At 73.9% G+C, this 55,963-nt stretch carries 49 protein-coding genes and 1 pseudogene (1 of these 50 cut by a window edge); 16 read left to right on the forward strand and 34 right to left on the reverse strand.

Going from position 1 to position 55,963, the window contains the following annotated elements; all coding sequences use genetic code 11:
• The 3 genes and pseudogenes from AC1RSJ_RS15040 to AC1RSJ_RS15050 form a co-directional block, all read left to right on the forward strand.
• Window positions 1–1,167: pseudogene (locus AC1RSJ_RS15040) on the forward strand (hypothetical protein); the annotation flags it as partial.
• A gap of 133 nt (window positions 1,168–1,300) precedes the next feature.
• On the forward strand, window positions 1,301–2,095 hold the full coding sequence (locus AC1RSJ_RS15045) for a DUF4397 domain-containing protein (protein WP_493119251.1): 795 nt from the start codon (window positions 1,301–1,303) through the stop codon (window positions 2,093–2,095).
• On the forward strand, window positions 2,092–2,769 hold the full coding sequence (locus AC1RSJ_RS15050) for a sortase domain-containing protein (RefSeq protein WP_493119252.1): 678 nt from the start codon (window positions 2,092–2,094) through the stop codon (window positions 2,767–2,769). Before AC1RSJ_RS15045 ends, AC1RSJ_RS15050 begins: the two co-directional genes overlap by 4 nt.
• 43 nt (window positions 2,770–2,812) lie before the next feature.
• On the opposite strand, the gene AC1RSJ_RS15055 is transcribed toward AC1RSJ_RS15050, so the two are convergent.
• Together AC1RSJ_RS15055 and AC1RSJ_RS15060 are read right to left on the reverse strand one after the other, a co-directional pair.
• A complete protein-coding gene (locus AC1RSJ_RS15055; RefSeq protein WP_493119253.1) occupies window positions 2,813–3,172 on the reverse strand; it encodes a hypothetical protein in 360 nt (119 codons plus the stop codon).
• Window positions 3,173–3,246: 74 nt separating this feature from the next.
• A complete protein-coding gene (locus AC1RSJ_RS15060) occupies window positions 3,247–3,462 on the reverse strand; it encodes a hypothetical protein (protein ID WP_493119254.1) in 216 nt (71 codons plus the stop codon).
• A 128-nt stretch (window positions 3,463–3,590) separates the two neighbouring features.
• Here AC1RSJ_RS15060 and AC1RSJ_RS15065 point away from each other — a divergent pair, with 128 nt between their 5' ends.
• Window positions 3,591–4,253: a DedA family protein gene (locus AC1RSJ_RS15065; RefSeq protein ID WP_493119255.1), complete on the forward strand. Its 663-nt coding sequence runs from the start codon at window positions 3,591–3,593 to the stop codon at window positions 4,251–4,253.
• 75 nt (window positions 4,254–4,328) lie between these two features.
• Window positions 4,329–5,585 (forward strand): APC family permease, encoded by a 1,257-nt coding sequence (locus AC1RSJ_RS15070; RefSeq protein WP_493119256.1) that lies wholly within the window; start codon window positions 4,329–4,331, stop codon window positions 5,583–5,585.
• Window positions 5,586–5,841: 256 nt separating this feature from the next.
• On the opposite strand, the gene AC1RSJ_RS15075 is transcribed toward AC1RSJ_RS15070, so the two are convergent.
• Both AC1RSJ_RS15075 and AC1RSJ_RS15080 read right to left on the reverse strand, forming a co-directional pair.
• Window positions 5,842–6,315, reverse strand: coding sequence for a DUF6194 family protein (locus AC1RSJ_RS15075; protein WP_493119257.1), 474 nt, complete (start codon window positions 6,313–6,315; stop codon window positions 5,842–5,844).
• 21 nt (window positions 6,316–6,336) lie between these two features.
• A complete protein-coding gene (locus tag AC1RSJ_RS15080; RefSeq protein ID WP_493119258.1) occupies window positions 6,337–6,483 on the reverse strand; it encodes a hypothetical protein in 147 nt (48 codons plus the stop codon).
• Window positions 6,484–6,637: 154 nt separating this feature from the next.
• On the opposite strand from AC1RSJ_RS15080, the gene AC1RSJ_RS15085 reads away from it, so the two are divergent.
• The gene (locus AC1RSJ_RS15085) at window positions 6,638–7,435 is read left to right on the forward strand and encodes an ABC transporter ATP-binding protein (RefSeq protein ID WP_493119259.1); all 798 of its coding nucleotides are present in this window, start codon (window positions 6,638–6,640) and stop codon (window positions 7,433–7,435) included.
• On the opposite strand, the gene AC1RSJ_RS15090 is transcribed toward AC1RSJ_RS15085, so the two are convergent.
• Window positions 7,432–8,271 (reverse strand): MBL fold metallo-hydrolase, encoded by an 840-nt coding sequence (locus AC1RSJ_RS15090; RefSeq protein ID WP_493119260.1) that lies wholly within the window; start codon window positions 8,269–8,271, stop codon window positions 7,432–7,434. The genes AC1RSJ_RS15085 and AC1RSJ_RS15090 overlap by 4 nt on opposite strands.
• Before the next feature lie 180 nt (window positions 8,272–8,451).
• Here AC1RSJ_RS15090 and AC1RSJ_RS15095 point away from each other — a divergent pair, with 180 nt between their 5' ends.
• From AC1RSJ_RS15095 to AC1RSJ_RS15105, 3 genes are all read left to right on the forward strand, one after another.
• Window positions 8,452–9,099 (forward strand): hypothetical protein, encoded by a 648-nt coding sequence (locus tag AC1RSJ_RS15095; protein WP_493119261.1) that lies wholly within the window; start codon window positions 8,452–8,454, stop codon window positions 9,097–9,099.
• 86 nt (window positions 9,100–9,185) lie between these two features.
• The gene (locus tag AC1RSJ_RS15100) at window positions 9,186–9,371 is read left to right on the forward strand and encodes a hypothetical protein (protein WP_493119262.1); all 186 of its coding nucleotides are present in this window, start codon (window positions 9,186–9,188) and stop codon (window positions 9,369–9,371) included.
• Window positions 9,372–9,427: 56 nt separating this feature from the next.
• A complete protein-coding gene (locus AC1RSJ_RS15105; protein ID WP_493119263.1) occupies window positions 9,428–10,132 on the forward strand; it encodes an SOS response-associated peptidase in 705 nt (234 codons plus the stop codon).
• 4 nt (window positions 10,133–10,136) lie between these two features.
• Here AC1RSJ_RS15105 and AC1RSJ_RS15110 read toward each other — a convergent pair whose 3' ends face one another.
• Entirely contained in the window at window positions 10,137–11,006 is an 870-nt protein-coding gene (locus AC1RSJ_RS15110; RefSeq protein WP_493119264.1) for a dioxygenase family protein, read from the reverse strand.
• Window positions 11,007–11,140: 134 nt separating this feature from the next.
• Window positions 11,141–12,334 (reverse strand): L-2-hydroxyglutarate oxidase, encoded by a 1,194-nt coding sequence (gene lhgO / locus AC1RSJ_RS15115; RefSeq protein WP_493119265.1) that lies wholly within the window; start codon window positions 12,332–12,334, stop codon window positions 11,141–11,143.
• Between the two features lie 213 nt (window positions 12,335–12,547).
• Here lhgO and AC1RSJ_RS15120 point away from each other — a divergent pair, with 213 nt between their 5' ends.
• From AC1RSJ_RS15120 to AC1RSJ_RS15140, 5 genes are read left to right on the forward strand one after another with little or no spacing between them, the layout of a single operon-like run.
• Entirely contained in the window at window positions 12,548–13,177 is a 630-nt protein-coding gene (locus AC1RSJ_RS15120) for an acyltransferase (RefSeq protein ID WP_493119266.1), read from the forward strand.
• Window positions 13,174–13,851, forward strand: coding sequence for a hypothetical protein (locus tag AC1RSJ_RS15125; RefSeq protein WP_493119267.1), 678 nt, complete (start codon window positions 13,174–13,176; stop codon window positions 13,849–13,851). The genes AC1RSJ_RS15120 and AC1RSJ_RS15125 overlap by 4 nt, the downstream gene beginning before the upstream one ends.
• A 7-nt stretch (window positions 13,852–13,858) precedes the next feature.
• Window positions 13,859–15,151, forward strand: a complete 1,293-nt coding sequence (locus tag AC1RSJ_RS15130) for an MFS transporter (RefSeq protein ID WP_493119268.1) — start codon at window positions 13,859–13,861, stop codon at window positions 15,149–15,151.
• Entirely contained in the window at window positions 15,148–16,161 is a 1,014-nt protein-coding gene (locus AC1RSJ_RS15135; RefSeq protein WP_493119269.1) for a TolB-like translocation protein, read from the forward strand. Before AC1RSJ_RS15130 ends, AC1RSJ_RS15135 begins: the two co-directional genes overlap by 4 nt.
• Window positions 16,158–17,111, forward strand: a complete 954-nt coding sequence (locus AC1RSJ_RS15140; protein ID WP_493119270.1) for a glycosyltransferase family 2 protein — start codon at window positions 16,158–16,160, stop codon at window positions 17,109–17,111. The genes AC1RSJ_RS15135 and AC1RSJ_RS15140 overlap by 4 nt, the downstream gene beginning before the upstream one ends.
• Here AC1RSJ_RS15140 and AC1RSJ_RS15145 read toward each other — a convergent pair.
• The 5 genes from AC1RSJ_RS15145 to AC1RSJ_RS15165 are packed head-to-tail and all read right to left on the reverse strand — an operon-like array spanning window position 17,050 to window position 21,522.
• Complete coding sequence (locus AC1RSJ_RS15145) at window positions 17,050–18,519, reverse strand: O-antigen ligase family protein (RefSeq protein WP_493119271.1); 1,470 nt, start codon at window positions 18,517–18,519, stop codon at window positions 17,050–17,052. The genes AC1RSJ_RS15140 and AC1RSJ_RS15145 overlap by 62 nt on opposite strands.
• 40 nt (window positions 18,520–18,559) lie before the next feature.
• On the reverse strand, window positions 18,560–19,261 hold the full coding sequence (locus AC1RSJ_RS15150; protein ID WP_493119272.1) for a YveK family protein: 702 nt from the start codon (window positions 19,259–19,261) through the stop codon (window positions 18,560–18,562).
• Window positions 19,258–19,953 carry a hypothetical protein gene (locus AC1RSJ_RS15155; protein ID WP_493119273.1) on the reverse strand — a complete coding sequence of 232 codons (696 nt, stop codon included), beginning with the start codon at window positions 19,951–19,953 and terminating at the stop codon, window positions 19,258–19,260. Before AC1RSJ_RS15155 ends, AC1RSJ_RS15150 begins: the two co-directional genes overlap by 4 nt.
• Window positions 19,954–20,011: 58 nt before the next feature.
• A complete protein-coding gene (locus AC1RSJ_RS15160) occupies window positions 20,012–20,665 on the reverse strand; it encodes a polysaccharide deacetylase family protein (RefSeq protein WP_493119274.1) in 654 nt (217 codons plus the stop codon).
• Entirely contained in the window at window positions 20,662–21,522 is an 861-nt protein-coding gene (locus AC1RSJ_RS15165) for a glycosyltransferase family 2 protein (protein WP_493119275.1), read from the reverse strand. The genes AC1RSJ_RS15160 and AC1RSJ_RS15165 overlap by 4 nt, the downstream gene beginning before the upstream one ends.
• 99 nt (window positions 21,523–21,621) lie before the next feature.
• Between AC1RSJ_RS15165 and AC1RSJ_RS15170 the strand changes: the two genes are divergently transcribed.
• Window positions 21,622–22,488 carry a hypothetical protein gene (locus AC1RSJ_RS15170; RefSeq protein WP_493119276.1) on the forward strand — a complete coding sequence of 289 codons (867 nt, stop codon included), beginning with the start codon at window positions 21,622–21,624 and terminating at the stop codon, window positions 22,486–22,488.
• Window positions 22,489–22,503: 15 nt separating this feature from the next.
• Here AC1RSJ_RS15170 and AC1RSJ_RS15175 read toward each other — a convergent pair whose 3' ends face one another.
• From AC1RSJ_RS15175 to AC1RSJ_RS15250, 16 genes are all read right to left on the reverse strand, one after another.
• Window positions 22,504–24,048, reverse strand: coding sequence for a DUF4082 domain-containing protein (locus AC1RSJ_RS15175; protein ID WP_493119277.1), 1,545 nt, complete (start codon window positions 24,046–24,048; stop codon window positions 22,504–22,506).
• A gap of 155 nt (window positions 24,049–24,203) precedes the next feature.
• On the reverse strand, window positions 24,204–25,922 hold the full coding sequence (locus AC1RSJ_RS15180) for a hypothetical protein (RefSeq protein ID WP_493119278.1): 1,719 nt from the start codon (window positions 25,920–25,922) through the stop codon (window positions 24,204–24,206).
• Between the two features lie 4 nt (window positions 25,923–25,926).
• Window positions 25,927–26,184, reverse strand: coding sequence for an acyl carrier protein (locus tag AC1RSJ_RS15185; RefSeq protein ID WP_493119279.1), 258 nt, complete (start codon window positions 26,182–26,184; stop codon window positions 25,927–25,929).
• Between the two features lie 49 nt (window positions 26,185–26,233).
• The gene (locus AC1RSJ_RS15190; RefSeq protein ID WP_493119280.1) at window positions 26,234–27,460 is read right to left on the reverse strand and encodes a pyridoxal-dependent decarboxylase, exosortase A system-associated; all 1,227 of its coding nucleotides are present in this window, start codon (window positions 27,458–27,460) and stop codon (window positions 26,234–26,236) included.
• Window positions 27,457–29,040: an acyl-CoA ligase (AMP-forming), exosortase A system-associated gene (locus AC1RSJ_RS15195; RefSeq protein ID WP_493119281.1), complete on the reverse strand. Its 1,584-nt coding sequence runs from the start codon at window positions 29,038–29,040 to the stop codon at window positions 27,457–27,459. The genes AC1RSJ_RS15190 and AC1RSJ_RS15195 overlap by 4 nt, the downstream gene beginning before the upstream one ends.
• Complete coding sequence (locus AC1RSJ_RS15200; protein ID WP_493119282.1) at window positions 29,037–30,374, reverse strand: glycosyltransferase family 4 protein; 1,338 nt, start codon at window positions 30,372–30,374, stop codon at window positions 29,037–29,039. The genes AC1RSJ_RS15195 and AC1RSJ_RS15200 overlap by 4 nt, the downstream gene beginning before the upstream one ends.
• The gene (locus tag AC1RSJ_RS15205) at window positions 30,371–31,573 is read right to left on the reverse strand and encodes a rhamnosyltransferase WsaF family glycosyltransferase (RefSeq protein ID WP_493119283.1); all 1,203 of its coding nucleotides are present in this window, start codon (window positions 31,571–31,573) and stop codon (window positions 30,371–30,373) included. Before AC1RSJ_RS15205 ends, AC1RSJ_RS15200 begins: the two co-directional genes overlap by 4 nt.
• Window positions 31,570–33,165, reverse strand: coding sequence for an oligosaccharide flippase family protein (locus AC1RSJ_RS15210; protein ID WP_493119284.1), 1,596 nt, complete (start codon window positions 33,163–33,165; stop codon window positions 31,570–31,572). Before AC1RSJ_RS15210 ends, AC1RSJ_RS15205 begins: the two co-directional genes overlap by 4 nt.
• On the reverse strand, window positions 33,162–34,217 hold the full coding sequence (locus tag AC1RSJ_RS15215; protein WP_493119285.1) for a glycosyltransferase family 2 protein: 1,056 nt from the start codon (window positions 34,215–34,217) through the stop codon (window positions 33,162–33,164). The genes AC1RSJ_RS15210 and AC1RSJ_RS15215 overlap by 4 nt, the downstream gene beginning before the upstream one ends.
• Window positions 34,214–35,332 (reverse strand): DegT/DnrJ/EryC1/StrS family aminotransferase, encoded by a 1,119-nt coding sequence (locus AC1RSJ_RS15220; RefSeq protein ID WP_493119286.1) that lies wholly within the window; start codon window positions 35,330–35,332, stop codon window positions 34,214–34,216. The genes AC1RSJ_RS15215 and AC1RSJ_RS15220 overlap by 4 nt, the downstream gene beginning before the upstream one ends.
• Window positions 35,329–35,964, reverse strand: coding sequence for a NeuD/PglB/VioB family sugar acetyltransferase (locus AC1RSJ_RS15225; RefSeq protein WP_493119287.1), 636 nt, complete (start codon window positions 35,962–35,964; stop codon window positions 35,329–35,331). Before AC1RSJ_RS15225 ends, AC1RSJ_RS15220 begins: the two co-directional genes overlap by 4 nt.
• A 1-nt stretch (window position 35,965) precedes the next feature.
• Window positions 35,966–37,096, reverse strand: a complete 1,131-nt coding sequence (locus AC1RSJ_RS15230; RefSeq protein ID WP_493119308.1) for a DegT/DnrJ/EryC1/StrS family aminotransferase — start codon at window positions 37,094–37,096, stop codon at window positions 35,966–35,968.
• 14 nt (window positions 37,097–37,110) lie between these two features.
• Window positions 37,111–38,106 carry an NAD-dependent epimerase/dehydratase family protein gene (locus AC1RSJ_RS15235; protein ID WP_493119288.1) on the reverse strand — a complete coding sequence of 332 codons (996 nt, stop codon included), beginning with the start codon at window positions 38,104–38,106 and terminating at the stop codon, window positions 37,111–37,113.
• Window positions 38,103–39,191: a Gfo/Idh/MocA family protein gene (locus AC1RSJ_RS15240; protein WP_493119289.1), complete on the reverse strand. Its 1,089-nt coding sequence runs from the start codon at window positions 39,189–39,191 to the stop codon at window positions 38,103–38,105. The genes AC1RSJ_RS15235 and AC1RSJ_RS15240 overlap by 4 nt, the downstream gene beginning before the upstream one ends.
• Window positions 39,192–39,300: 109 nt before the next feature.
• Complete coding sequence (locus AC1RSJ_RS15245) at window positions 39,301–43,722, reverse strand: DUF4082 domain-containing protein (protein WP_493119309.1); 4,422 nt, start codon at window positions 43,720–43,722, stop codon at window positions 39,301–39,303.
• A gap of 77 nt (window positions 43,723–43,799) precedes the next feature.
• A complete protein-coding gene (locus tag AC1RSJ_RS15250; protein ID WP_493119290.1) occupies window positions 43,800–45,311 on the reverse strand; it encodes a sugar transferase in 1,512 nt (503 codons plus the stop codon).
• 438 nt (window positions 45,312–45,749) lie between these two features.
• On the opposite strand from AC1RSJ_RS15250, the gene AC1RSJ_RS15255 reads away from it, so the two are divergent.
• Complete coding sequence (locus tag AC1RSJ_RS15255) at window positions 45,750–47,198, forward strand: phytoene desaturase family protein (RefSeq protein WP_493119291.1); 1,449 nt, start codon at window positions 45,750–45,752, stop codon at window positions 47,196–47,198.
• 46 nt (window positions 47,199–47,244) lie between these two features.
• Here AC1RSJ_RS15255 and AC1RSJ_RS15260 read toward each other — a convergent pair whose 3' ends face one another.
• The 6 genes from AC1RSJ_RS15260 to AC1RSJ_RS15285 all read right to left on the reverse strand — a co-directional run.
• Complete coding sequence (locus tag AC1RSJ_RS15260) at window positions 47,245–49,323, reverse strand: acyl-CoA dehydrogenase family protein (RefSeq protein ID WP_493119292.1); 2,079 nt, start codon at window positions 49,321–49,323, stop codon at window positions 47,245–47,247.
• A gap of 237 nt (window positions 49,324–49,560) precedes the next feature.
• The gene (gene ypfJ / locus AC1RSJ_RS15265; protein ID WP_493119293.1) at window positions 49,561–50,424 is read right to left on the reverse strand and encodes a KPN_02809 family neutral zinc metallopeptidase; all 864 of its coding nucleotides are present in this window, start codon (window positions 50,422–50,424) and stop codon (window positions 49,561–49,563) included.
• Window positions 50,425–50,539: 115 nt separating this feature from the next.
• Window positions 50,540–51,247 (reverse strand): lysophospholipid acyltransferase family protein, encoded by a 708-nt coding sequence (locus AC1RSJ_RS15270; protein ID WP_493119294.1) that lies wholly within the window; start codon window positions 51,245–51,247, stop codon window positions 50,540–50,542.
• 83 nt (window positions 51,248–51,330) lie between these two features.
• Window positions 51,331–52,272 (reverse strand): homocysteine S-methyltransferase family protein, encoded by a 942-nt coding sequence (locus tag AC1RSJ_RS15275; protein WP_493119296.1) that lies wholly within the window; start codon window positions 52,270–52,272, stop codon window positions 51,331–51,333.
• A 193-nt stretch (window positions 52,273–52,465) separates the two neighbouring features.
• Window positions 52,466–54,307, reverse strand: a complete 1,842-nt coding sequence (gene recQ, locus AC1RSJ_RS15280) for a DNA helicase RecQ (RefSeq protein WP_493119310.1) — start codon at window positions 54,305–54,307, stop codon at window positions 52,466–52,468.
• A gap of 94 nt (window positions 54,308–54,401) precedes the next feature.
• A protein-coding gene (locus AC1RSJ_RS15285; protein ID WP_493119297.1) for an ExeM/NucH family extracellular endonuclease crosses the window boundary here: on the reverse strand, window positions 54,402–55,963 show its end. It continues 2,485 nt past the right edge of the window; the window shows 1,562 of its 4,047 coding nt (coding positions 2,486–4,047); the start codon falls outside the window, past its right edge; it ends in the stop codon at window positions 54,402–54,404.

The raw sequence follows: 55,963 nt of genomic DNA on the forward strand, positions 1-55,963 counted from the left end.
GAGCGGATCGCCGTCGCGCTCGGGATGCTGCCCGCCGGCGATCCGCTCGGCGCGCTCCTGGCGGGCACGACCGCGGGATCGGCGCCCGGCGCCGCGGACTCCGCGCTCGCCGTCTGGTGGCGCACCGATCCCGTGCTGCTGCTGGCCGGCGCCCTCGCCGCCGTGGCCGGACTCGGCATCTGGCGGCTGCGTCCGATCTCCGCGGTGCTGCTCGCCTCGCTCGCGGCCGTGGTCGCCGTGTCAGCCCTGCCGGCCGCGTCGCCGACGTCGCTGCTGCCGCTCGCCACGGCGGCGGCGCTGCTCACAGCCGGCTCCGTCGACGCCGCCGTGCGGGTGCTGCGATCGGGTGCCGTCACCGGGCGCTCGCGGGCGGGCATCGTGCTGGCGGCCGCCGCCGCCGCGATCGTGACGGCGGCCGTCGTCGACGTCTCCCCGCTCACCGCCGCGCTCTCGGTGTCGCAGGACGCCGACCGCCGGGCCGCGCTGGCCTGGGTCGACGGGCAGCTGCCGCCGACGACCCCGGTGGTCGCGGATCCGCTCACCCGGATCGACCTGCTCGGACCGGCTCGCGACGGCCGCAGGAGCTCGGGCGTCGCGGCGCTCGATCGAGCGCCGGCCGACGTGTCGTACGTGGTCAGCACCCCCGCGCTCCGCGCCGCGACCGCGACCGGGCCCCGGCACGAGCTGCTCGCGTCGGGTGCGGTCGTCGCCCGGTTCGGATCCGGCCGCGCGCGCGTCGACGTGCTGCGGCTCGACCCCGATCCGGGCGCCGTCGCCGCGCTCGCGCTGACCGACGCCCGGATGGCGAAGGTCGCAGGTGTCCAGGTCGCCGGGCACGCCGGGCTGCGCGCGGAGCCGGCGGACAAGCAGCTGCTCGCCGAGGGCCGCGTCGACCCCCGGGTCGTGCTCACGATCGGCACCGCGCTGGCCGACGGCGACGTCGAGATCGCCGGGTTCCCCGCCGTGCGGGGCGAGTCCGGTCGTCTGCTTCGACAGGTCGAGCTGGTCGCGCTCGGCGGCGCGCCGGCCGCGGTCGTCGGCAGTCCCTCGCCCGCGGTCGATCGGCTGGTCGCCGCACTGGCCGGTCCGTTCACTCCGGAGCGGGTGACCGTGCAGGGCCAGCACGTGCTGATCACCTGGCCGATCGACCCGCCCGTCGACAGCTAGCGAGCCACCCACCCGGCACCCGTCCCGCCTCGCACGTCGCATCCCGTCCCGTCCCACCTCACCCGCTCCACGCACCGCCGCTCCACGCACCGCACCCCCGCACCGCACCGCACCGCACCGCAAGGAGAACCCGATGTCCCGCACCGCACCCGTCCCCACCCGGCGCCTCGTCGCCGCCGCCGTCGCCGCACTCGCCACCGCCGCCGGGCTGCTGCTCCCGACCATCGGCGCCGACGCCGCCCTGCCCTCCGCCCCCGCCGGCGACGGATGGGTGCGGCTCGCCCACCTCTCCCCCGACACGGCGTCGGTCGACGTGCGCCTCAGCCCGCTCGGCAGCTCGCGCGTCGACCTCACCCTCCGCGGCGTCGCGTACGGTGCGGTGTCGGGCTACGCCGAGCTCCCGAGCGGGGTCTACACGGTCACGATGGTCGCGGCCGGCGCCGCGGCGACGTCGAAGCCGGTGCTCACCGCCTCGCTGCAGGTTGCGGCCGGCACGGCCCGCACGGTGGCGGCCTTCGGGCGCAACGCCGCGATCAGCGTGCAGTCCTTCGACGACGACCTCGCGTCGCCGCCGACCGGCCAGGCCCGGGTCCGCGTGATCCAGGCGTCGACGGCCGCGTCGAGCGTCGACGTGTCGACGGCCTCCGGCCTCGCGCTCGCGACGAAGGCCGCACTCGGCTCCGCCAGCGCCTATTCGCCGCTGCCCGCCGGCGCCTCGAGCCTGAAGCTCACCGGCGGCGGACGCACCGGCAGCGCCACCGTCGACCTCTCGGCCGGCAGCGTCGCCAGCCTGTTCGTGCTCGACACGTCGACCGGCCTCGAGATCCGCTCGGTCGTCGACTCGGCGGCGATCGCCCAGGCGCCGGTCGGCGGCGTGAACACCGGCGGCGGATGGCTCGCCGAGTCGCGCTCGCTGCTCGCGGGATGAGCACGGAGCGCCCGGCGCCACGGACGCGCCGCGCCGGGCATCCGGCCGTGCTCCTCGGCGCCGCCGCGCTGATCGCCGTGCTCGGCGCCGGGATCGCGGCGGCCGCGCTCGCGCCGTCGGCCGCCGCGCCGGCCCCGAGCGCGACCGCCACCACCTCGCCGGGGGTGGGCGACGTCGGCCGCATCCAGGACCCGGTCGGACCGCAGGCCGCGGTGACGACGGTGCCGGTGTCGGTCTCGATCCCCGATCTCGGCATCGCCTCGACGCTCGAGACCCTCGCCGTCGACGGCCGCGGCAGGCTGCAGCCGCCGGTCGACCCGGCGAAGGCGGGCTGGTTCGCGGCCGGGGTCGTGCCCGGGCAGGTCGGGCCGGCGATCATCGCGGGCCACGTCGACTACTCGGCGGGCCCCGGCGTATTCGAGACGCTGTCGGCGCTGCTGCCCGGTGCCGCGGTCGACGTGACGATGTCCGACGGCGCGGTGCTGCGGTTCGTGGTGACCGGGCGGACGCAGTCGGCGAAGGCGCAGTTCCCGACCTCGGAGGTCTACGGCGCGACACCGGATCCGGAGCTGCGGCTCATCTGCTGCGCGGGGGTGTTCGACCGCCGCACGGCGCATTACGTCGACAACCTCGTGGTGTTCGCGAAGCTCGGCACGGTGTCGAACGGCAGCTGACCGGGGCGGACGCGCCGCTCGAGTCCGACGCAGCGCGGGTGATTCAGCGCGGACGTCGCCCCGGCGCCGCGCCGAGCGCGCGACCGGCCCGCACAGCCTTCGCCATCCGCTCGGCGAGCTTGTGCACGCCCGGCGGGCCCACGAGCACGCGCGTGCCGTCGATGGCCTCGACGAGCAGCTCGCCCGAGACCACCGCGGCGTCGGCGGCCGCCTGCGCGAGCCGACGCGCCTCCTCCAGATCCGCGGACGCGATGCGGCGCCACGCGTGGAAGGCGGAGAGGTCCGCGCCATCCTCGAGCGTCCCCTCGACGAGCGTCTCCAGGCGGAGCGCCGCGACGTGCAGCTCGCCGAGGGCACGCAGCATGGACGAGGGCAGCTCGGGGGTCGGGTCCGGTGCGGGCATCGTCGCCCTCTCCGCTCGGGTGGCGCCAGCGTACGACCAGGACGGCGCGACGACCAGAGCGATCCTCGACGCCGTCAGCGGACGCGGAGCGACTCCCAGTACTGGCCGGCGGAGATCCAGCGGATCTGCCCGGCGTGCAGGCCCCGGAACAGCTTCAGCGTGCGGCCGTCGAAGCCGTCGACCCCGGCCGCCCAGTCCGGGAGCTGAGCCAGCAGCTCCGAACGGCTGCGGCGACCGTGCTCGTGAACCTGATCGACCATCCAGCGCGCGAGCTGCTCCTCATCCGACATCGGAGTCGAAAATAGTCAGCGAGTCTGGAAGGGCGGGGGGCCTTGACAGTCGGACTTCGCATCCGCTAGCCGACGACGGCGCGGGTTTCGGGAGCTCCGACTCAGGAGCCCCCGCTACGGTCGCATGCATGTCCGACGCCGTCGATCTCGACGAGCTCGACGGCCTGGCCGGCATCGCCGCGCGCGCGATCGACGCGCTCGGCGAGGTCGGCGTCGGGCTGCTCACGCTCGTCGAGACCGTGTTCCCGCCCATCCCGAGCGAGGTGATCCTGCCGCTCGCCGGCTTCCTCGCGGCCACCGGGAGGATGAACCTCGCGCTGGTGATCGGGCTGGCGACGCTCGGCTCCTATGCCGGCGCGCTCGTGCTCTACCTCCTGGGGGCGCGGCTCGGGCACGAGCGCTCGGTCCGACTGCTCGCCCGGCTGCCGCTCGTCGACGCCGAGGACTTCGAGCGCTCGGCGCGCTGGTTCTCCCGTCACGGCTGGACCGCCGTGCTGTTCGGACGGCTCATGCCGGGTGTCCGCTCCCTCGTGTCGCTCCCGGCGGGGGCCGAGCGGATGCCGCTGCCCCTGTTCAGTGTGCTCACCATCGTCGGCAGCGGGGTCTGGAACGCGCTGCTCGTCGGCCTCGGCGCCGCCCTCGGCAGCCGGTACGAGCTCATCGACCGATGGTCCGGCGTGCTCGACATCGTGATCTACTCCGCCGTCGGCCTCGCGCTGGTCGTGCTCGTGATCCGGCGGGTGCGGCGGCACCGGGTCGCCGCCCGGGAGGGTTCGCCCGAGCCCGACTGAGCGGCGCGTCGCCCGGTTCTGCGATCCCCTCGCCGACCGCCCCGGCGCGACACCCGGCGGCGCTAGGGTCCGCTCGTGACCGCGCCCCGCTCCGCCCCGCGCCTCGCCCGCCGCCTCCGGCTCGGCGACGCCGTCGTGATCGGCGTCGGGTCGATGGTCGGCGCCGGCGTCTTCTCGGCGTTCGCGCCCGCCGCCGCCGCGGCCGGCACCTGGCTGCTCGCGGGCCTCGCCCTCGCGGCGCTGGTCGCCGCGGCGAACGCCGGCTCGACCGCGCAGCTCGCGGCGCAGTACCCGCACGCGGGCGGCGCCTACCTGTACGGGCGGGAGCGGCTCGGCGCGTGGCCGGGCTTCCTCGCCGGGTGGTCGTTCGTGATCGGCAAGACGGCGAGCTGCGCCGCCATGGCGCTGACCGTCGCCGCGTACGTCGCACCGCCCGCCTGGCAGCGCCCGCTGGCGGCCGCGGTCGTCGCCGTGCTCACGCTCGTGAACCTGCTCGGCATCACCCGCACGGCGCTCCTCACGCGCATCCTCGTCGCCGTCACACTCGTCGCGCTCACGGCGGCCGTGGTCGCCGGCGCCTCGTATGCCGATCCCGGCATGCTGGTCGGCGCGGTCCCGTCGACCGGCGCCTACGGGGTGCTCCAGTCGGCCGGCCTGCTGTTCTTCGCGTTCGCCGGCTACGCCAGGATCGCGACCCTCGGCGAGGAGGTCGTCGCCCCGGAGCTGACGATCCCGCGCGCGATCCTGCTCGCCCTCGGCATCGCCCTCGTCGTCTACCTCGCCGTCGGGCTCGCACTGCTCGGCGGCCTCGGCGCGGCCGGCCTCGCCGGCTCGAGCGCGCCGCTCGCCGACCTGGTCGAGCCGGCCGCACCCGGCCTGCTGCCCGTCGTGCGGGTCGGCGCCACCGCCGCCGCGCTCGGCGCGCTGCTCGCCCTCATCGCGGGCATCGGCCGCACGGCGCTGGCGATGGCGCGCGAGGGCGACCTGCCGCGGGCGCTCGCGGCCGTGCATCCGCGCCGCTCGGTGCCGTACCGGGCGGAGGCGCTCGTCGGCGGCGTCGTCATCGTGATCGTGCTGCTCGCCGACGTGCGCGGGGCGATCGGGTTCTCGTCGTTCGGGGTGCTGCTGTACTACCTGGTCGCGAACCTGTCCGCGCTCACCCAGGACCGGCCCCACCGCCGGATGCCGCGTGCGCTCTCCGCGCTCGGGGCCGTCGGCTGCGTCGCGCTCGCCGCGTCCCTCCCGCCGCTGTCGGTGCTCGCCGGGCTCGGCGTGCTCGCCGCGGGCGTGCTGCTCAGGCTGGCCGGTCGGCGGCGGGCGCGGTCTCGATGATCCGCTGGATGAGCCGCACCGCCGCGGAGATGTCGACCTCCGGCTCGAGCGGCGGGCCGAGACGATCGCCTTGACGGGCCAGCTCGTGGGCCGCGGCGTCGTGGCGCTCGCCTCGGAGCGCCCGCCGCGCATCCGGCCCGACCGCCGGATGCAGGAGTCCGTCGCCCTCGGGGCGGCGGACTCCTGCGTCTCAGGATCGGACCACCCGGATGTCCTTCATCCGGCGGCCGGGCGGGCCGCGGCCGGGCGGTCGTGCTCAGCCGCGCGCGTCCTCGCGGCGGTCCCAGCGCGCCTTCGCGAGCCCGTGCGCGCCGATGAGCAGCGCGTGCAGCCGCGTCGACGTGCGCTCCCCCGGTTCCACGACGGCGATCCAGCCCAGCGAGCCGTAGACCGGATGCGCCATCACGGCATCCACCGCGTCCGGCGCCGGCTCGTCGGCGGCCGGCGCGTCCTTCGGGTCGCGGCCGACCAGCTCGGCGAACACCTCGGCGCCGGCCGCGACGTTGACGCGGAACGCGCCCGCCCGGTCGAGGCCCGACGACGGCTCGCCCGGATAGTCCTTCGTCACGATCGTGGCGAACGGCTGCGTCGCCGGAACGACGCCGTCCGGCGCGTAGTAGAAGAAGCGGTCGCCCCAGGCGATCTCCGGGGTGCCGTCGCCCTCCGCGGGCGCCAGCACCAGCACGCCGCCGAGCGCGCGGACGGAATCGTCGATCTCGTCGATGCTCATGCCGACCAGGGTCGCACGCGCCTACTTCGGCACGACCACCGGGATCGACGCGGTCGCGGTCGACGGGAAGGTGTGCTCGCCGTTGCGGAGGCAGAAGTACGAGTACCCGCCGGTGAAGGCGTTGAAGCGGAAGACGACCCCCGCTCCGCAGGTCGGACACAGCTCCATCGTCGCCTCGCCATCGAGTCGCACCGCGCCCGATCGCGGTGATGACGGAAGAGTACGACCGCCGTGCCCCGACTGCACCCCCTTGACTTCCCAGAATCCGCCGAGGATTCCGCCCGTCCTGGGCGGCCGGTCGGAGCCGGTAGCGTCGGAGCCGATGGATCCGGTGCTCGAGCTGACGGACGTGGTGTTCCGCCGCAGCGGCTCGACGATCCTCGACGGCGTCTCGCTGCGGGTGCTGCCCGGCGAGCACTGGGCGCTGCTCGGGCGCAACGGCGCCGGCAAGTCGACCGTGCTCGCGTTCTGCGGCGCGCTGCAGCATCCGACCTCGGGCACGGTCGACGTGCTCGGCGCGCGGCTCGGCCGGGTCGAGCTGCAGGCGCTCCGGCGGCGGATCGGGCACGTCAACCCGCGGCATCCGATCGGCTCGCCGCTCACCGTGCGCGAGGTGGTGCTGACCGGCCTGGCCGGCTCGGTCGAGCTGCCGAACCACTGGGAGGCCGACCCGGCCGACGCGGCGCGCGCCGACGACCTCGTCGAGCGGATGGGGCTCGCCGAGCGGATCGGCGCGGTCTGGCCGACCCTGTCGCAGGGCGAGCGGGGGCGCGCCCTCATCGCCCGGGCGCTGCTGTCCGACCCGAGCCTCCTGCTGCTCGACGAGCCGTCGACCGGACTCGACCTGGCCGCGCGCGAGCAGCTGCTCGAGACCGTCGACTCGCTCGAGCACAGCCATCCGGACCTCGCGTCGGTGCTCGTGACCCACCATCTCGAGGAGCTGCCCGAGACGACCACCCACGCGATGCTCATCGCCCACGGCCGGGTCGTCGCGGCCGGTCCGGCGGCGGAGGTCATCGCCTCCGACACGGTGTCGCGGGCGTTCGAGCATCCGATCGAGGTCGGCTTCGACGGCGCGCGCTGGTCGGCGCGGGCGCTCCGCAGCACGGCGAGGCGCTAGGCGCCCAGCACCACCTCGTCGCCGAACGCCGGCAGCACGAGCTCGACGCCGTCGCGACGGGCCCAGCGGGTCAGGTCGGCCATGGTCGCCTCCAGCCGGTCGAGGCGCGGCGGCAGCGGCTCGAGCGGTCTCGAGAGCGGTCGCCAGAAGGCGTCCCAGTGGATGGGGCGCACGATCCGCGCACCGCTCGCCGTCACGGTCTCGCGCCAGTAGTCCGCGCGCCAGGCCTCGCTCTTCGCGCCGATGCCGCCGACGCCGAGGTAGAGCAGGCCGGCCGGATGCGGCGCGAGCGGCATCACCGGATGCTGCGCCGTGCCGACGACGAGCACCGACCCGTCCGCGTGCCGGATGCGGAAGCTGTGGCAGCCGCCGGTCCGGTAGGCCCGCAGGCGGGCCGGGGGCACGAGCGGTCGGGTGATCGGCCCGGGCGCGGCGTCGTCGTCGCTGTGCTCGGCGCGGATCGGCGTCACCTCGAACGCCCCGAACGTCACCGGATGGCCGTCGTGCAGCTCGACGAACGGCTCCGCGCCGAGGCCGTAGCCGAGCTGGATGTTGCGGGTCGACGGCGTGCCGGCCAGCACGGCGCCGGTGCGCTGGGCGATCACCGGCGCGTCGAGCGAGTGGTCGATGTGCGAGTGGGAGGCGAGCACCGCGTCGAGTCGATCGATGCCGAGCCGTTCGAGGGCGACGCGGATGCGCGCCGGATCGGGGGCGACGCGGGTGAGCAGCAGCCGCGGCAGCGACGGCCTGCTGAAGTACCCGTCCACGAGCACGCTGGACCGGCCGTCCGTGACGAGCACGGTCGAGACCCCGCCGAACACCGCGCGCAGTGCCATGCGGCCACGCTACGCCCGCTCTGGGCTCTCCGGGACAGCCCTGATACCCTGGCCCGTCGTACCGCCCGGCCGGGCGTCCGAACCGCACGGCCACCCGCATCCATGACCTCAGCCTCCACCGCACGCATCCGCGCCCCGCGAGCCGGCTCCCGCCGCCGGGGTGCCGCTCCGCGACTCTCGATGACGCGCTCCGTCGGCGGCGCCGCCGTCGCCGCGCTCGGGCTGGCCGTCATCCTGGCGGTCGCGCCGCCCGCCCCCGCGGAGGCCCGCACGCCAGCCGCGCACGGCCGCGCCATGGCGCCGCCGGTGCAGCACTTCGCCCCCGGCACGACCCAGGACCTCGCGGTGCCGGCGGCGGCTGACGTGCCCGACGTGGTGCGCGACACCACCGCCGTCACCTCGCCCGAGGTGCTCTACGTGCAGAGCGGCACGAACGCCGACTGGGCGAAGCTGATCCTGGCCGACGGCGGCTGGCCGGTGAGCGACGAGAACGTCACCGTGCTGCTGCAGTGGATGATCCGCGAGAACGGCGCCGACTCGTGGTGGCTTCGCAACAACCCGCTCAACAACGGCTACGGCTCGGGCGGCGGCGGCGGTCTCGGCCGGTACGACAACCTGCAGATCGCGGCGAAGAAGGTCGCGGAGAACCTGGCGCGCGGCGGCGGCTACCAGCCGATCATCGACTGCCTCGCCGCCTCCTGCCCGGCCGCGCAGACCGCCCAGGCCATCTGGGAGTCGCCGTGGGCGACCAGCCACTACGGCAACGGCGAGCGCTGGACGACCGGTACCGTGAAGATCGTCAAGGCCCCGGCCGACGCCTGGGGCTGAGCCCGGAGCCGGCTCGCCCGCGCGGTCATCCTGGACATCCGCTCCGACGGGGCGCCGATGCACCGCGGCCGGAGCACACTGGCGCCATGAGCGCCGACGAGAAGGAGCCGCACTTCGACGTGCACGGCACCGCGGACCACATGGTCACCATCGAGCAGGACGGCCACGAGATCACGGCCGCCGAGGCGGAGGCGGATCTGCCGCCCGGCACTGACGGCCACGCGATGCCGTCGTCGCGCGACCTCGCCGCGGAGCAGCATCCGCACGACTGAGCCCGACCCCGGGCCGCATCCGGCGGCCGTCGGACCCCGCGGCTAGCCTGATCCGCATGTGCGGCCGGTTCGCGATGGACAGCGAGACGAACGACCTCATCGAGGAGTTCGTGCTCGACGGCAACGACTTCCGCGACTGGAGCGTGTCGTACTCGATCGCGCCCACCGACACGGTGCCGATCATCCGCGAGCGCGCCGACAAGGCCGGTGTCGTGCACCGCACGGTGGAGCCGGCGGTCTGGGACTTCCGTCCGTCGTTCCTCACGAAGCCGGGGCGGCCGCAGTTCAACGCCCGCATCGAGACGATCTCCTCGAGCGGGCTGTGGAAGGGCGCGTTCGCCGGTTCGCGGTGCATCGTGCCGATGCGCGGCTACTACGAGTGGACCGGCGAGGCCGGTCGCAAGGACGCGCACTTCATCCACGGCGAGGCGCTCCTCGCCGCCGCCGGGCTGTCGACCGTCAGGAAGGTCGACGGCGAGTGGGAGGTCTCGACCGTGATCGTCACGCGCGAGGCGCGGGACGCGTCCGGCGAGGTGCACGACCGGATGCCCGCCTTCCTGCCCGTCGGCGACGCGCGCGACGAGTGGCTGGCGCCCGTGAAGCTCGACGACGCGGGCAAGGAGCGCATGCTGTCGCTGCTCGACGCCGCCTCCGCCGAGGTCGCGGCCACGATGACGACCTACGAGGTGGACCGCCGCGTGAACAACTCGCGCGCCGTCGACCCGGCCGACGCGACGCTCATCGAGCCCCTCGCCGGCTGACGCCTCACACCCCGATGGTCAGCGCCGCCGTGTAGCCGGCCGAGACCGATCCCGACATCGTCGCGATCTGGTGGATGCCGCCGTCGTCGCCGAACACCATGTCCTTCGACAGGCTGGTCTGGGCGAGGTTGCGCACGCTCTGCTCGTAGCCGGCGGTCGCATAGACGGCGCTGTCGATCTCCTCCGGCAGCGCGATCTGCGACGTCGTGACGATCGGCCCGGACGCCACGGCGTTGGCGACGTCCTGGTACACCTCGAAGTGGATGTGCGGCCAGCGGCCCGAGTAGCAGGCCGGGAAGATCGACGTGAACTCGACCGTGCCGGTCGCGTCGGTCTCCTGCACTCCGCGGAGGTAGTTCACGTCCTCGAGGCCCTTCGCGTACAGCGAGTAGTCCCCTGCCCGGTCGCAGTGCCAGAGGTACACGCCCGCGCCAGCCAGCGCCGCGCCGCTCGAGGCGTCGCGCACGGTGAGCCGGATCGTGAGCGGGATGCCCTCCGCGGTGACCGTCGACGAGCCGAAGCTCGAGCGGATGTCGCTGCGCACGATGCCGGAGTCGTCGAGCACGTTCACCCCGTTCGACCCGTCACCCGGGTACGGCCCGGCCGTCTCGTCGGGCACCTTCTCGATGTCGCCGGAGGCCGCGGCGGACGCCGTTGACGTGGCGACGGACGGGGTCGAGGTCGCGGACCCGTCGGACGACGCGATGCCGCAGGCCGCGAGCAGCGACGTCAGCGAGACGCCGCCGAAGATGCCGAGCGCGCGGCGCCGGTTCACCAGCGTCTGCATGTCGTAGACGAGGCCGCGGTGGTCCTCGTCGATCTCGTGTCCGTCGGCATCGACCCATCGGGGGTCGGCGCGGGGCTTCTCGGCCATGGCGGCCTCCTCGGGTCGCGTGGATGTCGGTGAGGAGAGCAGACCGCACGACCCTTTCGGCTTCCTATGAGCACACTCTCGGGATCCGATGGACCCGGATTCCCCGAGCGGCATATGACCGCGGGCCGGCCGCGTCAGTCCTCGCCGAGCAGCCGGCCGGCGAGCTCGCGTCCGATCGGGATCGCGGAGGTGGCGGCCGGCGACGGTGCGTTGAGCACGTGCACCTGCCGCGCCGTCCGCTCGATGAGGAAGTCCTCGACGAGCGCGCCGTCGCGTCGCACCGCCTGCGCGCGGATGCCGGCGGAGCGCGTCCGCAGATCGCCGAGCGAGAGCGACGGGGCGTACTTGCGGCACTCGGCGAGGTAGCCGCGCTTCAGGGCCGAGTTGCGCAGCTCGATCGCCGCCGGGCGCGCGTTCCGGGCCGCCATCCGCCAGAACCCCGGGTACAGGGCGAAGTCGGCCACGTCGCGCGGGCTGACCGAGCCGCGCGGGTAGCCCTCGCGGGCCAGGCCGAGCACCGCGTTCGGGCCGACGGTCATCCGGCCGTCGACAGTCGGGCTGAGGTGCACGCCGAGGAACGGCATCGACGGGTCCGGCACCGGGTAGATCAGGTGCGACACGAGCCGCGACCGCTCGGGCGCGAGCTCGAAGTACTCGCCGCGGAACGGCACGATGCGCACGTCGGTCTCGAGCCCGCCGAGTCGCGCGATCCGGTCGGCCTGCAGCCCGGCGCACGCCACCAGGCGGTCCGCACGCAGCTCGCCGCCGTCGTCCGTGCGCACGACGACGCCGCGGTCGTCCTCGGCGATCCCGGTGACCGCCGTGCCCAGGCGCACCTCGACGCCGTCCGCCTCGAGCTCGGCGCGCAGCGCCCGCGCGACGGCGCGGTAGTCGACGATGCCGGTGGTCGGCGACCAGATCGCCGAGACGCCGCGCACCTCCGGCTCCCGCTCGCGCAGCTCGCCCTCGCCGATCCGCTCGAGCTCGATGCCGTTCGTGCGCGCCCGCTCCTCGAGCGCGTCGAGCCGTGCTCGCTCGCGCTCGTCCGTGGCGACGACGAGCTTGCCGACCAGGCGGTACGGGATGCCGTGCCGCTCGCAGAACTCGACCGTGGCGATGCGCCCCTCGCGGCAGAGCCGGGCTTTGAGCGACCCGGGCGCGTAGTAGATCCCGGCGTGGATGACGCCCGAGTTGTGGCCGGTCTGGCCGGTGCCGACCTCGTCCGCCTTCTCGAGGATCGTGATGCGCGCGTCCGGCCGGCGCTGCCGCACGGCACGCGCCGTCGCCAGCCCGACGATGCCGCCGCCTACTACCACCAGGTCGTCCATCGGCTCTCCCACTCCGCCGTCAGGGGAATCCCTCTACCGGATCGACCCGGTGCGGGCATACAGTACAGGGGACCGATGCCCGATCGGTCGTCCCGAACCCGAACCGCTGGCGCGCCGTCCCCGCTGCCAAGCGGGGCACCCCGTCCTATGGGGGCTCCGTCCCATCAGGGGCGCACTGCGCGCCACGGCTCCTGCCACCCACAGGAGGATCCCGTGACCGATGACGCGACCCCGCGCGTCGCCGGCACCGCCGATGTCGACCCCCGCGCCCGCCTCGAGCCCGGCGTGATCGTCTGGCATCTCGCGCAGGTGCGCGAGGATGCCGTGATCGGCGCCGGAACCACGCTCGGCCGCGGCTCGTACGTCGGCCCCGGCGTGGTGCTCGGCGCGAACTGCAAGGTGCAGAACGCCGCCCTCATCTACGAGCCGGCCGTGCTCGGCGACGGCGTCTTCATCGGCCCCGCCGTGGTGCTCACGAACGACGTCTGGCCCCGCGCCGTCAATCCCGACCTCACCCGCAAGTCGGCCGACGACTGGCACGCGGTCGGCGTGGCCATCGGCACCGGCGCCGCGATCGGCGCCCGCACCGTCTGCATCGCCCCCGTGGCGATCGGCGAGTGGGCGCTCGTCGCCGCCGGGTCCACGGTGACCCGCGACGTGCCCGCCTACGGCCTCGTCGTCGGCAGCCCGGCCCGCCGCGTCGGCTGGGTCGGCCGCGCCGGCGTGCGCCTCGAGCCGGACGACGCCCCCGCGCCCGAGGGCGCGCTCGCCTGGCGCTGCCCGCAGAGCGGGGAGCGCTACCTCGAGCGCGACGGCGCCCTGGCCCCGGAGGCCGCCGCGTGAGCGGCGGGAGCCGCGAGCGCACGGGCGTCCTCTCCCGGCTGACGCCCGGCCGGGTGATCGCCGCGGGCGCGGTGGCCGCGGGCCTCATCGTGGCGGCCGCGGCGATCCTCGGCAGCCTCCCGGCACCCTCCCCGACCGCCGCCGGCCGTGGCGACGGCTCCGGATCCGGCTCGACGATCACGCCCACCCCGGGCTCCGCGGCCTCCGGCGGCCCGTACGTGACGGCGAGCCCGAGCCCGATCGGGCCGCGCACGACCACCGAGGTGCCGCCCGGGCAGCCGGGCAGCACGCTGCCGCCGGCGACCAGCCCGCCGCCCGTCTTCGTCGGCACCGCGCCGGCGTCCGCGTCGAAGAAGGGCGGGCTCGCGGCGGGCTTCCCCGCCGAGCTGCAGCTGCCCTCCGGCGCGTCGATCACGAGCTCCTCCATCGCCACGTCCGGATCCCGCAGCCAGGTCTCGGTCGACGGCACGGTCGACGGCGTCCCGGAGGCCGCGCTCGCCTCGCTCTCCGCCGCGTTCGCCGTCTACGGCCTCACCGGCTCGGACGCGCCCGCCGTCGGCGGCTCCACCGCCCGCACCTTCAGCCGCGGCAACGACACCGTCACGGTGTCCGCCACGGCCTCCAGCGGCCGCACCCGCCTGTCGCTGTTCGCCGTCCTCGACTACTCGTCCTAGGGGTCCCGTGTACATCTCTCTCAACGACGCCGCCGCGAAGGGCGAGCCGGGGCCGAAGACCCGCAAGGGGATGGTCCGCGTCTCGTCGACCGTCGTCACGCTCGGCATCGTGAGCATGCTGACCGACATCTCCTCGGAGTCGGTCGCCGCGATCCTGCCGATCTACATCACCGGCGCCCTCGGCTTCGGCACGGTCGCCTACGGCGTGATCGACGGCATCTACCAGGGCGTCAGCGCCGTGGTGCGCATCGGCGGCGGCTACCTCTCCGACCGCGCCGACCGTCCGAAGTGGGTCGCGTTCGCGGGCTACGGCCTGTCCGCGATCGTGAAGGTCTGGCTGCTGCTCGCCAGCGGGTTCGCGGCGATCGCCGCGGTGATCGCCCTCGACCGGATCGGCAAGGGCATCCGCACGGCCCCGCGCGACGCCCTCATCACGGCCTCGTCGCAGCCGGAGACGCTCGGCCGCTCGTTCGGCGTGCACCGCACCCTCGACAACATCGGGGCCGCGGTCGGCCCGCTGCTCGCGTTCCTCATCCTCTGGCTCGTGCCGAGCGGGTTCGTGCTGATCTTCGTCGCCTCGCTCGTCTGCGCCGCGATCGGCGTGATCATCCTCGGCCTGCTCGTTCCCGACCGCCGCCCCCGCCGCGAGCAGGCGGCGACCGGCGCGCCGCGCCCGCCGCTGCGCTTCCGCGACCTGGCCGACCCCCGCCTGCGCCGGGTCGTCGCCGTGGCCGGCATCCTCGCCGTGCTCACGGTCGGCGACGGCTTCGTGTACCTCTCGCTGCAGGCCCAGGGCGGCCTCGCCGCCCAGTTCTTCCCGCTGCTCTACGTCGGCACGAACGTGGCGTTCGTCGCGTTCGCCGTGCCGATCGGGCGCCTGGCCGACCGGATCGGACGCGGCCGCGCGTTCGTCTTCGGACACCTCGCCCTCCTCGCCGCCTACCTCTGCACGCTCATCCCGGTCGGCTCCGAGGGCGGCACGGCCGCGATCGTGACCCCGGCCGGCATCGCCGTGCTCGTGGCGGCCCTGCTGCTGCTCGGCGCCTTCTACGCCGCGACCGACGGCGTGCTGGCCGCGCTCGCGGGGCAGTTCTCGCCGGAGGGCGGCACCGCCACCGGCATCGCCGGGGCGCAGACCGCCGTCGCGCTCGGCCGACTCGTGTCGGCCGCCGGGTTCGGCATCCTGTGGGCCGTCATCGGCCGCGAGCCGGCGATGGCGATCGTCGCGGTCATGCTCGCCGTCGGCGTGCCGATCGCCTACCGGGTGCTGCGGCCGGTGCTCGGGAGCCGCACCGCATGACCCGCCGCGTCCGCCTCGTCCTGGCCCTCGTGCTCTCGGGCGCGCTCCTCGCCGGCGCCGTCGTCTACGGCGCCGTCGCCGTCGCCTCCTACCGCGCCCGCGCCGATGCCCCGAGCGAGGCGCAGACGGCCGACGCCGCGACGTCCGGCGACCGCATCGTCTTCCGCAACACGGCGGCGGGCCGGGGTTACGGGCTCGTCTCGTCCGTGCCGCTGGGCGATCCGGAGGGGGCGCGCAGCATCGGCTCCGCCGCCTGCGACCGCGTCGACGAGTCGCACGGCTACCGGATGTGCCTCCGCATCGACCGCGGCGTCGTCACGACGTTCACGGCGGCGCTGCTCGACGAGAGCGGCAAGGAGCTGCGCACCTGGCCGCTCCCCGGCATCCCGAGCCGCACGCGGATGTCGGCAGACGGCACGAAGCTCGCCTTCACCGCGTTCGTGACGGGCGAGTCCTACGGCTCGGTCGCGTTCTCGACGCAGACGATCATCTCGCCGGTGGAGGGCGCCGACTACGGCAACCTCGAGACCTGGGACCTCGAGGTCGACGGCCAGCCGATCACCGCGTCGGACCGCAACTTCTGGGGCGTCACGTTCGACCCGCACGACGACGACGTGTTCTACGCCACCGCCGCCTCGGCCGGGCACACCTGGCTCGTGAAGGGCAGCATCGCGCAGAAGCGGATGACGGCGATCCGCGACGGCGTGGAGTGCCCGTCGATCTCGCCGGACGGCACCCGGATCGCCTTCAAGAAGCGCACCGCGACGGCGCCGGCGATCACGTGGACCGTCGCCGTCTACGACCTCGCGACCGGGAAGGAGACCGTGCTGCCCGAGCCGCGCACCGTCGACGACCAGGTCGAGTGGCTCGACGACGACACCGTGCTCTACGGCCTGCCCCGCGAGGGCGCCGCCGGCGACTACGACGTCTGGGCCGCCGCCGCGGACGGATCGTCCGCCCCGAGGCTGTTCCTCCCGCACGCCTGGTCGCCGTCGGTGGTGCGGGGATGACCGCCGCCGCCGGGTCCGCCTCCGGCGCCCTGCCCCGCGTGGCGATCTGCGTCGTCACCTATGAGAGCGCGCCGCTCATCGCCGACCTCGCGGCGTCGCTGCCGGCCGGCGCGGAGGGCGTCGACTGGACGCTCGTCGTGGCCGACAACGACTCGGCCGACGACACGATCGCCCAGGTCGAGCGGCACGCGCCCGACGCGCTCGTCGTCCGCACGGGCGGCAACCTCGGCTATGCGGGCGGTGTGAACGCGGCGATCCGCGCCGCGGGCCCGCGCGACGCCTACCTCATCCTCAACGCGGACGTGCGCCTCGACCCCGGCTGCCTCCGCACGCTCGTCGACAGCATCACCCCGCGGATCGGCATCGTCGTCCCAGCCCTGCGCGACGCCGAGGGCGTGCGCATCTGGTCGCTGCGGCGGGCGCCGAGCGTGCTGCGCGCGTGGGGCGATGCCCTGTTCGGCGCCGAGCGGGTCGGCCGCATCCGCGCGCTCGGCGAGATGGTGACCGATCCGGCGGAGTACGAGTCGGCCCACGCGATCGACTGGGCCGAGGGCTCGACGCAGCTCGTCAGCGCCGCGTGCCTCGCGACCTGCGGCGAGTGGGACGAGTCGTACTTCCTCTACTCGGAGGAGACCGAGTACGACCTGCGGCTGCGCCGGCACGGTCTCGTCGCCTGGTACCAGCCGGCCGCCGGCGCGCAGCACCTCGAGGGCGGCTCCGCGGGCAACGTGCGGCAGTGGTCCCTGCTCGTCGCGAACCGGGTGAAGTTCTTCCGCTCGACCCACGGGCCGGTCGCCGGCGCCGCGTTCTGGCTCGCGACGCTCGCCCGCGAGGGCAGCCGCGCCGCGCTCGGCAAGGCGACGAGCCGCGCCGCCGTGCGCGACCTGCTCAGCCCTCGGCGCCTCCGTCAGGCCCGCGGCCCGCAGTGGCTCGCCGACGCGCGAGCCTGAGGGTCACGCGCGCCCGTCGGGTGAGCCGCACGCCGTCCGCCGCCTCGTCGAGGTCCGGCGACGGCGCGAGACCGGTCCCGTCGGCGCCGAGCGCGGCCGTGTCGGCGCCGATCGTGCGGATGGCGCCGCAGAGCCCGAGGATCATGAAGAGCAGCCCCGCGGACTGCGGGAACGAGAGCCCGTCGAAGAACGCGAACAGCACCGCGATGTTCAGCGACGACGCGGCGAGCGCCCAGCCGAGCAGCCGGACGCCGGGGTCCGTCGACCGGCGGCGCGCGCTGGCGCCGCTCCAGATCGCGGAGGCGAACAGGGCCGCGAACGCGAGCACCCCGAGGATGCCGAGCTCGATGGCCATGAGCACCCACTGGTTGTCGAAGATGTAGTACCGGGGCAGGAACGTGCCGAACCCCGCGCCGACGAGCGGCGACGACCCGATGAAGTCGGGGGCGCGGCTCAGGCCGCCGGTGCGCGACTGGGTGCTCGGGTCGCTCGCCGCGCCGGCGAACAGCTGCAGCGTCGTGGAGAGAAGTCCCGGGATGGCGATCACCGCGGCGGCCGCGAGCACGACGCCGCCGGCGATGACGACCCCGCGGTAGCGCCGCGGCAGCACCGGCAGCATGCTCAGCGCCGCGACGCCGAACCCGATGATCGCGGAGCGGGAGACCCCGATGAGCGCGGCGAGCGAGATGAGCGCGACGATCACCCAGCCGGTCCACCGTCCGCGGGTCGCGTTCCAGCGGAGCCCGTGCGAGACCGCGGCCGCGATGACGAGCGGCAGCGCGGCGTCGAGCACCGTCGCGTACTCCAGCGGATGGATGGCCGTCCCGGGCACCCGCGCCACCCCGCCGCGCTCGGCGACGCCCGAGTCGGACAGCGAGAGCCCGGGGATGGCCGAGAAGAAGTCGGTCAGGGTGCTCTTCGCGAGGAACTGGATGATGCCGAACAGGGCGAGGAGCCCGGCGCCCATGCCGATCCGGCGGACCACGCGCGACAGGTCGTCCATCGTCCGGACGCCGTCGACCGTCACGAGCAGCACGCCGGCCCACGACAGCAGCCGGATGATCGCCGTGATCGCGGGGCTGACCTGATCGCCGGGCTGGCCGCGGAACACGGCCACGGCGAAGCTCACCAGCGCGATGACCATGATGGCGACGAACGCGTAGCGCACCGGCTGCCGGATGAGGCGGGGGTCGACCGTGCGGGCCTGCAGCCGGGCGACGAACCAGGCCAGCAGCATGACGATGCCCCAGAGCATCGACGGCCGTCCGAGCGAGCCGAGCACGCTGAGCGTCACGGTCGACGGGATCGCGAGCAGCAGCACGAGGTAGACCGTGAGCATCGTGACCGCCGGTCCCGATGCGATGCCGCTCCGGCTCCGGCCGCCGCCGGTGGCGGGTGCGGTCGCCATCCGGTCCACCGCCACGGTCAGTGCTCCCGGCGGGCCGAGGTCATGTGCCGCTCGTGCGTCGCGGACGCCGCCGGCCGCGCGGTCCGACCGGCGCCTCGCCGTTGACCCGGCGCAGCTCCGGCACGCTCCCGGCCGCGGCCTGCCGGCGTCGGCGCGCGCCGAGCCCCTCGAGGAGGCCGGCGACGAAGAGCGTGATGATCAGCACGATCAGGCCGGCCCCGGCGGTCACGAGCGCGCGCGTCCGCTGGATGAGGGTGCTCTCGCCGTCGGTCGTGATCGTCGTGATGTCGATGCGGTTGCCCGCCGTGACGCCGTCGACGTCCTGCAGCTGGCTCAGCATCTCGGTGGTGCGGGCCACGGCGGCGTCGAGGATCTCGGCGGCCTCCGCGTCGCTCGGCGCCGTGACCGTGGTGAGGATCTGCGGACCGGACGTGACCGAGTCGCGGGTGATCGCGAGCTCGGCGCCCGGGTGGCCCTTGAGCAGCGCGTCGATCTCGGACTGCGACGACATCGCCGTGATGAGCACGTCGGCCGCCGGCGAGAGCCCGCCGAGGTAGAGGTACGGGTTGCCGGCCTCGGGGATGGTCGCGACGCCGGGCAGGAGCAGCTGCGTGGCGGTGCGCTCGTAGTCCGGCTTCACCAGCGCCCAGCCCGAGACGGCGACCGCCACGGTGAGCAGCAGTCCCGGAACGACGATGTACCACCGTCGCCACAGTCCGCGCAGCGTGTCCGCCAGGTTCATCGAGTGGGCCTTCCGTCCGGGTGGATGCGCGACGCGGGCCCGTTCGGGCGGCCCGATCGCGCGAGCAGTCGGCGGTCGACGACGACGGCACCCCAGGTGCCGACGATCGCCGCCGCGAAGCCGAGTGCGAGCAGTCCGGCGAGCGTCTCCGACCGCGACGGGACGACGTGGAACACGCGCTTCGTGAGCTCGACGGGCGTGACGCGGATGCGATCGTCGGCGGTCGACACGGAGTCCTGCATCGACGCCGCCGCGCTCGTGATCTGCTGCAGCATCCGGTGCTGCGTGCCGAGCACCCACGCCTCGCTCGGGCCGACGATCTTCACCACGATCTCGGCCCGGGAGTAGCTGGTCGACCACTGGTTGCCGTCGTTCGGCATCGAGACGACGACGCCCTGCCGGAGACCGGCGCCGAAGATCGGCGCGGTGTCCTCGGAGTAGTACTCGGTCGCGACGCCCTCGGACACGGTGCGCGTCACGGCGCCCGCGAACGCGATGACGCTCGAGTCCTTGAGGCCGCTGTCGAGCGAGAGGTTGGACTTGTCGGGCAGCAGGAACGAGACGACCGTGTCGGAGGTGTACACGCCCTGGCCGCTGTGGAGGGCGACGCCGCCGCCGACGGCGAGCAGGAGCGCGAGCGCGAGCACGTACCAGCGGCGCAGCAGGACCGCGCCGAGATCGCGCATGGTCATGATGCCCGCCCCTTCTCCCCCGTCGGATTGTATTCGTCGCCGATGGGTGCTCCGGATGTCATCGGAGCCGCTTCGCCAGGCTCGCGGCGACGTTGCGCACCTCGCGGCGGCTGAGCCGGCCGCTGAGGATGCCGCGCACGGAATCCTCCGTGTCGGCGGACGTCGCGCTGTAGCGGGCCTGCAGCCACGACTCGGGCCGCGCCCGGAACCGGTCGCTCGTGTACACGTGGCGGTAGCCGGCGCGGCGCAGCCGGCCGACGAGCTCCCGGTCGTATCGCCCGAGCGGCATGGCGGCCTCGTCGACGTCGCCCCCGCTCGCCTCCGCGAGCGCCGCGCGGGCGTCGACGAGCTCACGGCGCGCGTCGTCGGCCGAGAGCCCTCGCCACGGCACGTGCGCCCAGCCGTGCGAGCCGATCGACATGCCGGCGCCGCGCAGCGTCCGCAGGTCGGCGGGCGTCAGGCTCGCCGCGTCGTCGAGCCGCCCGGCCAGCGCGAAGAAGGTCGCCGTCAGCCCGCGCTCGGTCAGCGCCGGAAGGGCGATCTCGGCATCCGAGGCGTTGCCGTCGTCGAAGCTGAGGCGCACGTCCGATCGCCCGACGGCGAGGTCGAGCATGCGGAGGAAGGCGTCCTCGCGCACCCAGTAGCGCGCCTCGCCCTCCTCCCGCTCGAGCAGGCAGGTGCCGACGCCGTGGAAGCAGAGGTTGATCGTCATGCGCCGCCCGCCGTCCCGGGTCGCGCGCGCGTGCTCTCGTCGTGGCCCCACGCGTCCGGTCCGGCGTCGACGCGCCGCGCCCGCCGACCCGCGACCGTCGTGAGCACCGCGTAGGCCACCGCGGGGGCCCAGAGCCCCGGATGCGGCGCGGCGACCCGCAGCCACGCCCAGCGGCTCGACGGCCGCACATCGGCGCTCACGGCGCCGGAGGCCGCCGCCGCGCGCATCTCGGCGTTGCCGCGGCGCACGCGCACGAGCCGTCGCAGCAGCGCCCGCGTCGTGAACGGGGTCTCCACCGTCACGACGACGTCGTCGACCACGAGCCGCTCGGCGTCGCCGAACTGGGCGTCGAGGAAGAGGTCGTCGGCGATCATGGCGGGGAACTCGCCGAAGCGGGCGCGACCGGCCTCCGACAGCGTGATCATCCCGCGGCCGAACAGGCCGGTGCGGAAGACCGGGAGCCGGGCGTTGACGGCGAAGTAGGCGCGCACCGGCCACGGCCGCCCGGCGACGTCGAGCCGCCGCCGCGGCACGACCACGAGCGGCGCCGGCGTGCGGTCGAAGCCCGCGAGCACCGAGCGGAGCCCGCCGTCCGCCACCACGATGTCGGCGTCGAGGTAGATGCGCGGGAATCCGGTCGCGACGGCATCGCCGGCGTTCAGCGCCCCCGTCTTGCCCGGCTGCTCGCGCTCGAGCACCGTCACCCCGCGCGATCGCGCGACATCGGCCGTGCGGTCGGAGCAGCCGTTCGGCACGACGACGATCGCGCCCGCGTCGAGACCCTGCGCGAGGAGCGCATCGAGGCACGCGCCGATCACCCGCTCCTCGTTGTGCGCAGCGATCACCACGCTCGGCATGACGCGACCCTTCCGTCGTCGAGGCCCTGCGGGGACGTGCCGCCTCGGGATACCAGATTACTGTGCGAGCGGTGCTCATGACTGCCGTAGCATGCGCGTGTGGCCCCTGCCCGCGCGGAACTCCGGCCGATCACCGGCGACGACACGGCCGCGGTCGCCGCGTTCCTCACCGCCGAGCTGAACGAGCGCGTGCCGCCCTCCGGCTGGATGGCGCTCCTCGACCCGCCCTGGGGGTCGCCCTGTCCGAACCGCGGCTTCCAGCTCGTGGCGGACGGTCGCGTCGTCGGCGCCTACGCGGCGGTCTACTCGGAGCGCCGCACCGACGCGGGTCCGCTCCTCGTCTGCAACCTCGCGGCTTTCAGCGTCGTCGAGGAGCACCGCGCGCAGAGCTTCCGGCTGCTGCGGGCGCTGCTCGGGCAGCCGGGGCTCGTGTTCACCGATCTCTCCCCGAGCGGGAACGTCGTCGCCCTCAACGAGCGGATGGGCTTCGCGCGGCTCGACACCGCCACCCGCCTCGCCGTCAACGTGCCGTGGCCCGCGCCGCGCGGCGTCGCGATCACGGGCGATCCCGCGGCGCTGGCCGCGACCCTCCGGGGCCGGGACGCCGAGGTCTTCGCCGATCACCGCGCCGCGCCCGCCGCGCGGCACCTGCTGGTGACGCGGGGCTCCGACTCGGCCTACCTGCTGTTCCGGAAGGACCGCCGCAAGGGCCTGCCGCTGTTCGCGACACCGCTGCACGCCGGCGGCGACCGGGAGCTGCTGCGTCGGGCGTGGCCCGCCGTGGGCGCCCATCTGCTGCTGCGCCACGGCGCCCCGGCGACGCTCGCCGAGCGCCGCGTGCTGGGGTTCGCGCCGCCGCGGAGCGTGGAGCTGTCGAACCCCCGCCCGAGGATGCACCGCGGAGCGGGCCTCGGGGCGGGGGATGTCGACTACCTCTACAGCGAGCTCACGCTCGTCGAGTGGTGACCTCCGGCTGACGGGTCAGTTCGCGGCGGCGACCGCGCCGCCGTTGTCCCAGGTGTTGTTCGACCAGACGTTGCCCGGCGCGCTCTTGTCGAACGACGTGATCGGGCCGTAGTAGCCGCACTTGCCGCCGGAGCCGCGCTGGAACACGTTGTTCGTGAACACGATCCCGCTGGTGCCGGCCGAGAACTGCTTGCCGGCCGTCGAGCCGCCGTAGGCGCAGTAGCCGCCGGTGGTCGCGACGAACAGGTTGCCGTCGATCACGTTGCCCTTGACGACCGCGAAGTCGCCGTAGCCGGTGAGCGCGGCCGAGCACCCGGCGTCCGGCGGCACGTCCGGCGCGTCGCAGGAGATCGTGTTGCCGCGGATCACGCTGCCGGATCCCATGCGGATGCCGGACTCGTGGGCCACGCCGGTGCGGTCCGTGAACTGCCCGTGCACGTACGAGCCGGTCACGGTGCAGTTCAGGAAGCAGTTGATCGAGCGGTTGCCGCCGGTCACGTGCACGCGGGTCGCGGTGAAGTACGCGTCGCCGACGCCGGTGCCCATCTGGGCGCCGATGTTCACGGTCGTGTCGCTGATCACGAACGAGCCGGAGCCGTCGGTGTCGGCGTACACCGTGCCGTTGAGCACGGAGCGGCTGATCACGACGTTCTTCGCGCGCACCTCGAGGGTGCCGCAGTTGATCGTCTTGGCGTCGATCACCGTGTTCGCCGCCGTGATCGTGCAGCCGCCGGTGTACGGCGTGAGCGCGGTGCCCGCGGGCACGCCGGTGTTCGACGCGTTCGGGAAGCCGGTGCTCGGCTTGGGGTCCGTGGACGGCGGCGTGGTCGGCGGCGTGGTCGGGCTCGGCGTCGAGGTGGGCGTCGGTGTCGCGGTCGGGGTGTCCGTCGGGTCCGTCGTCGGGTCGTCGCTCGGCGGATCCGTCGGGTCGGCCGGGCCGGACGGGTCGTCGGCGCCCGCCTTGCTGGCGAACACGACGTCGACCCAGTACTGCGAGTTGCGGTACTTGTAGGTCGGGAAGCGCGACTCCGCTCCGTACCGGAACACGCCCGCGCCGGTGGTCACGTCGAGGCTCGGCGTCGCCGACTCGCCCGTGTACTCGTAGGTGGCCGCGTAGCCGCCGTTCGGCGCGAAGTAGGAGGCGACGTACCCGGTGCCGGCGCTGAGCGCGACCGGCTTCGAGAACGAGGCGATCTGCCATCCGCTCGACGACTCGTCGGTGTACTCGGCCGTCGCGAGCTTCGCGCCCTTCGACGACCAGAGGGTCGCGGTGTGCGTGCCGGTCTGCGACGCCGTCTTCCAGAAGCGGATGCCGGTGACGTAGCCGCTCTTCTCCGCGGTGAACTGCGTCCCCACCTCCACGGGCAGGCGGTCGGAGTGCGATACCAGCCGTACCGGCGAGGCGGCGTTCCCCCAGATGGTCTCGGTGGCCGCGTTCGCGGTCGTCGTCGGAGCCCAGATGGTGACGCCGGTGAGCACGGCGAGCACCGCCGCCAGGCCGAGGATGAAGATCGGCTGCAGGCGTCGGGTGGGCTTGATCAGGTGTTTCGGAGCGGTCACGGTGTCGTCCCAGTCATCGTGTGGAGCTTCGGCCGTTCCCATTGATAGGGGGCGCCCGGACGCACTGCAACACCCCGGAACAGGGGTGCCCCTGATTTCCTTACAGTTCGATAAAGATTCCCAGGGTTTTTTCATGTGACCCCCGTTCGGGGGGCCTAGGGGCTCGCGGAGAGCAGATTCGCGGCGAACGCGACCGAGCTCGCCCGCGGTTCGACGCGCCCAGTGAGCACCTCGTCGATCCAGGACGACCGCAGATACGGGCGCAGCACGTCGCGGTCGAGCAGCTCCGGATGCGCCCGCCAGTGCTCGGCGACGCGGCTCGCGAGCACCGTGCCGCCGGCCGGAGCGCGGTTGCCGCGGCGCACCCGCTGGGCCACCTTGCGGCCTGCCTTCCGCACGGTGCTGAGGCTGCGTCCCAGCGAGCTGCGCACCCCCGACTCGACGTACGCGACGGGCGCGGGGCGACCCTCGAGCGGCATCCGGCCGAGCTCCGGGTCGAGCTCCATCTGCAGCGCCGCGAGGAACCTCGAGTGCGCCTTGTCCCGCGGGGCCAGCCGGCCGGCGATCGCGAGGAAGCGCTCGTCGAGCATCGGGTTGACGACGACCCGGCGGTAGCCGACCGCGGTGTCGGTCACCCCGGCCCAGCGCTGCATGCGGTGGCGCAGGTACAGCGCGTCGGTCGCGCGGAACCATTCGGGGCCGCCGCCGTCGAGCGCCGCGAACGCCGCCTCCTCCGCCGTCGAGCGCGCCCAGCCCGCGAACTCCTCGGCCAGCGCGCCCGACTCGACGGCCTCGTTCACGAACATCCGCCAGGCGGCGAGCTGGAGCGCGTCGCGGCGGGTGGTCGGCCGGTCGTCGACGCGGCCGACGTAGTAGAAGCCGCGGGCGACCTCGCCGCCGAGGCCGGAGATCCGCACCCCCTGCTCGAACGCGGACTCCGCGGCGCCGAGCGCGGCCAGCGCCACCGGATCGGACATCGCGTCGAGCTCCGCGGCGGCGGCCAGCGTGCGCCGCCACGCCTCCTCGGGGCCGATCGCGTCGAGTCCGCCGAGCCCGTGCACCTCGTGCCGCAGGCCGCAGCGGTCGGCGATGCCGGCGGCGACCTCGACGTCGCCGTCGCCCGGGATGCCGAGCGTCATCGCCCGCAGCCCGCGGCGCCGTGCCGGCGGCACGGCGCTGAGCAGGATGCGGGAGTCCTGCCCGCCGGTCAGCTGGAGCACCGCGTCGGGCTGCTCGTCGAGCAGGGCGGACAGCGACGCGCGGAGCAGCCGCGCGGACTCCCGCACGGCCTCCTCGAATCCGATCGGCTCGGCATCCGGCGCCTCGGCCTCGGCGATTGCGACGCCGGACGCGTCGAGCCGCGCGACCGCCCCCGCGGCGAGCTTCTCGACGCCGGCGCTGAGCGTGCGGCGTCCGAGCTGCCAGCCGAGCTGCGACTGCACCGCGACCGCGGCGTCGTCGAGCCCGCGGCCGACGACCCGGCCCGCGAGCAGCGCGGACGTCGACAGCACCGCCTCGCCGTCCGCCCCGGACGCGGAGTGGTACAGCTGCCGGAACCCCATCGAGTCGGCCACCATCGTGACCCCCGCGTCGTCGCCGCGCACCGCGGCGAACGGCGGCAGCAGGCGGCCGAGGGCCGCGGGATCCGCGGCGAGCTCCCCGGCGACCACGGGGGCGGGGACGGCGCCCTCGCTGGTGCGGACGACGCGCGACAGGATGCGCACGCCGGGGTCGGACGCCACCGGGTCCAAGCCCCAGGAGCTCAGCGCCAGGGGGCCGCATGCGATGCGGGAGTCGGCGCCGACCGCCGCGGCGACCCGGTCGGCGCCGGCGCCGCCGGCGAGGAAGCCGGGAAGGGGAGCGGCGGAGGTCATGTCATCAGCCCGCGGCGAGCCGCGCGTCGACGTAGTCGGTCAGCGTGCCGACCGTCTCGAACATCTCGGCGCCGAAGTCGTCGTCGTCGATCGTGAAGTCGAAGCGCTCCTCGAGGCCGGCGACGAGCTGCACGACGCCGAACGAGTCGAGCTCGGGCAGGGCGCCGAACAGCGCGGTGTCGCGCTGGAGGTCGTCGGGCTGCTGCGACAGCTCGAGGGAGTCGATGAGCACGCCGCGCACGGCGTCGAGGGAGTCGGTCATGGTCGGTCCGTTCGGAGGTCGGAGGTCGGTGGTGGCGGCGGGCGGCGGGTCAGACGAGCACCTCTGCCGGAGCAGGGTGGCCGAGGAAGGCGGTCGGGCTGGCGGTGAGGCCGTAGGCGCCCTGCTGGAAGATCACGACGAGATCGTCGATCTGCGCCTCCGGCAGGGCGATGTCGTCGCCGAGCAGGTCGAGCGGCGTGCAGAGGCAGCCGACGACGGTGGCCTGCTCGTCGGTGGGCACGTCGGCGCGGTTGCCGACGACGAGCGGGTAGTTGCGCCGGATGGCCTGGCCGAAGTTGCCGGACGCCGCGAGCTGGTGGTGCATGCCGCCGTCGACGACGAGGTAGGTGCGGCCGCGGGAGATCTTGCGGTCGAGCACCTTCGCGACGTAGACGCCGCACTCGGCGACGAGGTAGCGGCCGAGCTCGATGACCGGCGTCGCCTCGGGCAGCCGCTCGGCGATCGGCCCCTCCACCAGCGCGGCGAGCTCCGCGGCCACCGCGGGCAGGTCGAGCGGCTGGTCCCGCTCGGTGTACGGGATGCCGAAGCCGCCCCCGAGGTTGAGGTAGCGCACCGGGGTCGGCAGGTGCTCCGCGAGGGAGGCGACGAGATCGACGGTACGGCGCTGCGCCTCCGCGATGATCTCGGCGTTGAGGTTCTGCGAGCCGGCGAAGACGTGGAAGCCGAGGATGTCGAGGCCCGACGACCCGAACTCGCGGAGCACGTCGGGCACCACCTCGGCGTCGATCCCGAACTGCTGCGGGCCGCCGCCCATCCGCATGCCGGAGCCCTTCACCGCGAAGTCCGGGTTCACGCGGATCGCGACGGTCGGGGTCACGCCGAGCTCGTCGCCGGCGGCGAGCACGCGGCGGATCTCGGTCGTCGACTCGACCTCGACGATGATGCCGGCGGCGACCGCCTGGCGGATCTCCGCGGGCGCCTTGCCGGGGCCGGCGAAGCTGACCCGCTCCGGGCGGATCGTCGAGTCGAGCGCCGCCTGCATCTCGAGGGCTGAGGCGACGTCGATGCGGTCGACGCGGGTCGCGAGGTGCTGCACGACCGCGGGCATCGGGTTCGCCTTCATGGCGTAGCTCAGCTCGACCCGGTCGGGCAGCTCCGCCCGAAGCCGGTCGACGCGCGCGTCGAGGAGGCCGCGGTCGTACGCGAAGAACGGGGTCGAGCCGACGCGGGCGGCGAGCCGGCTCAGCGGCATCCCGCCGACGCGCAGCTCGCCGTCGACCGTCCCGAAGGCGGCGACGTGCTCGGAGGGCTTCATGCGGATACCTCGGTCTTCAGCAGGGTGCGGTCGAACTTGCCGTTCGGCGAGCGCGGCAGCTCGTCGCGCGCGTCGATGCGGGACGGGACCATGTACATCGGCAGCGCCTGCCGCATCGCGCCGAGCACGGCCGCGGTGTCGAGCTCGCCGTCGTGGCCGGTCGCGACGAGCACGATGCGGTGCCCGATGCCGACCTCCTCGACGCCGAGCGCCACGGCGTCGCGCACGAGGCCCGTCGCATACGCCGCCTCCTCGATCTCGCTCGGGCTGACGCGGTAGCCCGACGTCTTGATCATGTCGTCCGTGCGGCCGACGAAGAAGAGGAAGCCCTCCTCGTCGGCGACGACCGTGTCGCCGGACCAGACCGCCAGCTCCGGGGCGCGCCACGGCTGCCCCTCGTGCAGGAGCGGCCGGTAGCGCTCGGCGGTGCGCTCCGGGTCGTTCCAGTAGCCGAGGGCGACGAGCGCGCCGCGGTGCACGAGCTCGCCCTCCTCGCCGGGACCGCAGCGGGTGCCGTCCGGCCGGAGCACGAGGATCTCCGCGTTCGGGATCGCCTTGCCGATCGAGTCGGGGCGGCGGTCCACCTCCGCCGGGTCGAGATAGGTCGAGCGGAACGCCTCGGTCAGCCCGTACATGAGGTACGGATCGGCGGCCGGGAAGACCGCGCGGAGGCGGTCGAGCAGCGTGCGGGGCATCCGCCCGCCCGTGTTCGCCCAGTAGCGGATGCGCGCCGCCGCCTCGGCGGGCCAGTCGACGCCGGCGATCTGCAGCCACAGCGGCGGCACGCCGGTGATGCCGGTGACCCCGTGCTGCGCGGCGAGCTTCGGCACGTCGCGCGGCAGCAGGTAGTTCATGAGCACGCAGTGCGCCCCGACCGCGAAGGCCGTGGTGACCTGGCTCAGGCCGGCGTCGAAGCTCAGCGGCAGGACGCTGAGGATGACGTCGTCGCTCGTGTTGCCGAGGTAGCCGCTCACGCTCTCGGCGCCGACGATGAGGTTGCGGTGGCTCAGCACGACGCCCTTCGGGCGCCCCGTGCTGCCCGAGGTGTACAGGATGGCGGCCGGATCGAGGTCGATCGCCGGCGACGGGACGGAGTCGGACGGCGCGGCGCCCGCCTCCCCGCCGGCGCGCAGGGCGGCGACCGGCACCGGCGCGCTCGGGAGCGCGGCCGCGGCCGCGCCGCCGACGAGCAGCACCTGCTCGATCGGGCCGTCGGCGAGCAGCGGGCCGAGCTGGCCGACGCGGTCCGCGGAGGTGACGAGGAACCGCGCGCCGCTGTCGACCACGATGTGCCCGACCTGCGGCGGCTTGAGGATGTGGTTCACCGGCACGAAGACGCCGCCGGCGAGCGAGGTCGCGAACATCGCGACGACGAGCTCGATCCGCTTCTCCAGCGAGATCGCCACCCGGTCGCCGCGCACGAGCCCGAGCTCGCGGAGCTGGGCGGCCGCGGCGCGGACGTCGCGCCAGAGGCCGGCGTACGTCGCGGTGTCGGCCTTGAACGTCAGCGCGGGCGCGTCCGGGGTCGCCGATGCCGCCTGCTCGAGCAGGTGGTGCACGCTCGTGCGGATCGTCGTCACGGGGCCCTCCGCTCGCGAAGATAGCGGTCGAACTCGGCCGCGTCGTCGAGGTCGACATAGCGGCGGCCCTGCGCGTCGACGGTGCGGCGCTCGCCGGTGTCGGGCACGGCGGGCCCGGGCTGCGAGAACCCGGAGACGTCGTCGAAGACCGCGACGTACGCCTCGGCCTGCGGGCGCCAGTCCAGCTGCGTCGAGACGCGCTCGCGCCCGGCGCGGCCGAGGTCCGTGCGCAGCCGCGGGTCGTCGACGAGCCGCTCGACCGCATCCGCGAACGCCGCGACGTCGCCCGACGGCACGTAGAGGAGCGTGTCGGCGCCCGAGACGCGGGTCTCGACGAGGTCGAACGACACCGCCGGCAGCCCGTAGGACATGTACTCCATCGTCTTGTTCATCGTGGAGACGTCGTTGAGCGGCGTCTTCAGGTCGGGGCAGAGCCCGATGTCCGCGGCGCTGAGGTGCTCCGCGATCGCGACGCGGTCGACCCGGCCGGTGAAGGTGACGTGGTCGTCGAGGCCGAGCTCGGTCGACTGCCGCTTGAGGTCCTCGAGGCAGTCGCCGAAGCCGAGCAGGGTCGCGCGCACGTTCGTGCGGCCGCGACGGTGCACCAGCTCGTCCATGACGAGCAGCACCTGGTCGACCCCGTCCTGCGGGCCCATGATGCCGAGGTAGGCGAGCGTGACCGTGTCGACCGGGCGCGGGCGCTCCGGGTAGATCGGGCGCATCTCGCGGGTGTCGGGACCGCTGCGCACGACCGTGACCTCGTCCGGCCGGCGGTCGCCGCGGCGCACCGCGACGGCCTTGTACGACTCGTTGGTCGAGGTGATCCGCTGCGCGGCCCGGAAGGTGCGGCGCTCGAGCCACTTCAGTCCGGCGTATTGGATGCGCTTGCCGAGCCCCTTCGGCACGCCGAAGCGCGAGATGAACAGCTCCGGGTTGAGGTCGTGGTGGTCGAACACGAACTTCACCCCGCGCGGGCGCCAGAGCAGCGCGAGCAGCCAGTAGGTGTCCGGCGGGTTGCAGGCCTGCAGCACCTGGAACGGCTCCCGACCCCAGACGGCGAGCGACAGGAAGGCCGTGCGCACCCAGCTGTACGCGAACTCCCACACGAAGCCGAGCAGCCCCTTCGCCTCCGGAGCGGGCCTGTACTTGTAGATGTGCACGCCGTCGATCCGCTGCCGCGCCGGGTCGCCCGGTCCCTTCGGGCAGATGACGCTGACGCGGTAGCCGCGTGCGAGCAGCGCCTGGCACTCGAGCCAGACCCGGCGGTCGAGGGGCACGGGCAGGTTCTGCACGATGATGAGGACGTGCGGGCCGGTGTTCGCCGTGGTGGTCATGATCCGTACACCTCGTTCTCGATGATGCGCAGCACGGCCGCGCGCGTGGGCTCCCAGGAGCGGCCGGTCACGGACGCCGCGGCCTGCGCCGCGATCCCGTCGACATCCGCCTGCTCGACGGCGGCGCTGAGCTCGTCGGCCAAGGCCTGGGCGGTCGGCGCCGCCCAGCGTGCGTAGGGGCTCGTCAGCACGAGCCGGGCGAGCTCCAGGTCGTTGAGGACGGGGATGCTGCCCGCCGCGAGCATCTCCTCGGCGACCAGCGTGATGTTCGTGAACGACATCGCGAGGCCCGTGATGGTGCGGCCGTAGAGGTCGTTGAGCTGCGCGCTCGTCAGCCGTCCGTGGAAGGTGAAGGGCACGTCGAGCCCGCGGGGCGGGGCGCCGTAGACGTGGATCTCGTGCTCCGGGTGGCGCTCGTGGAACAGCCGCAGCGCCACCGCGGCGAGCCGGTAGCCGCGGCGCGGGAAGTCCGGCCGCGAGAAGAACACGATGCCCCGGCGCGCGACGGGCGGCGCCGGCGGGTGGTAGGCCGCCGAGTCCGCGCCGAACGGCACGACGTCGTTCGGCAGCCCCGTCTCGCGTCGGATCATCTCGTCGAGCATCTCGCCCAGGGCGATGCGGCGGAAGGGGAGCCGGTAGGTCATCGCCGCGAACTCGTACTCGGCGCCGTGCGCGTAGAAGTAGGGCTCGTAGTCCTGGATGAAGTAGAGCCGGCGCATCGGCGCCGAGCCGTACCGCACGATCACGTGCGTCGACTCCCACGAGGTCGCGACGACGGCGTCGACGCCCTCGATGCCGGCGCGGGCGTCGCGCACCTCGCAGGAGATGTGGGGCCAGTGCTCGCGGATGACCGCCGTGAGCCGCGCGACGTCGAGCCCGTGCTTGTCGTAGAGATAGAGCACGCAGGTGTGCCCGGCTGCCTCCACGGCCTGCACGATGCGGAACAGGGTGGTGTGGCCGCCGGATCCCGGGGCGGGCGGGGTGGTGACCCAGCCGACGACGAGCGGATCCCCGGCGGCCGGCCGCTCCGCCGGCTCCGGCAGCGAGGCGGGGATGCCGGTGAGCAGGTCGCGCGGGTCGAGGTTGAAGAGCAGGTCGTCGGCCTCGGTGGAGCGGTACGCGCGCTGGGCGGCGCGCTGCGCGAGCCCCCGCGGGCCGACCGCGACGGCGCGGCGGAGCTTCGACACGAGCCCGCTCACGGGGTCACGTCCAGTCGGCGCGGCTCGACGGGCACCACCGGCGCGGCCGTCTCCAGGGGGGAGGCGGTGTCGACGGCGGGGACGGCGCCGGCCGGCGGGGCCGGCTCGTCGTCCGCGGTGCCGCCGGCGGTGCGACGCGACCGGCGAAGCAGGCGGGATGCGAGCCCGGCGAGGTCGCCGTACACGGGGCGCGCGAGCAGCGCGGAGACGCCGGCGTGCACCGCCAGCACCCCGAGCCCGGCCAGCACGACCCGCACGATCGGCAGGAGCGGCTCCGTCACGAGCAGCACGCCGAGGCCGGCGGCGCCGCTCGCGAGCACGGTGACGGTGAGGTACAGGAACGGACCCGCGACCCGGCGCACCGGGATGCGGATGACCGAGGCCACGAGCACCCAGCGTCCGAGCGTCGCCGCGACCGCGACGATGAGGAAGCCGACGCCGACCGCGACGAGATCGAAGTGGACGGCGATCGCCGTCGCCGCGACCGTCGCGATGTCGACGATGAGGCCGTAGACGAACCAGCGCCCCGGCTGCCCGAGCCCGTAGAACAGCCCGTTGTCGAGCGTGGCGCCCACGACCACGGCGCCCGCGAGCGCGAGGAACTGCGCGACGCGGAAGCTCTCGTCCCACCCCGGTCCGAACACGATCGGGATGACGAGCGGGGAGGCGACGGCCAGCAGCACGAGCGGCGGCGACATCACCGCGTAGGTCATCCGGAGCGAGCGGAGGTAGGCGGCGACGAGGCGGTCGGCGGAGTCGCGGATCTGCGCGAACGCCACGGTCGTGACCGGCAGCAGCGCGGAGCCGGTGAGCTCCTGCACCGTCTGGATGAGGCGGCGGGCGACGGTGAGGAAGCCGAACGCGGTCAGCCCGAGCGAGGCCGAGATGATCGCGGCCTCGACCGCGGCCCGCACCATCGCGACCGCCTCGATGCCGAGCACCTTCGCGCCGAAGCCGACCATGGTGCGGAACTGCGGCCAGGAGAACATCCACGCCGGCAGCCAGCGGGCCGCGACGCAGGCGAGGACCGTCATGATCAGCTGCGAGGCGAGCGTCTGGCCGACGATCGCCCACACCCCGGTGCCGGTCAGCGCCAGCACCACGGCGACGACCTGGGCGACGATCGAGGCGACGAGCCCCTGGATCGCGAGCGCCCGGAACTGCAGCCGCCGCCGGAGCAGCGCCGTCGGCACCGACGCGGCCGCGGTCAGCAGCACGGTGAGGGCGAGCAGCCGCAGCACCGGGATGAAGTCGGGTGAGTCGAAGAGGAGCCCGAACAGCGGGGCGGCGAGCGCGAGCGCCGCCGTGAGCGCCGCGCCGGCGGCGAGCGAGAACCAGAAGCCGGTGCTCAGCGTCCGGCGGTCCGGGTCGTCGGCCTGGGCGATGTAGGTCGCGAAGCCGAGGTCGCTGATGAGGTAGAAGAACGGGAGCACCGTGGTCGCCGCCGCGACGGTGCCGAAGTCGTCCGGGCTGAGGAAGCGGGTGAGGATCGCGATCGTGACGAGGCTCGCGATGCGCACGAGCCACTTCTGCACGGTGAGCCAGAGCACGCCGGAGGCGGCGCGGTGACCGAGCTCGGAGGTGGCGCTCATCCGCCGTACCTCCGCCAGCGCGCCCACCAGCGGCGGTTCGCGAGGCGACGCGCGACCGCCGTGCCGGCGAACAGCTGCGTGCGGTGGCAGAACGGGGCGCCGAGCCGGCGGCGGCGCTCGAGCGCCCGGTATGCCGGCCGGGCGGTGTGGTCCGGCACCATCTCGGCCGCGAGGTCGACGCAGCGCCGCACCTCGTCGAGGTCCGGCCGGTCGCTCTTCTCGTAGAGCCGGCAAGCCCACCACAGCGCCTGGTCGGCCATCGCCGCGTACACCTTCCCGGTGTCGATGCCGGCGTCGGACGCGGCCTCCGGGTAGCGCTCGAAGAAGTGGTCGAAGACGAGCTTGCGCTGGCGGATGTCGGCGAAGCGGTCCTGGTAGACGCCGTAGCTCATGCTCGCGTCGTGCAGCCGGTAGCGGCCCTGCGGAACGCCGCGCACGTAGCCGATGTCGGCGATCGCCGCGACGCGGAGCCACATCTCGAAGTCGCCCGCGTGGGTGAGCACCGGGTCGTAGCCGCCGGCGTCGAGCTGCACGCTCGTTCGGAGCACGGTGCCGGGCGTCGGGACGACGTTGACGGCCTCGAGGGCGCGCTTGCGCAGCCACTCGCGCCGCGGCACGATCCGATCGCCGACCGGGCCGGTCGAGGTGGTCTTAGACGGGATGCCGTCGCCGAACTCCTCGATGCCGCCGTAGACCATGCCGACGCCGGGGTGGCGCTCCATGATCGCGACGGAGCGCGCCAGCGAGCCGGGCGTCAGCTCGTCGTCCGCGCTGAGCAGCGTCACGTAGTCGCCGTCGGCCCAGCCGAGCAGGCCCTCGTTGTAGGTGGCGATGTGCCCGGCGTTGCGCTCGTGGCGGCGGAACTCCACCTGCTCGTGCTCGCGCGCCAGCCGCTCGCCGGTCGCGGCCGAGTCGTCGGTCGAGCAGTCGTCGATGACGAGCACGCGGACGCGCACGCCCTCCTGGGAGACGATGCTCGCGATGCAGGTGTCGAGGAACCGGCCGTAGTTGTAGCAGGGCACGACGACCGAGACGACGGGCGGCTCGCTCATCGGGATCCGACCACCTCGCGCAGCGCCTGCACCACGAGCTCCTGCTCGCCCGCGGTGAGGTGCGGGAACATCGGCAGCGACAGGATGCGGCCGGCCGCCTTCTCCGTCACCGGGAACTGGCCCTCGCGCCATCCCGCATCCCGGTAGGCGCCGGTCAGGTGCACCGGGGTCGGGTAGTGGATGGCCGCGCCGATCCCGGCGTCGTTCAGCTCCGCGAGCACGCGATCGCGCTCGGGGACCTGGACGACGTAGAGGTGCCACACATCCGCGCTGCCGTCCCGCGGCACGGGTGCGACGACACCGTCTACGTCGCCCAGGAGTCTCGAATAGCGGCTCGCCGCCGCCCGGCGCAGCTCGTTCCAGCCGTCGAGCCGGGCGAGCTTCGCCTGCAGCGCGACCGCCTGCACGGCGTCGAGCCGCGAGTTCATGCCGAGCCGGTCATGAACGTACTTCCTCGCGCTGCCGTGAGCGCCGAGCTCGCGCACGACGCGCGCCAGCTCGGGGTCGTCGGTCAGCACCGCGCCGGCGTCGCCGGCCGCGCCGAGGTTCTTGCCGGGATAGAAGCTCGTCGCCGCGATCGTGCCGAGCGCACCCGCGCGGCCCGCGGTCGACGTCGCGCCCTGCGCCTGCGCGTCGTCCTCGATGACGGCGATGCCGAGGCGCTCGGCGAGCGGCATCAGCCGCTCGACCGGGGCGACCTGACCGTAGAGGTGCACCGGCACGATGGCCCGCGTGCGGCTGGTGACCGCCGCCTCGACGGCCTCCGGGTCGATGAGCAGGTGGACGGGATCGACGTCGACGAACACCGGACGCGCCCCGATGCGGGAGGCGGCCTCCGCCGTCGCGATGAACGTGTTCGCCGGGATGATCACCTCGTCGCCCGGTCCGACGCCGACCGCGCGGAGCGCGAGCTCGACGGCGTCGGTGCCGTTGGCCACGCCGACGCAGTGCTCGACGCCGGTGTACTCGGCGAAGCTGCGCTCGAACCGCTCGACGGGCTCGCCGCCGATGAACCCGGCGCTCTCGAGCAGCTCGCGCCAGCCGGCCAGCACCTCGTCGGCGACCTCGGCCTGCTGCGACACGAGGTCGAGGAACGGAACCCGCATCTCGCTCATCGGAGACCCTTCTCGACGAGACGGCGGGCGGGGACGCCGGCCCAGATCTCGTCATCCGGCACGTGCGACAGCACCGCCGCACCCATGCCGATCGTGGAATGTGCACCGATGCGCAGCCCCTGGCGCACGGCGGAGTTCATGCCGAGATAGGCGGCCTCGCCCACCCTGACGGTGCCCCCGAGCGCCACGCCGGCGGCCAGGGTGGCGTAGTCGGCGAGCTCGTCGTCGTGGGTCAGTACCGCATTCGGCATGATCACGACGTGCTCCCCGATCCGCACGCCGGCGGTCGCGACGACCCCCGGCAGCACGATCGAGCCGTGGCCGACCTCGGTGCCCTGGGCGAGCACCGCACGCGGGTGCACCGCGGTCGCATAGCGGGTCGCGGGCACGCCGAGGCCGGTGAGCCGGCCCACGATCGCCCGCCGGGCGACCCCCTGGCCGGCGCACACCAGCAGCCGCTCGCGGCGCCAGGCCGCGTCGGCGATCGCGCCGATGACCTCGACGCCGCCGACCCGCGTGCCGTGGCGCGCCGGGTCGTCGTCGAGCAGCCCGACGACGCCCTCGACGGCGCCCGTGGCGATCACCTCGCGGGCGAGACCCCCTGCTGCCAGCAGCAGCACCCCCCGGTCCACGTCAGGCCGCCGCGACCGAGGCGGCCGCGCGCAGCACCGCGACGACGCGGTCCTGCTCGTCGTCCGTGAGCTGGTGGAACAGCGGCAGGATCAGCGTGCGGTCGGTGAGTCGCTCGGTCGCCGGCAGCGGCACCTGGCCGGTGTCGAGGTCGACGTACGCGGGCTGGCGGTGGGCCGCCATGATGCCGCGGCGAGCCGAGATGTCCGCCTCCGCCAGCGCCTCCATGAGCTCCTCGCGGTCGAGGGGGAAGCCCTCCTCGACCTCGACCCAGTAGGACTGGAAGTTGCTCGTGCCGTGCTCCGGGTCCGCGACGGGGCGGAGTCCGGGGACGTCGGCGAGCAGCCGGGCGTAGCGGTCGGCGAGCTCGCGGCGGCGCGCGACGATGGCGGGGAGCCGGCCGAGCTGCACCAGTCCGACGGCGGCCTGGAGGTCGGTCATCCGGTAGTTGAAGCCGATCTCGCCGTACCGCTCCGGCGGCGCCAGCACGCTCGACGCGCGGTCCGCGGCGGAGACGCTCATCGCGTGCTCGCGCAGCCGGCGCGCACGCGCGGCCCATTCGGGATCGGTCGTGGTCAGCATGCCGCCCTCGCCGGTCGTGAGCAGCTTGCGCGGGTGGAACGACCAGGCCGAGAGCACCGCGCCGGCACCCACCGGGTGCCCGCGGTAGGTGGATCCGGCGCCGCACGCGGCGTCCTCGATCACGACGATGCCGAGCGGGTCGCAGAGCGCGCGGATCGGCGCGAGGTCGACGGGCTGCCCGCCCTGGTCGACGACGATCACCGCACGGGTGCGCGGGGTCAGCGCCGTCGCGATCGTCGCCGCGGTCACGTTGCCGGACACCGGGTCGACGTCGGCGAACACCGGGCGCGCGCCGACGTAGGTCGGCGCGTTCGCGGTCGCGATGAACGAGAACGACGGCACGACGACGTCGTCGCCCTGCCCGACGCCCGCGACGACGAGCGCGAGGTGCAGCGCGGTCGTGCAGTTCGAGGTGGCGATCGCATACGGCGCCTCGACGGCGGCCGCGAAGGCCTCCTCGAAGGCGGCGACCCGCGGCCCCTGGGCGACCCAGCCGGAGGCGATGACCTCGGCGACGGCCGCGGCCTCCTCCTCGCCGAGCCACGGCTTCATGACGTTGACGCGGCTCACGCTGCCCCCTCCGATCGACCGGCCGAGATCTCCTCGCGGAGCGGCTCCCACCATTCGACGAGCGAGCGGAGGCCCTCCTCCAGGCCGATCCCGGCGGTGAAGCCGAGGTCCGCCGTCGCGGCCGAGGTGTCGGCCAGGCGGCGGGTCACGCCGTTCACGGCGCGCTCCGGGCCGTGCTCGACGCCGAGGTCGGATCCCATGACCCGCAGCAGCGCCTGCGCGAGCTCGAGCAAGCTCGTCTCCGTGCCGCTCGCGATGTTGTAGACGCCTTCGACGACGTCGCTCTCGGCCGCCAGCACGTTCGCGCGGGCGATGTCCTGCGCGACGACGAAGTCCATCGTCTGCAGCCCGTCGCCGAAGATGAGCGGCGGCTTGCCGTCCGCGATCCGCTCCATCCAGCGCACGAGCACCTCCGTGTAGAGGCCGTGCACGTCCATGCGCGGGCCGTACACGTTGAAGTAGCGCAGCACCACGTAGTCGAGACCGGTCATGGCCCGGAAGCTGCGGATCATGCCCTCGTTGAACGACTTCGCGGCGCCGTAGAACGTGTCGTTGTTGTGGTGGTGGTGCCGCTCGCCGGTCGGGAACTGCTCGGCGAGGCCGTAGACGGAGGCGCTGGAGGCGGCGACGAGCTTGCCGACCCCGAGCTCCGCTGCGGCCTCGATGACGTTGAACGTGCCGTCGACGAGCACCTCGAGCGCGAGGCGCGGATCCTCGGCGCACTGGGTGATGCGGATGGCGGCCTGGTGGTAGACGATGTCCTGCCCCGCGGTCAGCTCGCGGACCGCCTCGCGGTCGCGGATGTCCGCCTCGTGCAGGGAGACGCGGCCGGTGGCCAGCGCGCCCTCCAGGTTGCCGCGGCGGCCGCGGACGAGGTTGTCGAGCACGTCGACGTGGGCGGCGCCCGCCTCGAGCAGCTGGTCGACGATCGTGGAGCCGATGGTGCCGGCGCCCCCGGTGACGAGGATGCGCGAGCCCGCGACGGCGGTCACGAGGCCAGCCCCAGGGCGGCCGGGGCCACCACGGCGTCGACGGCGGCGGGGCCGCCGTGGACGGAGAGGCTGCGCGAGGACGCCTCGAGGATCGAGAGGACGCGCATGCCGGCGAGGCCGTCGGTGCGCGGCGCGCGCCTGCCGTTGATCGCGGCGGCGAACTCCTCGGCCATCGCCGACAGCGCCTCCCGCTCGGGGAGGGCCGGCGACCAGGTGTCGCCGAGGCGGTAGGAGATGTTCGCGTCGCGGCGGTCGGCCGACGCGGCGGCCTTCGCGGTCGCGGACTGCTCGGCGAGGTCGACGCCGCGGTCGTAGACGCTGATGCGCTGCTGCGGGTTCAGGTCGTCCCAGACGAGCGTGCGCTTCGTGCCGCCGATGACCATCTGGCGGATCTTGGTCGGGCTGAGCCAGTTCACGTGCACGTGGGCCATGCCGCCGTTGCGGAGCGGCATGCTCAGGTAGCCGACGCAGGAGCGGCCGGCGCCGAGCGGGTCGGCGCCCTGGGCGCTGACGGACGCGACGTCGAGGCCGCCCGGCAGCACGAAGTCCATGATCGAGAGGTCGTGCGGGGCGAGGTCCCAGAACACGTCGACGTCGGGCTGGATCAGCCCGAGGTTGATGCGCACCGAGTCGATGAAGAGGATCTCGCCGAGCATGCCCTCGTGCACCAGCTCGCGGATCTTGCTGACGGCCGGCGTGTAGCAGTAGGTGTGGTCCGCCATGAGGACGAGGCCCTGGCGGGCCGCCTCCTCGACCATCTCGCGGGCGCGGTCGCGGCTGTCGGCGAGCGGCTTCTCGACGACGACGTGCTTGCCGGCGCGGAGCGCGGCCATCGCGATCGGGTGGTGGGTGCGCGCCGGGGTGGCGATGGCGATCGCATCGATCGCGTCGTCCGCCAGCACGTCGGCCAGGTCGGTCAGGACCGGGACGCCGCCGAGCGAGTCGGCGAGCTGCGTCGCGCGATCGCGGTCGAGATCGCAGATGGCGGCGAGCTCCCAGTGCGGGCTGCCTCGGAAGTTGCGGGCCAGATTCGGCCCCCAGTAGCCGGCGCCGACGACGGCGATCCGGAGTGCTCGGGTGGTCATGCTGATGCTCCTCAAAGGGACGGGTTCGAGGTTCGGGTGGTGCGGTGTGTTCGGTTGTGGGCGGTGCAGGTGCGGGAGGACCGGGCGGGGCCCCGGTCCTCCGCGCAGGTCAGGAGCTCGGCGTGAACATCACGTCGACCCAGTAGTCGTGGTTCGCGATCGCCGACGGGAAGCCGGTGCCGTAGGCGTAGACGCCGCCGCCGTCCGGGACCGTCAGCGGCCCGACGGTCTTCGCCGCCGCGTAGCCGTTGAGGTCGATCGAGTAGTGCCCGGCCGGCAGGTATGCCGTCGCACGGTATTCGACGCCGGCCTGGATGGCGACGGGCGTGCTGAACGCGATCGTCTGCCACCCGGAGGCGGTCTCGGTCGTCGACGTGGCCGTGGCGAGCTGCGCGCTGTCGGACGAGCGCCACAGCGTCACCGGGTGCGGACCGGTGTTGCCCGGACCGACGTAGAGGCGGATGGCGCTGACCGTGCCGGACACCGAGGAGGTGAACCGCATGCCCACCTGGAGGGCGCTCGAGTCATCCCACGCGGCGTTCGCCGGCACGTCGGCCGTGCCGTGCACGCCGGTGCCGGTGGGGGCCGGCGTCGGCGGCGGCGTCGTGCCGCCGCCCGAGCCGGTGGGCACCGAGTACACGACGTCGACGAAGTAGTTCGTCGCGCCGTAGCTGTACGTCGGGAACCCGCCGCCGGTCGCGTACAGGTAGCGGCCGTTGCCGGTCGTGCCCGCGGTGAGCGGCCCGCTCGTCTTCGGCGAGCTGAAGTAGTTGCCGGTGTGCGAGTAGTTGCCGTTCGGCGCGTAGTAGGAGACGACGTACGAGGTGCCGGCGGTCAGCGCGACCGGGGAGCTGAGCAGCCCGGTCTGCCATCCGGTGGCGGTCTCGTTCGCGAACGTGACCGTCGCCAGCTGGGTGCCGGTGGAGCTCCACAGGCGCCCGACGTGGATGCCGGTGTTGGTCGATCCCTTGTAGAAGCGGATGGCCGTCACCGTGCCCGCCGAGGACGGCGTGAAGGACACGCCGAGCTCGACCGCCGAGGAGTCGTCGGTCGCCGCCAGCACCGCCGGCGTCTCCGTTCCGAAGAGCGTCGACGTCGTGCTCGTGCCGGTGGCGGTCGCCGTGGCGAAGGACCAGTTCTGCGTCGCGAGCGTGGCGCCCTCCGTGCTCTTCACCCCGCTCAGCGTCACGGCCACGGTCGCGCCGGCCGGGAGGGCCGAGGTCGGCGTGAACACGATGGTCGCCCCGTCGGTGGAGAGCGCCGTGGTGCCGGCGATCGCCGTGCCGCCGCTCGTCGCGGTCAGCGAGTAGCCGCTCGCGACCGGCGCCGAGAGCGTCGCCGCGATCGTGCTCGCGCTGCTCACGGCGGTGGCGCCGTTGGCCGGGCTCGTCGAGACGAGCGCGATGGAGGCCGCGGCCGGCAGGAACACCGGGTCGACGAGGTAGCTCGTCGTGGTGCCCTGGCTCGGCCAGGCGTCGGCGTAGGAGTACACGCCGGCGTTCGCCGCGACCTGCAGCGGACCCTTCGTGAAGCCGCTGGAGAACGCGCCCGAGGTGGCGGAGTACTTGCCTACCGTCGTGCGGTACGACGCCGTGAACACCTGTCCGGCGGCCGCCGTCACGGGCGACGAGAACGTCGCCGTCTGCCAGCCGGCCGTCGACTCGTTCGAGAACGCGATCGTGGCGAGCTTGGTGCCGGTGGCGGACCACAGGGTGCCCGTGTGGACGCCGGTGTTGCCCGCGCCCTTGTAGAAGCGGACGCCGGTGATGGTGCCGGCCTTGAGGGTCGTGAAGTTCACGCCGAGGGTGACCGCCACCGGGTCGGCGACCTCGAGGACGCCGGGCGTCGTCGTGTCGTCGAACAGGCCGCACGGGCACGCCGTGGTCGGCGTCTTGGCCGTCGTGAACGTCCACGAGCCGCCCGAGGCGAGCGAGGCGCCCGCCGAGTCCTTCGCGGTGATCGTCGCGGTGTAGGCGACGAAGCCGTTCAGGGGGGAGGTCGGCGTGAAGGTGAGCGTGCGGTTCGCCGCGTTGTAGGCGCTCGTGCCGGCGACGGTCGCGCCGGTCGAGTCCTTCAGGGCGAGCGACGACGTGGCCGGCGCGCGGTTGAACACGGCCGACACGGTCGTGCTGACCGGGACGCTCGTCGAGCCCGCGAGCGGCCACTGGCTGCCCGCGCTGAGCGGCGTCGTGTCGGTCGTCGTGAACACCGCGTCGACGAAGTAGTTCGTGCCGCCGAAGTCGCTCTGCGGGAACAGGCCGGGGTTGCCGTAGACGCCGGGCGAGGGCGCGCCATAGCCGCCGACGGTCGTCAGCGGACCCTGGGTGAGGCCCCGGTAGTCCCAGTAGCCGTCCTTCGCGGCGTAGTGGCCGTTCGGCGCCGTGTACGACACGACGTAGCTCGTGCCGGCCGTGACCGCGATCGCGTTGGTCAGGTTGAGCTGCTGCCAGCCGCTGGCCGTCTCGCCGGTGAACGTGCCGCCGCCGAGGCGCACGCCGGTCGCGTCCCAGACGCTGCCGACGTGGGTGCCGGTGTTGGCCGCGCTCTTGTAGAAGCGCACGCCGGTGACGAAGCCGCTGGTCGACGGGGTGAAGCGGAGGCCGAGCTCGACGGCCGAGCCGTCGAGGGAGTCCGCCACCGCGGGGACCACGTTGCCGAAGGTCGTGTACGGGCCGGTGACGTTGACGGCGCGGTCGACCGTGGCGGTCGCGTAGTTCGCGCTGTCGTCGACGGCGCGGACCTTGATGGTCTGCGTGCCGAGGCCGCCCTGCACGTAGCTGTACGACCAGCTCGTGGTGCCGGTGGCCAGGTGCCAGGTGGTGCCGCCGTCGACCGAGATCTCCACGCCGGCGACGACGCCGCCGACGTCGGAGGCCGTGCCGGTCGCGGTGACGGCCGTGCCGTTCGCGATCGACGCGTTCGCCGCCGGCGAGGTGACCGTCGCGGTCGGCGCGGTGGTGTCCGTCGACTTCGACGCGGCCACGAGGCCGGTCATCAGGCTGCCGGGCTGCGCGCTCATGTCGGCGAGCAGGTTGACCTGCGCCTGCTGCATCCGGACGTCGGCGGGGGCGCCGGCGCCGTCGTGCTCCTGGTCGAGACCCCAGGCCCACTGGATCGAGCCCGCGCTGAACACGAGCGCCCCGCTGGCCGCCTTGTAGAGCGTCAGGTGGTGGGTGGTCGTGCCGGGCGCGACGTTGTTGCCGTAGTCCTGCAGGTACTCCGGCGTCGTGCCCACCGTGGTCGAGAGCTGGATGAGCCCGGACTGGCGGAAGCCGTTGTCGACGTCCTCGTCCGACTCGTAGCCGATCGTGTGCTGCGCGAGCGCCTGGGTCTGCGTGCCGGTGAGGCTCGTCAGGCTCGTGCCGCGCCACAGCCGCGTCTTGCCCTGCTGGGCCGTGACGGTCACCGGCAGGTCGTCGTGGTTGGCCATGTACATCGTGCCGGTGAGGGAGTTCTCGGGGTTGCTGCCGCCGTTCGCCTTCGAGGCGAACCGGGGATCGCGCCAGGTGCCCGTCCAGGTCGAGGTGGGGTCGATCTTGTCGTTGGCCCAGGTCTCCTTGTACGAGACGAGCGTGCGGTAGCCGCCGCCCGAGGCATCCGCCGGGGACGCCTCGTAGCGGGTGTGCCAGTAGACCTCGTTGCCGGACAGGAACTGGAGGTTCAGGCCGGCGTCGCGCGCCGCCTCGACGTTGGCGCGCTGCCCCGTCGACCAGTACTCGTCGTGGCCGACCGACAGGAAGACCTTGTGGTTCGTCAGCAGCGAGCCGTAGCGGTCGGTGTCGACGCCGCTGAAGTAGCTCACGTCGTAGCCGTTGCGCTCGAGGAAGCGCACCTGCGCGTACTCGGAGCTGAAGTAGAAGTCGCGGCCGTTGTTGTCGCCGCGCGTGGTGACCGGGCGGTTGTAGCTCAGCTTGTAGGCGCGGCCGTTGGCGGCGCCCTGGTAGAAGTCCGAGCCGCCGTACGTGTTGTAGGCCTGCCAGGTCGGGTCGGAGGTCTGGAACAGCACCGCCGAGCGGCTCGCCTGGTCGCGCACGACGAAGACGATCTGGCTCACGCCGCCCGTGTCGGTGCGACGCAGGAGCGCGAAGTAGACGCCGGACACCGCATCGGCCGGGACGGCCCACGAGGCGGACACGCCCCAGTTGCCGCAGTCGTACAGCTCGGTCGAGACGTCGGTGAGGCACTGCGGCTGGGTCTGCGGCAGCGTGGCCGACGGGCTGACCGTGGCGACCTTGCGGGCGCCGAGGCCCTGGTACCACCCGGTGCGGTAGATGTCGATCGAGTACGCGCGGGCGTTCGTGTCGATCTTGAACTTGATCGTCGAGCCGACGTTGACGCTGATGTCGGTCGAGAAGCCCTGGATGGTGGCGTCGCCGGCGCCGTCGATGTCCCACTGGGACGGGTCGGTGCCGGTCTTCTGGTTCTCGCACAGCACCTTGTTGGTGGCCGTCGCGCACGGGTCGGCGGCGAGCGCCGGGGCGACGCCCCAGGCGATGACGAGGGTGGCCGTGACGGCGAGCACCGACAGCATCGCCGCCAGGATCACGCCGGGGCGGCGCCGCCCGAGACGGGCGACGCCGAGGCGGCTGGGAATCGATGAGGCGGCCATCAGTAGGCTCCGCTCGGCTTGAGGACGACCCCGACGGTGCGGGCGATGATGTGCAGGTCGCCGAGAACGCTCCAGTTCTCGACGTAGGACAGGTCGATCCGCACGCTCTCGTCCCACGAGAGGTCCGAGCGGCCGCTGACCTGCCAGGCGCCGGTGAGCCCCGGCTTGAGCAGCAGACGGCGGTGCACGTGCTGCTCGTACTCGTCGACCTCGCGCCGCAGCGGCGGGCGGGGTCCGACCAGGCTCATGTCGCCGGCGAAGATGTTCCACAGCTGCGGCAGCTCGTCGAGCGAGAACTTGCGCAGTACGGCGCCGACGCGGGTGATCCGCGGGTCGCGCTTCAGCTTGAAGAGCGGACCGGCGCCCTCGTTCGCGGCCTCGAGCGCGGCGCGGTCGGCCTCGGCCGTGGCCACCATCGAGCGGAACTTCAGCATCGTGAACGCGCCGCCGTCGCGGCCGACGCGCTGCTGGCGGAAGATCGCACCGCCGCGGCTGTCGAGGCGGACGAGCAGGGCGATGAGGCCGAAGATCGGCGCGAGGAGCAGCAGCGCGGTGCCCGACACGGCGATGTCGACGGCGCGCTTCGCGACGAGCGGCACGCCGCTGAAGCTCGGCGCGGCGACCTGGAGCATCGCGACGCCGTCCACCTGGCCGGGGCGCATGCGCACGGCGGCGACGCTGCCGAGCGGAGTGGCGATGGCGAGCTCGGCGCCGGTGCTCTCGAGGCGCCAGGCGAGCTCCTGCGTCCACCGCCCGCCGTCGCCGGGGGCGGTGGCGAGCAGCACGACCTCGGCGCCGGAGATGGCGACCGCGTCGGCCACGGCGTCGGGTCCGGTGAAGACGACGTCCTCGCCGGCGAGCGGGAGGGCGGTGTGCGGCTCGTCGATCACGACGACGCCGGCGACCACGTAGTCGCGGCGGCGGGAGCGGGCGAGCTGCGCGGACACGGCCTCGATGTCGGCGGTCGTGCCGACGACGAGGGCGCGCGCCAGGTCGACGCCGGTGCTCCGGCGCGCGGCGAGGCGGCGCTGCAGCAGCACGCGGCCGAGGAGCAGGAGGGCGAGGCCGACCGGCAGCGCGACGATCACGTGGGCACGGGTGCTGGCGATCGGCACCACGGTGCCGGCGAGCGCGAGCGCGCCGAAGACGCCGAGCGTGACCGCGGCGGCGCGGCGCCAGCCGGTGCCCCCGGTGGCGACGGCGCGGCGCTCCGGCTGCCCGGTGCGCAGACCGGCGAACCAGACGAGCGCGAGCACGGCGCCGACGACGAGGTCGAGCGTCTCGAGCGGGGCGTCGAGGCCCGGCACCATCCGCGCGGCCAGCAGGCCGGCGGAGATGCCGAGTGCGACGGCGACGAGGTCGGCGGCGCGCCGGTATCGCACCTGGCGGGTCAGCCAGGCGGGGACCGCCGGCTGCGGGTGCGTGCGGACGCCGGCCTCGACGCCGTCGATGAACCGGTCGAGCATTCGGGTGTGCGCGACCGGAAGACGGTTCTGGATCCCCTCGCTCATCGGATGATCCGATTCGCCGGGGCTGCGGGGGCGGTGGTGCTGGGGTGCTGCGGGATGACGCGCGTCTGCCGGGGACGGGGGCATGAAGCGGCAGACACGCCGGGGTGCGTGTCCATAGGGGATTGCCTGCTCGGGGTACAGGTGCGGAAGTCAGCGATGGAGCTCGGGTGGTGCGGGTAAGCGCTGACGCTTCGTCAGGGTTCGAAGCGAGGTTCACTGTAGCCCCGCCCGCGAAAGGGGGTCAACGGGGGTTGACCCCGAATATCGATGCAGATGGATCGACCGACCGCTGCCGCCGCACCGCTCTCCCGGAATGGGGGCCCGAAAGCGGGGATATACCGGTCTGCTGACCCCCGAACTGGGGTCAAATGCCCCCCGCGTGTCATTCCGGGCCAGTCGGGGCGAGACTACTAATACACCAGGGCTAGCGTGGATGCGATGATCGATGCGACCGTCGTGGGGGCAGGGCCGAACGGCCTCGTCGCCGCCGTCACCCTCGCCGCGGCCGGCCTCCGCGTGCGGCTCGTCGAGCGCGCCGACCACGTCGGCGGCGGGATGTCGTCCGCCGAGCTCACGATTCCGGGGTACATCCACGACATCTGCTCGGCGGTCCACCCCGGCGCGCTGGCCTCCCCGTTCTTCCGCTCGTGGGGGCTCACCGACCGCGTCCCGTTCGTCGTTCCCGAGGTCGGCTTCGCGCATCCGCTGCCCGGCGGCGGCGCGGCGCTCGGCTACCGGTCGCTCGCCACGACCGCCGCGGAGCTCGGCGAGGACGGCCCCGCGTGGCGCCGGCTGCTCGCCCCGCTCGTCGACGACGTGGACGGCCTGCAGGACTTCGTCGGCTCGCAGCTGCTCCGGATGCCCCGGCGGCCGATCACGGCGGCGCGGTTCGGCCTCCGCTCGCTCCGGATGGGCTGGGAGGCGGTGGCCTCCGCCGGGTTCCGCACGCCGGCCGGGCCGGCCCTGTTCGCCGGCCTCGCGGCGCACACGGTCGGCCCGCTCGCCGGACCCGCCTCCGCCGGCGCCGGGCTGTGGCTCGCCGCGCTCGGGCACACCACCGGATGGGGGCTGCCGATCGGCGGCTCGCAGGCCATCGCCGACGCCCTCGCCGCCGACCTGCTCGATCGCGGCGGCGAGATCGTGCTCGGCACCGAAGTCGCCTCGCTCGGCGACCTCGAGCCGAGCACGGTGACCCTGCTCGACACGTCGCCCGCCTTCCTCCGCTCGTTCGCCGGCGAGTCGCTGCCGGTCGGCTACGCCCGCGCGCTCGAGCGCTGGCCGCGCGGGAACGGCGTCGCGAAGGCCGACTTCGCCACGAGCGCGCCCGTGCCCTGGGCCGACCCGCGCGTCGGCTCCTCGCCGACCGTCCACCTCGGCGGCACCCGGGCGGACATCGTGGCGGCCGAGGCCGCCGTCGCGGCCGGGCGGATGCCGGAGCGGCCGTACGTGCTGCTCACGCAGCCGACCGTCGCCGACCCGTCGCGGGCGCCCGCTGGCGGCCACGTGGTCTGGGCGTACACGCACGTGCCCGCGGGCTCGGACCTCGACCCGACCGAGCTCATCGCGGACGTCATCGAGGCGTCGGCACCCGGCTTCCGCGACACGGTGCTCGCATCGGCCTCACGCTCCGCCGCGCAGCTCGGGCGCGACAACCCGAACGACCCGGGCGGCGAGATCATGGGCGGGATCGTGTCGGTCGGCACGCTCGCCCGGCGCCCCGTGCTCTCGACGACGCCCTGGCGGACGCCGCTGCCCGGCGTCTACCTCTGCTCGGCGTCGACGCCGCCGGGCCCCTCCACCCACGGCATGAACGGCTGGTTCGCCGCCCGCACCGCGCTGCGCGACCGGTTCGGCATCCGGGAGGCGCCGTTCACCCTCGAGCGCTGAGCGGCGGCACGCCTCGAGCGCCGGGGCGGGCGGGGCGCCTGCCGCGCTAGCGCTTCTTCGGGCTCTTCTCGGCCTCCGGGGCGCGGCCGCTCGCGGCGAGCTCGCGGTAGTAGTCCCGTGCCTCGTCCTGGCGGACCGCCTCCGCGCCGCTCGAGATGCTCGCCCGGAGGTGCTCCGGCTCGAGCCCGAACGCGGCGACGAGGTCGAGGGCGTGCGGACGCAGCCGCGGCAGCAGCCGGTCGTCGATGTAGTCGGTGATCGCCTGCGCGCGGAAGGCCGACAGGCGGCCGCGCATGAGGTACCAGGCGAGGTGCCGCTCGATCGTGGTGAACCCGAACAGGTCGCGCACCCACACCATCACGCGGCGGGTGCCGGGGTCCTGGATGCCGGCGATGGCGTCCGTGAACGACTCCCACTGCAGCAGCTCTGCGTGCGCCGCGGCGGCCTGGATGAGCTCATCCTGGTTCGCATTGAACAGCTCGGCCGCGGCATCCGCCGACAGCTTCGTCGCCCCGCGGAGGCGCCCGGCCACCTCGGCGACCATGGTGTGCACCCGGTCGGTGAGCAGCTGACGCTGCGAGGCCTCGTCGCGCACGAACCCGACGGAGCGGGCGGTCGAGCCGAAGTCCTTCACCGACTGCGCCATCCTGCGCAGGCCGGAGCGGTTGAGCGCGGCATCGCCGACCTGGCCCGCGAGGAACTGCGCGATGTCGGCGGCATCCGCCTTCGACAGCTTGCGGGCGTAGTCGCCGAGGAGTCGCTTCGCGACGAGCTGGAGCAGCACGTTGTTGTCGCCCTCGAAGGTCGCGTAGACGTCGAGGTCGGCGCGCAGCTGCGTGAAGCGGTTCTCGGCGAGGAAGCCGGCGCCGCCGCAGGCCTCGCGGCACTCCTGCAGGATGTCGAGACCCGCCCAGGTGCTCAGCGGCTTGAGGGCCGCGGCGAGGGTCTCCAGGTCCTGCCGGTCGTCGTCGGTGTCAGACTCCCCTGAGAAGACCCCGTCGAACTTCTCGAGCAGCCGCTCGTGCGCGAACGACATCGCATAGGTCTGCGCGAGTCGCGGCAGGAGCCGGCGCTGGTGGCGCTGGTAGTCGAGCAGCACGACCTCGCCCTCGCCGGTGCCCGCCGCGAACTGGCGGCGCTCGGAGGCGTAGCGGATCGCGATCGTCAGGGCGACCTTGGCGGCGAGCGTCGACGAGCCGTCGAGGGAGACGCGGCCCTGCACGAGCGTGCCGAGCATGGTGAAGAAGCGCCGGCCGGGGCTCGCGATGGGCGAGCTGTAGGTGCCGTCCGCCGCGACCTGGCCGTAGCGGTCGAGCAGGTCGAGCCGGGGCACGCGCACGCCGTCGAAGTGCAGGCGGCCGTTGTCGATGCCGTTGAGCCCGCCCTTGAGGCCGTCGTCCTCGCCGCCGATGCCGGGCAGGAAGGCGCCGTCGGCGTCGCGGATCGGCACGTAGAACGCGTGCACGCCGTGGTCGACGCCCTTCGTGATGAGCTTCGCGAACAGCACGGCCGCGCGGCCGTCCTTCGCGGCGTTGCCGAGGTAGTCCTTCCACGCAGCGCGGAACGGGGTCTGGACGACGAACTCCTCGGTCTCCGGGTCGTAGGTCGCCGTCGTGCCGATGCTGGCGACATCCGATCCGTGCCCGGTCTCGGTCATCGCGAACGCGCCCGGCACCTCGAGCGACATGGCCGAGGGCAGGTACGCGTCGTGGTGGCGCTCGGTGCCGAGGTGCAGGATCGCGGCGCCGAACAGGCCCCACTGCACGCCCGCCTTGATCTGGAGGGACGGGTCGGCGAGCAGCAGCTCCTCGAACGCGGCGATGTTGCCGCCGTGGTTGTCCTCGCCGCCGAGCCGCTTCGGGAAGGCGCGGTGCACGGCTTTGTCGGCGACGAGCCGGTGCAGCGACGCGAGCGTGTGCTCGCGGTGCTCCGCCATCGTCTGGCCCGGGATGCCGTGGTAGTGCTCGGTCTTCAGCTGCGAGCGAGCCGCGCGGCGGTCATCCGCCCACCGGCCGAGCAGCTGCTCGCCGAGCGCCGCCACGTCGATGCGGACGGCGTCGGCGGGGCCGGATGCGGGCGCGGCCGGGAGGGCCTCGGTGGCGGGTTCGTCGAGAACGTGCGACATGGCTGATCCTCTGGGGTCGAGGGGGAGACGGGCGCTGCGGTGCGCTTCGCCGACACGGTACGTCCGGGGCGCGAGCGCGGCGCGATTCCTCGTGGAGGCACACGAAACGGCGTCGTGACGTCCGATCGACGGCTGTCCGCGACCTACAAAGCACACGCAGGTCGCTTGGAGGTTCGGACGCCTCGGGCGGGTCCGCGCGGGCGGGCGGACGGCGGCCCGCGCGGTGGTGCGCCCCGCTCAGTCCCCGAGCTGCGCGGCGCTCACCGAGAAGGTGTCGCAGGAGGTCGGCGAGCCCGAGAAGCCGGTCTCGAACCACTTCTGGCGCGCGGCGCTCGAGCCGTGCGTCCACGTCTCCGGCTGCGCCTGGCCCTGCGTCTTCTCCTGGATGCTGTCGTCGCCGACGGCCGAGGCCGCATCCAGCGCGTCCGCGATCTGCGCCTGCGTCGGCGGCTCCAGGTAGCGGGCGTCGCCGCGGGAGGCCGCGCCGATCCAGGCGCCGGCGTAGCAGTCCGCCTGCAGCTCGAGGCGGACGCTGTCCGACGCGGGGCCGGTCGTCTGGAGGTCGAGCCCCTTCGTCTGCCCGGTGATGTTCTGGATGTGGTGGCCCCACTCGTGCCCGACCACGTAGATCTGGGCGAGCGGCCCGGCGGTCGCGCCGAACTGGTCGCGCAGCGTGTCCCAGAACGAGGTGTCGAGGTAGATCTGCTGGTCGGCCGGGCAGTAGAACGGGCCGACGGCGGAGGTCGCGCTGCCGCATCCGGTGCTCGTCTGCTGGTCGAAGATGATGATCTGCGGGTCGGTGGCGCCCTCCACCTGACCGGCCCAGTACTCCTTCAGCGACGCGGCGGCGCCCTGCACTCGGCAGTCGATGTCGGCGTTGGCCTGCTCGGCGGTGCAGCTCAGCGCGGTGTCGTCCTGCGAGGCAGAGCCGCCGCCCCCCGTGCCGCCGAGCAGCCCGGTGAGGTCGACGCCGGTGAACGCCGAGATGAGCAGGACGACGATGGCGAGCCCGCCGCCGCCGACGCCGATCCCGATGCCGGCGTTCCGTCCGCGTCGGCTGACCCGGCCCTTCGAGATGTCGGAGTTCGGATCGAACGTCATGCGCCGAGGCTAGCGCCGCCGTGCGTTCCGCAGGAGGAATCCGTTCTGCAGGACCCGGCGGCGCGGATCCGTGTGGAGCGCGGCCGGAACTCCTGCAGAACGGCTCGGCGGCGGGTCAGAAGCGCTCGCGACGGAGCACCCGGGTGACCCGCTCGGCGACCGTGGCCGGCGGCGGCTCGTTGTAGGCGCCCGCGACCGGCTGCCCCGTGAGCTTCTGGATCTCGGCCATGATCGCGTCCGTCGCGAGCCGGCGGGCGCGGCCGGACTCCGCGGTGCCGAATCGCGACAGGTCCATCGGCCGGCCGAAGCGGACGTCGACGCGCACCGGGCGCACCCGGTTCGACCCCACCGGCTGCAGCCGCTCGGTGCCGACGAGCCCCACCGGCACGACCGGGACGCCCGCGGTGAGCGCGAGCCAGGCGACGCCGGTGCGGCCGCGGTACAGGCGTCCGTCGAGGGACCGCGTGCCCTCCGGGTAGATCGCGAATGCATCGCCGCGGGCCAGCACCTCGAGGCCGGTGTCGAGTGCCGCCTGGGCCGCCGCACCCGCCCCGCGCTCGACCGGCACGGCGCCGACGCCCGTGAAGAACGCCCGGCTCGCCGCGCCCTTGAGGCCGCGGCCGGTGAAGTAGTCGGACTTCGCCAGGAACGACACCTGGCGCGGCGCCACGAGCGTGATCACGACGCTGTCGACGAACGAGCGGTGGTTGCTGGCGAGGATGACGCCGCCGTGCCGCGGCACGTTGCGGCGGCCGCGCACCCGAGGCCGGAAGACCGCGCGGGCGAGTGGGGCGACGACGTGACGAGCGGCGGAGGCGAGCATCGGGTCCAGCCTCCCACGACGGGACGGGTTGCGGGAACGGTCTATTCCGAAAACGGAATGCGTCGGGCCGATGCGCGCCGGAGTCAGGCGGCCGGCGCGGCAGCGGACGCGATCGCGCGGATGTGGCGGTCGTCCGTACCGCAGCATCCGCCGAGCACGACGAGCTGCGGGAGCTGTGAGCGGAGGGCGGCCATCTCGGCGCCGAGCTCCGCCGGGTCGCCGTCGTCGAGCACCTCGGACGCGTCGAGCTCGGCGTGGCTCTGCCGTGAGGCGTTCGCGCGGAAGGCGCCGATCCGGCGCGCCCAGGCGCGGTCGAGGTCGTCCGGGAGGTGGCTCGGGTGGGCGCAGTTCACGCCGAAGTAGGCGGGCGAGCCGCCGGTCGCGGCGTCCACCGACTCGACGGCGTCGCGCAGCGTCACCCCGCCGGGCAGCGACCCGTCGGTCTCGACCGTGAACGAGATGACCGCGGGCACGCCGACGTCCCGCGCCGCGAGCGCGATGCCCGCCGCCTCGCCGACCGTGGTCATGGTGAGCGCGGCGACGTAGTCGACGCCTGCGGCGGCCAGCACCGCGACCTGGCGGTGGTGGTACGCGCGCGCCTCCTCCGGCTCCATCACCGCGGACGGGTCGTAGCCGTCGTCGCGCGGGCCGATGACGCCGCACACCAGGATCGGGATGCCGACGCCCTCGTCGAGCACGGTGTCGCGGAGGGCGAGTGCGAAGGCGACGGCATCGCGATCGATGCGGTCGCGCTCCTCGCCCTCGTAGCCGAGCCGGGCCGCCCAGTCCGGATTCGAGCGCCACGTCACGGTGTCGAGGCTGAACGGCGCACCCGCCTCCCAGGCGGTCCGGATCGCGCGCCGGTAGTACACGGCGAGGGCCGCCCGTCCGTCCGGATCGTCGAGGAGCGGGAAGCTCGCGAACAGCGGCAGGTCGAGCCCGTCGTGGAAGATCAGGTCGGTCTCGAGGCCGCCGTCGGTCAGGGTGAGGGAGCCGGGCGCGGTGCTCGGCGTGCGGAACGGCATTCGTGCCTCCTGTCCGGGCGTCGGCGGCCCGGATGCGCGTCACGGTAGACCTCGGGGCGCCGTGGGGCAATGGGGGTTCGATAGGCTCAGCCATCCGGGTGGGGCCCAGCCATCCGAGTCGGCGGAGGCTTCGACAGGCTCAGCCATCCGGATGGGTGGGGGCTTCGGCAGGCTCAGCCGTCCGGGTGGACGATCAGCTGGTGGGCGAGGTGCCCGCGACCACGTCGAGCAGCGCGGCACCGTACGCCTCGAGCTTCTTCTCGCCGACGCCGCTGATGCCGGCGAGCTCGCCGAGGGAGGCCGGCCGCGAGACGGCCACACCGCGGAGCGTCGCGTCGCCGAAGACGACGTAGGCGGGCACACCCTGGTCGCGGGCGACGCCGCTGCGCCAGGCGCGGAGCCGCTCGAACAGCGGCTGCGCGTCGTCCGGCAGCTCGGCACCGGCGCGGGTCTTCGCGGCGCGGGTCGGGCGCGCGGTCTCGCGGCGCAGGCGCACCGGACGGGACCCGTCGAGCACCGGCGCCGCCGAGTCGGTGATGCCGAGCGTGCCGTACTCGCCCTGCACCGCCAGCACGCCCTGGGCCAGCAGCTGTCGCACGACCCCGCGCCACTCCTGGTCGGAGAGCTCCGTGCCGATGCCGTAGGTGCGCAGCTCATCGTGGCGCTGCTGGCGGATCCGCTCGGTGTCGCGGCCGAGGAGGATGTCGATGATCTGCCCGGCGCCGAAGCGCTGGTTCCGCTCCCGCTGCAGCCGGACGATCGTGGAGAGCAGCTTCTGGGCGGGCACGGTGCCGTCCCACGACTCCGGCGGCGCGAGGCAGGTGTCGCAGTTGCCGCAGGGGCCGGTCTGCTCCCCGAAGTACCCGAGCAGCTGCACGCGGCGGCACTCGACCGTCTCGCACAGCGCGAGCATGGCGTCGAGGTGCTGCGACGACCGGCGCTTGTGGGCGACGTCGCCCTCGCCCTCGTCGATCATGCGGCGCTGCTGCACGACGTCCTGCAGGCCGTAGGCGAGCCAGGCGGTGGAGGGCTGGCCGTCGCGGCCCGCGCGGCCCGTCTCCTGGTAGTAGCCCTCGACGCTCTTCGGCAGGTCGAGATGCGCGACGAAGCGGACATCCGGCTTGTCGATGCCCATGCCGAACGCGATCGTGGCGACCATCACGATGCCGTCCTCGCGGAGGAAGCGCGACTGGTTGCGGCGCCGCACCTCGGCGTCGAGCCCGGCGTGATACGGCAGTGCCGGGATGCCGTGGGCCACCAGCGCGTCGGCCGTCTTCTCGACCGAGGCGCGCGACAGGCAGTAGACGATGCCGGCGTCGCCGGGGTGCTCGGTCTGGATCAGCTTGACGAGCTGGCCCTGCGGCGAGGCCTTCGGCTCGATGCGGTACTGGATGTTCGGCCGGTCGAAGCTGGCCACGAACCACTCGGCGCGGCCGAGGTCGAGGCGCTGGGCGATCTCGCGGCGGGTGGTCTCCGTCGCCGTGGCGGTGAGGGCGACGCGCGGCACGTCGGGCCAGCGCTCGTGGAGGACGGAGAGCCCGAGGTAGTCGGGACGGAAGTCGTGGCCCCACTGCGAGACGCAGTGGGCCTCGTCGATGGCGAACAGGCTGATCCGCGCGCGGTCGAGGAGCGCGAGCGTCGAGTCGAGCCGCAGCCGCTCGGGCGCGAGGTAGACGAGGTCGAGCTCGCCGGCGACGAGCTGCTGCTCGACGAGGCGCCGCGCCTCCGCGTCCTGGGTGGAGTTGAGGAAGGCGGCCCGCACGCCGACGGCCGAGAGCGCGTCGACCTGGTCCTGCATGAGCGCGATGAGCGGCGACACGACGACGCCGGTGCCCGGCCGCACGAGCGCGGGGATCTGATAGCAGATCGACTTGCCGCCGCCCGTCGGCATGAGCACGAGCGCGTCCTCGCCCCGGACCAGCCGGTCGATGATCTGCGCCTGCTGGCCGCGGAACTCCTCGTAGCCGAAGACCCGGCGCAGCAGATCGAGCGGGGCGGAGCCGGACGGGCGACGGGCTTCGACGGGCTCAGCCATCCGATCCGTGGTCACCCTGGCAGGGTATGCGACTCCCCCGACCCCCGCTCGGGCTGTCGACAGGGTCGAGCCCGAGCGGGAGCCGTGGTCGTCATCACAGCACGAACAGCGCCCAGCGGCCGCCGCTCGAGGGCTCGAAGCCGTCGCCGGAGAACCGCGAGCTGAGCACGTGCACGCCGAACCGGAGCTTCGGCAGGGTCACGGTGACCTTCCCGTTCGCGGAGGCCGCGAGGTCGGCCGTCGCGACCTTCCGCCCGTTGTCGTAGACGTCGACGACGCCCACCGGCGCACTGCCGTCCTCGGCCCGGACCGTCGCCGTGTAGCGCACGTTCTTGCCGCCGAACGAGAGGATCGTGCTGCCGCGGCCGCTGATCGTCGTCGCCACCGGCTCGGTCGAGGCCGACTCCGCGACGGTGATCTGCACCGGGATGCTGGTGCCACCCGGTCCGGTGATCGTCAGCGTCTGCGGTCCGGCCGCGAGGTCGGACGGCAGCGTCACCGTGAGGCTGCCGGCGCCCTGCTCGTCGCCCTCGCTCGCGGCGACCGTGTACGACAGCGGGGTGCTGCCGAGCGCGGCGCCGCCGATCGAGACCGCCGCGTCGCCGCTCGTCGGGCCGCCGTACGTGAACAGCATCGACGAGAGGCCGAGCGTGAGCTGCTCGCCGGCCGCGTAGCCGTCGGCCGAGGCCGGCGGGGTCAGCGTGACGCCGATCGATCGCTGGGCGGTGTCCGGTGCGACCGGGCCGGTCTGCGCCTGGAACCAGTTCACGAACACGGCCAGGTCGACGAGGCCGGTGTCGGCCGTGCCGGTGCCCTTCGCCAGCTCCGCGAAGCCGTCGCCGCCGGAGGCGAGGAACGAGTTCGTCACGACCTTGACGCTCGCCGTGGGCGCGAGCGGCTGCCCGTCGAGGAAGAGCTGGCCGATGTGCGAGCCGGTCGCCGCCGCGGGGTCGTAGGTGTACGTGAGCCCCTTCGACAGCCCGAGCTTGAGGTAGGGCCGCGACGATCCCGGCTGCCACTGCTGCTCGAGCACGGTCTTCAGCTGCGCGCCGGTGATGTCGGTCGTCACGAGCGTGTTCGAGAACGGCTGCACCGAGGCGGCCTCGGCGTACGTCACGTTGCCGTCCGGATCTCCCGCGCCGCTGGAGGCGTAGAGCAGGTCGGTGCGCACGCCGCCGGGGTTCATGATGGCGACCTGGGCGCCGCGATCCTGCACGGCGTCGAGCTGGACGTCGGCGATGAGGTTCGACAGGGTCGACTCCCCGCCGCGGTTCTCGCTGCCGTCCGCCTTGCGCGCGCGGGTGATGTCCGCGGAGATGGAGCCGAGCGAGACCGATCCCTTGACCTTCGCCACGGCCACGGCATCCGCGACGATCTGCGCGATCTCCGGGTCGGGCGCGGCGGCGCCGACGAGCGGCTTCACCTCGCCGTCGATGGAGAGCAGCTCGTGCGTCACCGGGTCGGCCGTGATGGCCAGGTGGCCGTAGGCCTCGCCGTACTTCGCGGCCTCGACCACCGGGATCGTGCGGCCCGACGTGCCGACCGGCACGTCGTGGTCGAACAGCTGGTGGGTGTGACCGGCGACGATCGCGTCGACGTCGTCGCCGACGCCCGCCACGATCTTGCCGAACACGCTGTCACCCTCGGCCGCCGAGA

This window comes from Schumannella sp. GW821-FHT10F01 (genome assembly GCF_058809295.1).

What these genes read in the sequence shown, in the direction of transcription:
- AC1RSJ_RS15045 (WP_493119251.1), top strand. Translation starts at nt 1,301, where the DNA reads ATGTCCCGCACCGCACCCGTCCCCACCCGGCGCCTCGTCGCCGCCGCC.
- AC1RSJ_RS15050 (WP_493119252.1), top strand. Translation starts at nt 2,092, where the DNA reads ATGAGCACGGAGCGCCCGGCGCCACGGACGCGCCGCGCCGGGCATCCG.
- AC1RSJ_RS15055 (WP_493119253.1), bottom strand. Translation starts at nt 3,172, where the DNA reads ATGCCCGCACCGGACCCGACCCCCGAGCTGCCCTCGTCCATGCTGCGT.
- AC1RSJ_RS15060 (WP_493119254.1), bottom strand. Translation starts at nt 3,462, where the DNA reads ATGTCGGATGAGGAGCAGCTCGCGCGCTGGATGGTCGATCAGGTTCAC.
- AC1RSJ_RS15065 (WP_493119255.1), top strand. Translation starts at nt 3,591, where the DNA reads ATGTCCGACGCCGTCGATCTCGACGAGCTCGACGGCCTGGCCGGCATC.
- AC1RSJ_RS15075 (WP_493119257.1), bottom strand. Translation starts at nt 6,315, where the DNA reads ATGAGCATCGACGAGATCGACGATTCCGTCCGCGCGCTCGGCGGCGTG.
- AC1RSJ_RS15080 (WP_493119258.1), bottom strand. Translation starts at nt 6,483, where the DNA reads ATGGAGCTGTGTCCGACCTGCGGAGCGGGGGTCGTCTTCCGCTTCAAC.
- AC1RSJ_RS15085 (WP_493119259.1), top strand. Translation starts at nt 6,638, where the DNA reads ATGGATCCGGTGCTCGAGCTGACGGACGTGGTGTTCCGCCGCAGCGGC.
- AC1RSJ_RS15090 (WP_493119260.1), bottom strand. Translation starts at nt 8,271, where the DNA reads ATGGCACTGCGCGCGGTGTTCGGCGGGGTCTCGACCGTGCTCGTCACG.
- AC1RSJ_RS15095 (WP_493119261.1), top strand. Translation starts at nt 8,452, where the DNA reads ATGACGCGCTCCGTCGGCGGCGCCGCCGTCGCCGCGCTCGGGCTGGCC.
- AC1RSJ_RS15100 (WP_493119262.1), top strand. Translation starts at nt 9,186, where the DNA reads ATGAGCGCCGACGAGAAGGAGCCGCACTTCGACGTGCACGGCACCGCG.
- AC1RSJ_RS15105 (WP_493119263.1), top strand. Translation starts at nt 9,428, where the DNA reads ATGTGCGGCCGGTTCGCGATGGACAGCGAGACGAACGACCTCATCGAG.
- AC1RSJ_RS15110 (WP_493119264.1), bottom strand. Translation starts at nt 11,006, where the DNA reads ATGGCCGAGAAGCCCCGCGCCGACCCCCGATGGGTCGATGCCGACGGA.
- lhgO (WP_493119265.1), bottom strand. Translation starts at nt 12,334, where the DNA reads ATGGACGACCTGGTGGTAGTAGGCGGCGGCATCGTCGGGCTGGCGACG.
- AC1RSJ_RS15135 (WP_493119269.1), top strand. Translation starts at nt 15,148, where the DNA reads ATGACCCGCCGCGTCCGCCTCGTCCTGGCCCTCGTGCTCTCGGGCGCG.
- AC1RSJ_RS15140 (WP_493119270.1), top strand. Translation starts at nt 16,158, where the DNA reads ATGACCGCCGCCGCCGGGTCCGCCTCCGGCGCCCTGCCCCGCGTGGCG.
- AC1RSJ_RS15145 (WP_493119271.1), bottom strand. Translation starts at nt 18,519, where the DNA reads ATGGCGACCGCACCCGCCACCGGCGGCGGCCGGAGCCGGAGCGGCATC.
- AC1RSJ_RS15150 (WP_493119272.1), bottom strand. Translation starts at nt 19,261, where the DNA reads ATGAACCTGGCGGACACGCTGCGCGGACTGTGGCGACGGTGGTACATC.
- AC1RSJ_RS15155 (WP_493119273.1), bottom strand. Translation starts at nt 19,953, where the DNA reads ATGACCATGCGCGATCTCGGCGCGGTCCTGCTGCGCCGCTGGTACGTG.
- AC1RSJ_RS15160 (WP_493119274.1), bottom strand. Translation starts at nt 20,665, where the DNA reads ATGACGATCAACCTCTGCTTCCACGGCGTCGGCACCTGCCTGCTCGAG.
- AC1RSJ_RS15165 (WP_493119275.1), bottom strand. Translation starts at nt 21,522, where the DNA reads ATGCCGAGCGTGGTGATCGCTGCGCACAACGAGGAGCGGGTGATCGGC.
- AC1RSJ_RS15180 (WP_493119278.1), bottom strand. Translation starts at nt 25,922, where the DNA reads ATGACCTCCGCCGCTCCCCTTCCCGGCTTCCTCGCCGGCGGCGCCGGC.
- AC1RSJ_RS15185 (WP_493119279.1), bottom strand. Translation starts at nt 26,184, where the DNA reads ATGACCGACTCCCTCGACGCCGTGCGCGGCGTGCTCATCGACTCCCTC.
- AC1RSJ_RS15190 (WP_493119280.1), bottom strand. Translation starts at nt 27,460, where the DNA reads ATGAAGCCCTCCGAGCACGTCGCCGCCTTCGGGACGGTCGACGGCGAG.
- AC1RSJ_RS15200 (WP_493119282.1), bottom strand. Translation starts at nt 30,374, where the DNA reads ATGACCACCACGGCGAACACCGGCCCGCACGTCCTCATCATCGTGCAG.
- AC1RSJ_RS15210 (WP_493119284.1), bottom strand. Translation starts at nt 33,165, where the DNA reads ATGAGCGCCACCTCCGAGCTCGGTCACCGCGCCGCCTCCGGCGTGCTC.
- AC1RSJ_RS15215 (WP_493119285.1), bottom strand. Translation starts at nt 34,217, where the DNA reads ATGAGCGAGCCGCCCGTCGTCTCGGTCGTCGTGCCCTGCTACAACTAC.
- AC1RSJ_RS15220 (WP_493119286.1), bottom strand. Translation starts at nt 35,332, where the DNA reads ATGAGCGAGATGCGGGTTCCGTTCCTCGACCTCGTGTCGCAGCAGGCC.
- AC1RSJ_RS15230 (WP_493119308.1), bottom strand. Translation starts at nt 37,096, where the DNA reads ATGAAGCCGTGGCTCGGCGAGGAGGAGGCCGCGGCCGTCGCCGAGGTC.
- AC1RSJ_RS15240 (WP_493119289.1), bottom strand. Translation starts at nt 39,191, where the DNA reads ATGACCACCCGAGCACTCCGGATCGCCGTCGTCGGCGCCGGCTACTGG.
- AC1RSJ_RS15245 (WP_493119309.1), bottom strand. Translation starts at nt 43,722, where the DNA reads ATGCTGTCGGTGCTCGCCGTCACGGCCACCCTCGTCATCGCCTGGGGC.
- AC1RSJ_RS15250 (WP_493119290.1), bottom strand. Translation starts at nt 45,311, where the DNA reads ATGAGCGAGGGGATCCAGAACCGTCTTCCGGTCGCGCACACCCGAATG.
- AC1RSJ_RS15255 (WP_493119291.1), top strand. Translation starts at nt 45,750, where the DNA reads ATGATCGATGCGACCGTCGTGGGGGCAGGGCCGAACGGCCTCGTCGCC.
- AC1RSJ_RS15260 (WP_493119292.1), bottom strand. Translation starts at nt 49,323, where the DNA reads ATGTCGCACGTTCTCGACGAACCCGCCACCGAGGCCCTCCCGGCCGCG.
- ypfJ (WP_493119293.1), bottom strand. Translation starts at nt 50,424, where the DNA reads ATGACGTTCGATCCGAACTCCGACATCTCGAAGGGCCGGGTCAGCCGA.
- AC1RSJ_RS15270 (WP_493119294.1), bottom strand. Translation starts at nt 51,247, where the DNA reads ATGCTCGCCTCCGCCGCTCGTCACGTCGTCGCCCCACTCGCCCGCGCG.
- AC1RSJ_RS15275 (WP_493119296.1), bottom strand. Translation starts at nt 52,272, where the DNA reads ATGCCGTTCCGCACGCCGAGCACCGCGCCCGGCTCCCTCACCCTGACC.
- recQ (WP_493119310.1), bottom strand. Translation starts at nt 54,307, where the DNA reads ATGGCTGAGCCCGTCGAAGCCCGTCGCCCGTCCGGCTCCGCCCCGCTC.